Raw genomic sequence first — 54,516 nt, 5'->3', positions numbered from 1 at the left:
AGAGAAGATGGAAATCAAAAAGTATGACCCTGTTGTACGTCAGCACGTGGTCTACAAAGAAGGCAAAATCAAGTAAGCATTGCCCTGCTTGATGCCTCCGAAAAACCCGGCTTATGCCGGGTTTTTTGTGCCCGCAGAAAACGCAGGTTAAGCTGCGCCCCCGGTGTTACGAGAGACAGAACGCTGTTATGCCTGAATTGCCAGAAGTGGAAACCACCCGTCGCGGTATCGAGCCTCACGTGCTGGGTCGCAGGATTGAGTGCCTGACGGTACGTCAGCCGAGCTTGCGCTGGCCGGTGCCGGATACCCTGCCGCAGCTGCTCACCGGTCAGACCCTGCGCACCCTGTCGCGGCGGGGCAAATACCTGTTGCTGGGTTTTGACCACGGTACCTTGCTGGTGCACCTGGGCATGTCCGGCAGCCTGCGCATTATTGAGCGCCGGGAGGATCCCGGCTACCACGATCACGTCGATATCGACTTCGGGGCAAAGCGGGTGCTGCGCTACAACGATCCCCGCCGCTTCGGCGCCATGCTGTGGGCCGAGGGTGATGTGGGTCAGCACGAACTGCTGGCTCACCTGGGGCCGGAACCCCTGTCCGACGCCTTTGATGCGGATTACCTCTACCAGCGCTCGCGCAAGCGCAAGCAGTCGATAAAAACCTTCATCATGGACAGCAAGGTGGTGGTGGGAGTGGGCAACATCTACGCCAACGAAGCGCTGTTTGCCGCCGGTATTCGCCCCACGGTGGCCGCCGGCAGCTTGTCAAAGCCGCGCCTGCAGGCGCTGGTGCACGAGATCAAAACCGTACTGGCGCGGGCCATTACCCAGGGGGGGACAACCCTGCGGGATTTCGTTGGCGGCGATGGCAAGCCCGGCTATTTCCAGCAGAGTCTGCTGGTCTACGGCCGCGGTGGTGAACCCTGCAAGCAGTGCGGGAAGCCCCTGAAGGAGGTGCGATTGGGGCAAAGGTCGACTGTGTACTGTACGGCCTGCCAGCGCTAGGGCTACAATTGTCCGCAAAATCGATGGACTAGAAGGAGAAAACAGTGTCGATTGCGTCGGGAAGAATTAAAGCAGCTGTGCTGGCCGCTCTTATGGTGTTCACCTCTGCCAGCATGGCATCAGGCATCAATACCGTGGATGAAGACCCATCCATGCTGGCCATGACCGGAGATCTGGTGGTGGTGCGTCCGGTGATGTTTGTCACCACCATTGTGGGTTCAGCCGTGTGGCTGGTGTCCCTGCCGTTTTCTCTGGCAGGCGGTAACGCCATGCAGGCCGCTGATACACTGGTGGTAGGGCCCGCCAAGACTACTTTCGTGCGTTGCCTGGGTTGTACCCGCAACGGCTATCGCCACAGCCCCGAGTAATTTCCTTCAAGCCCTGTTGCGCCAGCGCGCAGCAGGGCTCTTCTCTCCGGTTCGTCCGCTCCGCTCCTGCCTGGCAGGGTTGGCGTCAGTCAGTTACCAAACCGGGATTTCAGTTCCTGGACGATAATCGGCGGTACAAACTTGGATACGTCGCCACCCAGTGAGGCGATCTCCCGCACCAGCGATGATGAAATGTAGGAGAGATGCTCGGCAGGCGTCAGGAACAGGCTCTCCATGTTCGGGCTCAGCGCCCGGTTCATATTGGCCAGCTGAAACTCATACTCGAAGTCGGACACCGCCCGCAGGCCACGCAATACACCGTTGGCTTTTTTCTGCTGTACCAGGTCCGCCAGCAGCACGCTGAAACCACACACTTCCACGTTATCGAGGTGGCCCAATACCCGGCTTACCTGATCCACCCGTTGTTCCAATGAAAACAGCGGGTTCTTCTTGGTGTTGGCCGCCACCGCCACAGTGACTTTGTCGAACAGGCGACAGGCGCGCTCAACCAGGTCGATATGGCCGTTGGTGATGGGATCAAAAGTGCCCGGATAAACCACGTGCTTCATGGAAATCTCTCGCTAGGTCAGTGATTCCGGCCCGGTCAGGGCCTTCAGGGAGGCGCGATGTTATACAATTTGCGGCGACAGTACAAAACCTGTTCAATCCCGCTCCGCCTTACTCCAATGTAGTCGCTCTGCAAAATAAGCGAAAACAGACTTCTCCGGCCTGCTTTTCACGCAGCTGCTCCCACCCGGTCGGAGCTGACAGGGGGTAAGCCCTGGGGGTTTCCACGTAGATCAGTGCCTCGTCACCCAGCCAGCCACCGGTCTCCAGCTGCTGCAGGCAGGAGGGCCACAGATCCAGCTGAAAGGGTGGGTCGACAAAGACGATATCACAGGCCTCGGCAGGGGTTTGCTGCAGCCATTGCAGGGTGTCGGCCTGCAGGGCCCGGCCCCGGTCACAGCCCAGCAGCTGCAGGTGCGCTTCAATCTGGCGGGCACTGGGGGCGTGGTTGTCGAGAAAGGTGACGTGGGCGGCGCCGCGGGACAGCGCCTCCAGCCCCAGAGCGCCGCTGCCGGCAAACAGGTCAAGGCAGCGGGCGCCGTGCAGCGACGGCATCAGCCAGTTAAAAAGGGTTTCGCGCACCCGGTCGCCGGTGGGTCGCAACCCTTCGGCGGCGCTGAATTGCAGCTTGCGGCCGCGCCACTCACCGCCAATGATACGCAGTGTGGAGCTCGGTTGACGTGGTGCCGGTTTGGCGCTGGGGCGCCTGGCCCGGGAGGAGTGTTTCAAAGCCTGCCTCGCGCTTCTGGAGTGGTGGATGCACGGTGGGCAGTATGCCGGTAAAATGCCGGACTTTCAGCATCTGGCGGCTATTCAGGGGTTGCAGCGAGTGAGTAATAATTTTTTCAGCCGGTTCCGCAAAAACAAGGATGGGGACTCCCCATCTCAGGGGCCTGAGACTCAGGCCGACGACAGCAGCGAATCAGGTTCAGTTGCTGAAAAAGAGCCCCGGGCGCCCGCGGCGGAGGCCACCTCTGAGCCCGCAGCCACTGAGCCTGCGGCTCCCGAGTCTGAACCCGCAAGCGAGTCGGGCAATGAAGCGGCGCCTGAAGCCGAAGCCAGCGGTGGTTTTTTTGCCCGCTTCCGCAAGTCTGCTGGCGACACTGCTTCAGACCAGCCGGAGGCCGGGCCTGAGAATCCCGAGCCGGTTGCCGACGAAGCCCCGACCACGCCCGCCGAGCAGGAGAAGCCCGCCAGCGGTTTCTTTGCCCGCCTGAAATCCGGCCTCTCCCGCACCAGCAGTAATTTTGCCGACGGCCTTGGCAATCTGTTCCTGGGTCGCAAGGAGATCGATGAAGAGCTGCTGGAGGATGTCGAGACCCAGTTGCTGGTAGCGGACGTTGGCATCGATGCCACCACCACCATTGTTGATCGCCTCACCGAAGCGGTAAGACGTCGGGAACTCTCTGATGCCGGCGCGCTCTATCGCAACCTGAAAGGTATCCTGGTGGAGATGCTGCAGAAGGTGGAAGCGCCCATGCAGTTGCCGGAGAACAAAACCGCCGTGATTCTGGTGGTGGGCGTCAATGGCGTGGGCAAAACCACCACCATCGGCAAGCTCAGCAAGCGCCTGCAGGGCGAGGGCAAAAGTGTCATGCTGGCGGCGGGTGATACCTTCCGCGCCGCGGCGGTGGAACAGCTGCAGGTGTGGGGTGAGCGCAACGACATTCCGGTGGTGGCGCAGCACACCGGTGCCGACAGCGCGTCGGTCATTTACGACGCCATTGCGTCGGCCCAGGCCCGCGGTGCGGATGTGGTGATCGCCGATACCGCCGGGCGCTTGCACAACAAGAGTCACCTGATGGACGAGCTCTCCAAGGTGAAGCGGGTTATGGCCAAACTGGACGACAGTGCGCCACACGAGGTGCTGCTGGTGCTGGATGCCGGCACCGGGCAGAATGCTCTCAACCAGGCGCAGCAGTTTGTGGATGCCGCCGGGGTCACCGGCCTCGCCCTCACCAAACTGGACGGTACCGCCAAAGGTGGTGTTATCTTTGCGCTGAGTGAAAAATTTGGCCTGCCGGTACGCTTTATTGGTGTCGGTGAAGGCGTCAACGACCTGCAGCCCTTTGTGGCGGAGGAGTTTGTTGAGGCGCTGTTTCAGGGGGCCGCAGAGTAGCAAGTCGCTGCTGCGGGACGCGGCAGCAGAATAATTCAATAACTTGGGGAAGCCGCTGGCGGCAGCGCTGTCGGCGGGCAACTATGATCCGATTTGATCAGGTGAGCAAACGTTATCCCGGCGGCCATGAAGCGCTGAGCCGGGTCAGCTTCGACGTGCCGGCGGGGGACATGCTGTTCCTTACCGGGCACTCCGGCGCCGGTAAAAGTACCCTGCTGAAACTCATCATGTTGATGGAGCGCGCCTCGCAGGGGCAGGTGCTGGTCAACAACCAGAATCTCAACCGTCTCTCCAACCGTCAGATTCCCCTGCTGCGTCGCCAGGTCGGCGTGGTGTTCCAGAATCACCAGTTGTTGTTTGACCGCAGCGTCTTCGACAACGTGGCGCTGCCGCTGATGATTGAGGGCTACCACCCGCGCGAAGCCGCTCGTCGTGTGCGTGCGGCGCTGGATAAGGTGGGGCTGCTGAAAAAGGAGAAGCAGAACCCGATTGTGCTCTCCGGCGGTGAACAACAGCGCGTGGGTATCGCCCGGGCGGTGGTCAACAAGCCCAGGTTACTACTGGCGGATGAGCCCACCGGTAACCTGGATCCGGAACTGTCGGCGGAGATCATGCGCCTGTTCCAGCAATTCAACGATGTGGGGGTGACCGTCATGATCGCCAGCCACGATATCAGTCTGATTCGTCGTCTCAACCGCCGTGTGCTGGGTCTGGCAGACGGGCAGCTGGTGCACGACGGAGTCCTGCCGCATGTCACAGATCCGCAAACCACTGAAGGCTGAGGCCGCCGACAGCCGCGACGCCGGTGCTGGCCAGCCCCGTGGCCGCGGAGGTGACAGTGGCGCCAGCGTCTATCGCACCCAGGTGTCCGATCGCTGGCGCAGCTATCTGGCGCATCATCGCCACAGTGCCCGCGACAGTCTGCAACGGTTGTTGGCTACACCGTTGCAGAGCCTGATGACCTGGCTGGTGATCGCCGTGGCGCTGGCGTTGCCGGCGGCCATGAAAACCGCACTGGACAATGTTCAGGTACTGGGCGACAGCTGGCAGGGGGTGCCGCAATTGTCGGTGTTTCTCAATCCCCGCGCGCGGCCGGCCGCCATTGACGCCTTCCGCGACCAGTTGCAGAAACATCCACAGGTGAAAGGGGTGGAATACATTTCCCCCGAGCAGGCCCTGAAAGAGTTCGAGGCGCGCTCGGGCATGGGCAACGCGCTCAGCAGCCTGGACAGCAACCCGCTGCCGCCAACGCTGCTGGTGGTGCCCCGCGATGATCTGGATGCCGCGGCGCTGGCGGCCCTGGGTGACAAGCTGAAAGCCGAACCGGTGGTGGACGATGTGGTGTTTGATCGCGCCTGGGTGGAGCGGTTGCATCAGCTGCTGGCCCTGGGTGAGCGTCTGGTGCTGGCACTGGGTGGCCTGCTGGGCCTGGGTGTCATACTGGTGATTGGCAATACCATCCGGCTCTCCATCGAAAATCGCCGGGATGAGATCGTGGTGATCAAGCTGGTGGGTGGTACCGATGCCTTCGTGCGTCGTCCCTTCCTTTATACCGGTATCTGGTACGGGCTGGGGGGTGGCTTGATCGCGCTGGTGTTACAGCTGCTGCTGCTGTGGCTGCTCTCCGGACCGGTAGCGGCTCTGGCGGACAGCTACCAGAGCCATTTCGGCCTCGCCGGGCTCGGGCTTCTCGGCAGTCTCAACCTGCTGTTGTTGGCGGCATTGGTTGGTTGGCTGGGCGCCTGGCTGGCGGTGGGCAAACACCTGGGAGAGATCCAGCCTCGCTAGTGCACCAAAACCGTTATTTTGACCTAACAGTTTGAATTTTGGGGCGTTTTCCGGGGTCGGGGACTTGAATCCGGGAACTTTTTGGGTTATTTAGAATCCCATGTAGCGGATTGTGTTAGACTCTTTCCGTTCTGGATGTAACTCACTGGAGACAATGCATGGGCACAAGCTTACAGCCTGTAGGGGTACTCGCACCTGGAGCTAACCTGAATGCGTATGTGCAGGCCGTCAATGGCTTCGCCGTCCTGTCGGCCGAAGAAGAGAAGCAGCTGGCCGAAGATCTCTACTACCATGAAGACCTGGAGGCTGCCCGCCGCCTGGTTATGGCTCACCTCCGTTTTGTGGTGCACATCGCCCGCTCCTATTCCGGTTATGGTCTCGCCGAGGCTGACCTGATCCAGGAGGGCAATGTTGGCCTCATGAAAGCGGTAAAGCGCTTCAATCCCGAGAAAGGGGTGCGTCTGGTCTCCTTCGCGGTGCACTGGATCAAGGCTGAAATCCACGAATTTATCCTGCGTAACTGGCGCATCGTCAAGGTGGCCACCACCAAGGCGCAGCGCAAGCTGTTCTTCAACCTGCGCGGTGCCAAGAAGCGCCTTGCCTGGCTGACCAACGAGGAAGCCCACGCGGTAGCCAAAGACCTGGACGTGGACGTCAAGCACGTACGCGAGATGGAAGGTCGACTGTCTGCCTACGACGCCGCTTTTGATGCCGGCACCGATGAGGATGACGAAACCGCTTACCAGGCGCCGGCCTATTACCTGGAAGACAAGCGTTATGATCCTGCCCGTCAGCTGGAAGAGGCGGACTGGGAGGAGAGCGGGGCCAACAGTCTGGCGCTGGCGCTGGAGGATCTGGACGAGCGGGCTCGGGATATCCTGCAGCAGCGCTGGCTCAATGAGGACAAGGCCACCCTGCATGATCTGGCGGCCAAGTACGGCGTTTCGGCCGAGCGTATCCGGCAGCTGGAAAAGAACGCCATGAAAAAGATCCGGGCCATTATGGAAGCCTGATTGCCAATCCGGCCCCGGTCCCCGACACAAAGCCGCTGCTCAGCGGCTTTGTTCGTTTTGGGATATAAGGTTTATAGCCAGTGAAAACGCTGGCCAACTTCAGTTTTGCGCGTCATACCACTACAATGGCGTCCGTTTTTTATCCAGCAGTGGAGCCCGGCGGATTATGGCAAGAATGTTTGTCGCACTGGCGGCCGCCAGCGGGCTGCTGGCAGTGGTGCTTGGGGCTTTCGGAGCCCACGGCCTCAAGGGCAAATTGCCGGAGGCGATGCTGAATGCCTACAGCACCGGTGTGCAGTACCACTTCTACCACACCCTGGCACTGTTGTTGGTGGCGTTGCTGCTGCAGAGACTGACCTCGGTGTGGCTGCTCTGGAGCGGCTGGCTGTTTGTGGCCGGGATGCTGTTGTTCAGTGGCAGCCTCTATGCCCTGGCGCTGGGCGCTCCCCGCTGGCTGGGTCCGGTGACCCCCATTGGCGGGCTCTGCTTTATGGCCGGATGGCTGTGTTTGTTTATTGGCGCCTGGCGCACGGATGGTTGAATAGGTCTCTACTTACCATGACAGATGCTTTGGATCTGAAACCGGAGTTCAAACAGAAGGCGATTCGCAGCTACGTAATTCGCGGTGGCCGCATCACGGTCGCGCAGAAGAAAGCCTTCGATCGCTACTGGCCCCACTTTGGCCTCAGCCTGTTTGACGGGCCGCTGGATATGGCGGCTACCTTTGGCCGCGAGGCGCCGGTGGTGCTGGAGATTGGCTTCGGTATGGGCGAATCACTGCTCACCATGAGCCAGGCGGAAGCCGACAAGAATTTTATCGGTATTGAGGTTCATCCGCCGGGCGTGGGCAGCCTGATCAACAATGCGGGCAAGGCCGAAGTGAGCAACCTGCGTGTGTACATGGCTGACGCCGTGGACGTGCTGGATGACTGCATCGCCGACAACAGCCTCGATCGCTTCCAGCTTTACTTCCCGGATCCGTGGCATAAGAAGAAGCACAACAAACGTCGCATCGTGCAGCCGGCGTTTATCGAGCGTATCAAAGCCAAGCTCAAGCCCGGCGGTGTGATTCACATGGCCACTGACTGGGAAGCCTATGCCGAGCATATGATGGAAGTGCTGTCCGCTGCTCCTGGACTGGAAAACTGCGCCGGTGAGTATCTCTTTGCCGAGCGGCCGGAGTATCGTCCCATCACCAAATTTGAACAGCGTGGTGAACGCCTTGGTCATGGTGTCTGGGATTTGTTGTTTCGCAAAACACCCGCCTGACCAATCCGATGTGACGCCTGTCACATACGGATGTTACAATTCCTGCCAGTGAGAAGACGCGGTACGCAGTGACGTATCGCTATTTTTCGTGGTCAGGCGCACAGAGGTCACCTCTTCGCCCCGATTGGCACCAAGGACGCTGCATGCTCGCTCGGTTTACCCTGCTTTCCATACTCTCCCTGTTTTTGCTGGCTTGCCAAAGTGCCTATTACGGTGCGATGGAATCCGTTGGCTATCACAAACGCGATATTCTTGCCGATCGTATCGAAGATGCCCGCGATGCCCAGGTGGATGTGAAAGAGCAATTCTCGTCAGCACTGGAGCGATTCAGCAAAGAACTCAATTTCGACGGCGGTGAGCTGCAGCGCACCTATGAGCTGGTTAACGACGAATATGAGGCAAGTCAGGATCGTGCTGATGAACTGAGTGAACGCATTGACAGTGTTGAAGAGGTGGCCGACGCGCTGTTTGACGAATGGCAGGAGGAGCTGTCGCTCTACACCAGTTCATCGCTGCGTCGGCAGAGCGCTGCCAAGCTGCAGGAGACCCGTCGCAACTACAGTCGCATGCTCGCTTCGATGCGCAGTGCTGAAAAAAAGATGCAGCCGGTGCTCAATACCCTGCGCGATCAATCGCTCTATCTCAAGCACAACCTCAACGCCCGGGCAGTGGCGTCACTGAAAAGTGAATTTTCATCCTTGAAGCGGGATATCAACGTATTACTGGCGGATATGGAAACATCCATCTCCGCGGCCGATCAATTCATGAGTCAGCTGACTGACGATTGATCGGCTAAACTCAATCTTGTCGCACAGGAATTTGTGCCGGATACATTTTCATTTCCATTAAGGAGTAGTCACATGACGAAAACGCTCACAAGCCTTGCGGCTGCCGCCGGATTTGCACTGGCTGCCGTTACACCGATGGCATTGGCTGACGACCACAAATTCGAAATCAACGGCGGTCTTGGTTACCACCTGTTCGATGAAGACTGGGAGATTGAAGACGACCTCTTTTACGGTATCGGTTTGGGCTATGTGATCGATCCCACCTGGACGGTTGAGGCCTGGTGGCTGGAGTCCGGCACTGAGGCCGAGGACTTCAATATTGATGTGGATCTGCGGGAATACCGCGTGGATGTCCTCTATCACCTGGTTGAGGAAGGCGACTGGCGTCCGTTCATTGTGGCCGGTGTGGGTGACATGGAATTCGATGTCGACGGTTTCGATAAACACAGCGGCACTCGCCTGAACCTGGGTATGGGTGTGAAAAAAGCGTTAACCGAGCGTCTCAATTTACGTGGTGATGTGCGCGTATTGAATAACATCGACGAAGAGATGACCGATCTGGCGGTGATGCTGGCGCTGAACTATGAGATTGGTGGTAACTACAGCAAGTCCGAACCGGCACAGCAGGCCAATGATGCCGACGGTGACGGTGTTGAGGACAGCCTCGACCAGTGTCCGGGTACGCCTGCCGGAGTAGCCGTGAATGCCCAGGGTTGTCCGCTGGACAGTGATGGTGACGGTGTGTACGACTACATGGACAAGTGCCCTGATACCGCTGCTGGTCTCAAGGTCGATACCGATGGCTGCCCGGAAAAACTGGAAGAGAGTGTTTCCATTACCCTGAAGGTGCACTTCGATCACGACAGTGCGGTGGTCAAAGAGCGCTACTTCAGCGATATCAAGCGCGTGGCCGATTACATGGCCCAGTATGAAGGTTCGGTGGTGGAAATCGGTGGTCACTCCGATGACCGCGGCTCCGAGACCTACAACCAGAAGCTGTCACAGCGTCGTGCTGATTCCGTGGCTGCAGTGTTGGTGACGGAGTTTGGTATCGCCCAGGAGCGTGTAACCTCCAAGGGCTATGGAGAAGAAGGACCGGTTGCCAGCAACGATACCGAAGAGGGGCGTGAAGCCAACCGTCGGGTTGAGGCAATTATCAGCAGCCAGTAAGCGACTGCCAGCAACACAAAAAACCGGCGCAACCTGCGCCGGTTTTTTTATGCCTGGTATTTCGATAGCCGTTGCTATACGAAGTGACGTACGTCAGTTCACCACCAGGATATCGCACTCCAGTTGGTCGAGGACCTTTTCCGCGGTATTGCCCAGCAACAGACCCTGCACGCCCTTGCGGGCTACGGTGCCCAGCACCACCACATCGCAGCGCAGCTCTTCCGCCACCTCGACAATTGCGGCTTTGGCGGTCCCACGGCAGATATGTACCCGTTCCGGTAACACGCCATAGAGCCTGCCAATTTTGTGTTCAGGCGTTTCCGGCTCGCTGTCCACCAGCAGCTGCAGTACGGCGGCCAGGTCCGCTTTCTGCTCCAGTGCGGTGACGCAGTGGAGGTCGGACTGGGTAGCCTCTGCCAGGCGCCGGGCCTCGGTCATAATGGCATTGTTGAGCAGGTCGTGACCGGGATCGTCGCTGTCCAGCGTGATCGCTGCCAGCAGCCGTTGTCCTGTCCAGGGATCCGGATCGTTCACCAGCAGTACCGAGCATGGCGCCCCGCGCAGTAACACCACATCCGAAGTGCGGGTGAGGTGACGCTCCACCAGCGTGTGCGGGCTGGAGGATTTGAGGATGAGGTTGGCTCCGGCCTGTTCGCTGGCGCGAACCACCGCGTCCTGCCAGTCGCTGTTCCAGTAGGCCTCGGTAGTCACTTCCAGGCCCTCCCTGCGCAGTGGGGCAGCCAGCTCCTCCAGCAGCTCTTCTGTTTCCCTCATCACCACGGTCTTGGCCTCACGGCGGGAACCGAATTCCGACATGTCCTCGGTGTAGTCGCAGCAGAACAGGTGCAGCCTGGCATCCATGTCCACGGCAATTTGTTCCGCGCGTTTGAGCGCTATCTGCTCAATGGCGGTAGGATCGATAACCACAAACAGCAAGCTGGTCACAATCGTATACCTCCTTGGTGAGTGAGTTGTGAGCCTCTACAATATGGCACACATTGAATATTGTTGTTAACGGACGAGAGGGGTTTTGTGACATGTCAAAGAAAGTGGCTGTAATTCTGGCTGGCAGTGGTGTGTTTGATGGTTCCGAGATCCATGAGGCCGTCATCACGCTGCTGGCGCTGGAGCGGGCTGGTGCGGATGTGCAGTGTTTTGCTCCCGATGTGCCACAGTTGCACGTCATCAATCACCTTACCGGTGAGGTGATGGAAGGGGAGCAGCGCAACGTCCTGACAGAGTCAGCCCGCATCGCCCGCGGTGCCGTCAGGGACCTGAAGGAGGCCAGTGCTGCGGACTTCGATGCCGTGGTCATTCCCGGTGGCTTTGGCGTGGCGAAGAACCTGTCTGATTTTGCCCTCAAAGGCCCGGAGATGAGTGTCAATGCGGATCTGCTGGCGCTGGCCAAAGCCTTCCACGCTGCCGGCAAGCCGGTGGGTCTGATGTGCATTGCACCGGCACTGGCGGCCGCCATTTTTGGCGAAGGTGTGCAGTGCACCATTGGTACTGACGCTGGCACGGCGGCGGCCCTGACCACCATGGGTGCCAGTCACCAAGAGGCGGATGTCAGCTCCATCGTGGTGGACAGTGGCAACAAACTGGTCACCACGCCCGCCTACATGCTGGCGGGCAATATTGCTGAAGCGGCATCCGGTATCGAAAAGCTGGTGGCCGAAATCGTGGCCATGGCGTAAGTGGCGAAGCCCCCGGGTAGTGAGCTGAGCTGGACATGGATGCCCCTCTGAGCGTCAGTGAAAAACGCAACCGCAGGGTCCTGGCCCTGCTGGTATGTCTGTGCCTGGTGGCTGCGCTGTTGCTGACAGGTCACCGGCGGCAGGCAACCGAAGTGCGTTGGGACGAGGCAACACTGCGGCAGGCGTTGCAGCAGGAGATTACCCACATCCGCAAACTGGCCGGTCAACCGCTGCTGGTGGCCGCCGTCCGGCAGCAAAATGCCGAGGGGCTGAGCAAGGCCGATATCCTGCGACGGGATCTGGCGTGGAGCGCAGGCGATGACACCCTGCCCCTGAAGCAGCAGCTGCAGAACAGCGAGGCAACACGTTTTCTGCGCTCGCAGGTGGAGGGCAGCCGCGTCTACAGCGAAATGATCCTGACCGACGTTCAGGGTGCCAATGTCGCGGTCTATCCACTGAGCAGTGACTACTGGCAGGGCGATGAGGCCAAGTGGCGGGAAGTGGTGCTGCAGGGACGGTCGAGTTACCTCTCTCCCGTCGCTGCAGACGCCAGCAGCGACAGCAACGTTGTGCAGCTATCGGTGCCGGTGGTGGATGAGGAGCGCACCATTGGAGTGTTGATCGTCAGTATCCGCCTGAGTCACATTCTCTTTCGCCAGCTCCACTAAGGGCCAGGAAAGCAGACTTACTCCGCCGACAGTGCCGCCTCCATCTCTTCGTACTCCTCGCTCAGCGTCATCCACTCCTCTTCGGTCTCGCTCAAGGTTTGCCGCAGTTCACCCTGTTGCTTCAGCAGCGCCTGCAGCTCGGCTTTTTTGCTGTCGGTATAGAGAGACTGATCGCTGAGTTGTTCTTCCAGCTGGCTGAGTGCCTGCTGCTGTTGCTCCATGCGTTTCTCGGCTGCCTGCACCTTTTTGCGCAGTGGTTGCAGCTGCTGTCGCAGCGCGGCGGCGGCCTGTCGCTGTTGCCGGCGATCCACTTTGGTCTCGGCCTCGGCTGTTGCCGGGGCGCTTGCCGGCGAGTCGGTTGACCGATGGTTATCAGTCATCCAGCGGTGGTAGTCCTCCAGGTCGCCGTTGAACTCTTCCACCTTGCCGTTAGCCACCAGCAGGAACTCATCCACGGTATTGCGCAGCAGGTGGCGGTCGTGGGAGATCACCAGTACCGCACCGGGGTAGCTCTGCAGCGCCAGCGTCAGCGCTTCGCGCATCTCCAGGTCGAGGTGGTTGGTGGGCTCGTCCAGCAGCAGCACGTTGGGTTTTTGCCAGGCGATCAACGCCAGGGCCAGGCGGGCTTTCTCGCCGCCGGAAAAATGGCGGATGATTTCAAAGGCACGATCACCGTGGAAGCCGAAGCCACCGAGAAAGTTGCGGACTTCCTGTTCCCGCACTCCGGGACTGAGGCGCTGGATGTGCAGCGCAGGACTGGCGCCCAGATCCAGTGCTTCCAGCTGGTGCTGGTTGAAGTAGCCCAGCGCCAGGTGTTCACCACGGGTGCGTTCACCCTGCAGGGGTGCCAGTTCGCCCACCAGCGCTTTCATTAACGTGGATTTACCGGCGCCGTTGGGACCCAGCAGGCCAAAGCGGCTGCCGCTGTCGATGCGCAAATTGACTTCGTTGAGAATCGCCTTGTCACCGTAGCCCAGGCGCGCGTGGCTCAACTGCAGCAGCGGCTGTGAGGTTTTGTCGCTGCAGGGAATCTGAAACTGGAAGGGCGAATCCACATGGGCGGGCGCAATGGTCTCCAGCCTCTGCAGCGCTTTCAATCGGCTCTGGGCCTGTTTGGCTTTACTGGCCTTGGCCCGGAAGCGCTCCACAAAGCGCTCGATGTGGGCGATTTGTGCCTGCTGCTTTTCAAACATCTGCTGTTGCTGCGCCAGGCGTTCGCTGCGCTGGCGTTCGAAATCGGAGTAGCTGCCGCTGTAGAGCGTCAGCCTCTGTTGGTCCAGGTGGATGATCTGCTCCACCGTATTGTCGAGGAAGTCACGGTCGTGGGAAATGACCAGCATCGTGCCGCGAAATTGCTTCAGGCGTTGTTCCAGCCACCAGGTGGTGTCCAGGTCCAGGTGGTTGGTGGGTTCGTCCAGCAACAGCAGATCCGCCGGGCACATAAGTGCCCTGGCCAGGTTCAGACGAATGCGCCAACCGCCGGAGAAGTCCGCCACCGGGCGGTCGCCATCACCGCCGCCAAAACCCAGTCCGTAGAGCAGCTCCTGGGCACGGGCTTCGGCAGTGTAGCCGTCGATGGCTTCAAAGTCGGCATAGTGCCTGGCCAGCAGGTCGCCATCGCCGTCGCAACTGGCAATGGCCTGTTGTACCTCGCGGAAGCGTTCATCGCCATCCAGCACATAGTCCAGCGCCCGGCGATCGCTGTGTTCGATCTCCTGGGCCATGTGAGCGATACGCCAACCGGAGGGGATCTGGCATTCACCCTGATCGGGAGCCAGCTGGCCGGTCAGCAGTTTGAACAACGTCGACTTGCCGCTGCCGTTGGCGCCAATAAGCCCGGCCCGGTGGCCGTCGTGCAGACGCAGCTGCGCGCCCTCCAGCAGGATCTTGCTGCCGCGCTGTAAATTGAGATCGTGAAGTGTAATCATGCGGCTATTTTATCACGCCCACCTCACCTTAAGCCTTCACCATGATGCAGTCACAGCAATCTTTTTGGCAGTTTGCCGTCAGCCTGTATGGCTTCGACGGTGTGCAACCGTTGTTGCTGCGCTGGCAGGATGAGTACGGGCTGGAAGTTACCCTGCTGTTGTGGGCCCTGTGGTTGGATGTGCAGGGCCAACCCTGGGACGAGGAACTGTGGCGCCTGGGCTTATCGGGCACGGCTGTGGGGCGGCGGCGAATCAAACGCTGGCGTGGCTGGCGGCGTTGCTGCCCGCGTTCGCTGGTGCGGATCAGGGATTGGCTGTTGGCAGTGGAACTGAACAGGGAGCGCGGGGTGATTGATCAGCTGCAACAGCTGACCTCGTTGGCTCACCTGGAACCCGCGGCCATTGACGCTTCAGAGCTATGGCTGCAATACACCACCCGGTTGTTACAGACCCTGGGTTTGCAGGATCAACAGTCACAGCTGGTGGCATTGCTGCAGAACTGGCGAGAGGGCGATCGTCAGGCCCCGCCTTAATCTCTCGCCCATAAAAAAGGGCCGGCCGCCGGATCGTAATCCGGCTGGCCGACCCCGGGGCAGTGGTTAGCCCACTGCCAGGGTGCGGTACTTACTCTTCGCCGAACAGGCTTGGGCTCAGGGGAGCCGCAGGAGCAGTTGCTGCTACTTCAGGGGTAGCTGCCGGCTTTGGTGCTGGCGCTTTTTTGGGAGCAGCGGCTTTGGCTTTGGCTGGTGCTTTTTTAACGCTGGCCTTTTTAGCGCTGGTTTTCTTCGCGGCGGCTGCTTTCTTTGGCGCAGCTTTCTTGGGGGCCGCTTTGGCGGCTTTAGGCTTGGCTGCGGCTTTCTTGGCAACTGGCTTCTTCACAGCTGCCTTTTTGGTAGTGGTTTTAGCGGCTGGCTTGGCAGCGGCAGCGGTCTTCCTGGCCGGCGCTTTGCGGACCTTGGCTTTAGCAGCGGCTTTCTTGGCAGCGGCCTTGGCTTTTACGGCTGCAGCTTTGGCTTTCGCCTTGGCCTTGGCAGCGGCTTTTTTCTCTGCAGCTTTGGCTTTGGCAGCAGCAGCTTTGGCTTTCGCCTTGGCCTTGGCAGCGGCTTTTTTCTCTGCAGCTTTGGCTTTGGCAGCAGCAGCTTTGGCTTTCGCCTTGGCCTTGGCAGCGGCTTTTTTCTCTGCAGCTTTGGCTTTGGCAGCAGCAGCTTTGGCTTTCGCCTTGGCAGCAGCAGCGGCTTTCCTGGCAGCGGCCTTGGCTTTCACCGCGTCTGCCTTGGCTTTGGCCTTGGCTTTAACGGCGGCTTTCTTGTCGGCAACCTTCTGCTTCTGGGCGGCGATGCGAGCGGCCTTGGCAGCGGCTTTCTTCATTTCTGCTTCGGCTTTAGCGCTGGCCTTGGCGATGGTGGAAGCGGTCTTGTTGGCTTCGGCAATGGACTTGAGAGCGGCCTGGGCTTGCTTCACGGCAGTCAGGCTGGCAGCGACGACTTTCTTCTGGGCGTTGGCATCAGCGGCAGCTTTGCTGGCTTTGGTGACGTTAGCTGCAGTTTTCTTGGCTGCGGCAGCCTTTTTCGCAGTAGTTGCTTTGCCGGTCAGAGTGGTCAGCTTCTTTTTATCAGCAGCAACCGCTTTAACGGCTACGGCTACGGCTTTTTTGGCGTCGGCTACCTGTTTGGTGCGTGCCTTTTCCAGCTCGGATTTCAGTTTGGCAATTTGGGATTCCAGATCAACGATCGGATCGACAACTTTTTTGCGGGCTGCCATATGCATGCTTCCTTTTGGGTGGTCTAGTTAAGAGCGATTGCGCAGAGTTTTTCTTTTTGCCGGGCGGCTATTGAAAAGCGGGCGGATGATACCCGCTTTTGGCGAATAATTGTAATCCTTGGTCAGAATAAAACCAGCTTGCTGGCTCAAATAGCAAAAGTTTTTTCACTTTTTTTTACGTGAAATCAATCCGGCTGAGTGTTGGCAGCAACGCATGGCCGTGTATTGAGGTACAGTCGCTAGCGCGGTTTGTGTGGCGGGGGCACCTGGATATGAAAAACGGCCGCTGATTAGTGCAGGTTTTTTGTGTGCATTCAGGAAACCAGAGGCATCCGGATCCGGGTGAGCAGCGGAACCCTGTTTCAACGTCACGCCTTTGCTTGATTGTCAGGGTTCCATCGCCGGGCTCGCTCCGGCCTCCCAGGTGTTGAACAGCCGCCCCCGGTGACGGTCTTCCCGGCGACAGGATCGCGGTGCGCCTCTCAATTCGCGGGGAACTGTCGTGTTATGCTAGGGTCTGTTACGGAAGGCCCCGCGCGGATCGCGTTACACTCAACCAGCCGGAAATAACAATCAACCGGTGTTGTCTATATCAGGATTAGTTATGTCGTTTACCAGAAACAAGATTTCTCGTGCGGTTGCTGCCGCTGCTACCACCCTGCTGCTTGCCGGTGCGGTGACCACTTCCGTGCAGGCGGAAGAGATGGATACCGTCACCAAGCGTATGAGCTATATCTTCGGCTACCAGGTTGGCCGTAGCATTCAGGAACAACAGATCGAAATCGATCTCGATATCTACAAGCAGGCCCTGGAAGATGCCCTGGCCGGCAAGGATCCCAGCCTGACCCAGGAAGAGGTCCAGGAAGCCATGATGGCGTTCCAGTCCATGCAGCAGGCCAAGGCCGCCAAGTTCGCCGAGGCGCAACAGGCTGAGGCCGAGGCCAACCTGAAGCAGGGGCAGGAGTTTCTCGCGGCGAATGCCAAGAAGAGCGGTGTAAAGACCACCAAGAGCGGGCTGCAGTACAAGGTGCTGGAAAAGGGCAAGGGTTCCAAGCCGACCGCTGACAGTACAGTCACTGTGCACTACCGTGGCACACTGCTGGACGGTACCGAGTTTGACAGTTCCTACGCTCGTGGCACGCCCATTGAGTTCGGTGTAGGCCAGGTCATTCCGGGCTGGACCGAAGCCCTGCAACTGATGACAGAAGGCTCCAAGTGGGAGTTGTACATTCCGTCCGACCTGGCCTATGGCCCGGGTGGTTCCAGGCCTGTCATCGGCCCCAACGAGACCCTGAAGTTTGAAGTGGAACTGATCAAGGTCAGCAAGTAATCCGACACTTCCCGGTTCTGCAGCGGTACCTGTGACCGCTGCAGTGCATTCTCTTACTTCTCTCCCGACTTATTCTTCCCCGACAATGATCTTACCCTGCAGGTAGGTAACCGCCTTGCCCTGCAAGTAGACTCGCTCGCCGTCCATTTCGCATTCCACCTTGCCACCCCGGGCCGACATCTGAAACGCGCGGAGTCGCTTCTTGCCCAGACGTTGTGCCCAGTAAGGTGCCAGCTGGCAATGGGCGGAGCCGGTGACCGGGTCCTCATTGATGCCAAAGGTGGGGGCAAAAAAGCGTGAGACAAAATCAAACTCTGCCGACGGTGCGGTGACAATAACCGCTTTGTCGCTGGCATTGGCGAGGCGACTGAAGTCGGGACGCAGCGCCGCGAGCTGGACTTCGTTGTCCACCACCAGCAGCCAGTAGCCCGCCTGTCGTGCCTCTACCAGCAGTGTGATGCCCAGCGCCGCCAGCATCTCCGCCGATGGTTCGGCAGGCGGACTGACACTGGCGGGAAAATTCATGCGCAGCTCGTCTGTACCCGCTTTCTCTACCACCAGCTCCCCACTGCGGGTATGAAAGCTCAGGCGTTCGGCGGTTTCGCCGCAGTGTTGCCAGAGGGTGTGCGCTGCTGCGAGGGTGGCATGGCCGCAGAGATCCACCTCCGTGGCCGGTGTAAACCAGCGCAGGCGATAGTGTCCCGGCTGGCTGTCGGCGATGAGAAACGCGGTTTCGGCGAGATTGTTCTCTTCGGCAATCTGTTGCAGCAGTGCGTCACTGAGCCAGTGATCGAGTGGAACAACCGCCGCCGGATTGCCGCTGAAAGCACGTTCGGCAAAAGCGTCTACCTGAAAGAGTTCGAAAGATTGCAGCGCAGGCATGGTCACATCCTCTGTGAGATTGGGAGAACTCCGGCGCGGAGTGAGCGGTTCAGCTTAACAGCCACGGTTGGCCGGAACAAAGACACCGGCCCCGGCAGGGACAGAATGCGGGCTGGGAATGCGCACGGCATCCGCTTGGGTGCCGTGGCGAGAGAGGGGCTGCGGAGCTAGCCGGGGAGCTTGTCCTGATGGGCGTAATGCAGCACTTCGATGATGCGGTCTTCGGCTTCAAAGCGGCTGGCCAGCACTTCTCCCAGGCGGGAGAGATCGCGCACCAGCGAATCGAGATCGTCGGTGGCCAGATACTTGTCGTTGAAGTCGAGGGCAAACTCGGTGGTGTTGTCGATGTTCTCAAACAGGGAGGCGGCTTCTTTCAGGCCGCTCTTGTCACCGAACTCCTGGCCTTCTTTTACCAGCTGGTCGTAGACCTCAAAGTGTCCGGCAGAGACGTAGTCCACCAGGATTTCACATATGCGCTGCAACTGGGCCGGGGCCTGGTCACCATCGGGGTTGTCCGACAGCGCGCAATAGTTAACGAGCAGTTGTTGCCGCTCCTGCAACCAGCGGTCGATGATGTCGCTGACGCCTCCCCAGCGCTCTTTGGCGGATGTGCAGTTCTCAAGCATTGTAGGTACATCCTCTTCGGTCGCGGTACTTCGGGGTACCGCTGGTCTGTATTTTTATCTGCCGGCGTTCCCGGTTGAAGATAGGGGATTCGGCTGCCGCGGGCAAGCCTGTTGACGCGTCATGCGTCAGGGGCAGGTTGCCTGGAAGCACTGCCTTGATGCCGGTCAATAGCCGAGCCAGTGGATCAGATAGGGCAGGGTCAGGGCGGTGAAGGTGCCGGTCAGCCCCATGGCCATAGTGGCGAAGGCGCCGCTGTCACTGCCAATCTCAAAGCAGCGGGCGGTGCCCACCCCGTGGGCATTGATACCCATCACCACACCCTGCAGGCGGGTGTCACCCAGGCGGCTCAGCCAGAAGACTGCCGGACTCAGCAACACGCCGAGAATACCGGTAAACACCACCACGCCAGTGGTGAGGGTCGCCATGGCGCCGATCTGGTCGGCGATACCAATGGCGATGGGCGTAGTGACCGACTTGGGAGCCAATGACAGCAGCACCTCGTCGCTGGCGCCCATGCCCCAGGCAATGCCGACGGCGATGGCGGGGGCGGCAAGCGCACCAAACAGCACCGTTACCAGAATGGGCATCGCCTGGCGTCGCAGCACATGGAATTCGTTGTAGAGAGGGATGGCCAGCGCCACGGTGGTGGGTCCCAGCAGGAAATAGATCAGCTGGTTAGCGTCGACGTAGTCCTGATAGCTGATGCCGGAGATTTTCAGCAGCAGCGCAATCACCACCGCACTCACCGCCACCGGGTGAATCAGGGCCGAGCGATTGCAGCGGTTATAGAGCCAGAGAGCGCCCTGATACACCAACAGGGTGAGCAGCAGGCCAAACAGCGGCTTCTGCGCCAGGCTGTCTGTGTAGTTGTGAAGATCCTGCAACAGGGTATCCATGGCAACCTCAGTGGCTCGAACCCAGGCGCCTGATCAGCCACGCACTCAACAGCATGGTGATAAAGGTACCGGCCACCATGGCGGCAATCACCGCCGGCCAGTGGCGCTGGATCTCCGGCGGCAGGAAAAACAGGCCCACACCGGCAGGCAGGAAGAACAGGCTGAGGTACTGCACCAGGGTCTGGGCGGTGCGCTGTACTTCCGGGGAGGGGCCGCGTTTGATGTGCAGCGCCAGCCACAGCAACAGCATACCGGCGACCGGGCCGGGAATGGGGCTGTGGGTGAGGGCTACCAGGATCTCGCCCAGCAGCTGGAACAGCAGCAGTACGATGATCCCCTGCAGCATCAGCGGTGCCGGATGATTTGCCAGAGGTTAAGGGCAATCAGGCCGGCGAAAGCCACGGCTACCCAGGCGGGCATGCTCAGGCCTAACAGGGTCCAGGAGACCTCGGCGCAGTTGCCATCACCGGCCAGCAACAGTTGCAGCGCTTCGCCCAGGGGAAAGTTTTCAAACATGTAGCCAAGGCCCGGGCCGCAGGCGGGAACCTGGTCTTCCGGCAGGCTCTGCAGCCATACATGACGCAGAGACACCCCGCCACCGACCCCGGCGAAGGCAATGGCGAGAAGCGCGTAGATGCGACGGCCCAGCTGCGCCGGGTTGTGGATGGCGGCAATCAAGGCGCAGAGGCTGACCGCAAACACGAACAGGCGCTGGGTAATGCACAGTGGACAGGGGTCCATGCCCTGGCCGTACTGAAAATAGAGCGCCGTGATATTGAGCGCGGTACAGCCAAAAAAGATCAGCAAAAAGGTGCTGCGAATACTGAGTGCCATGCTTCTTCCCCGTCAGTGAGCGGCTACACTAGGCGAAAAGGGAGTTCAGCACAAGTTGGCGGCTGCTGGCCACAAGACCATGGTCGCACGGGGATAAACGGCAGGAAAAGTGCGCTGCCGAGCGGCGGCTGTCAGCGTCAGGAAGGGAGCGGGGCGGGCACTCAGCGGCACCCGCCATACACAAACCAGGTGCGGAGGATTACTCCTCTTCGCACTGCGCCTGATAACCGGCGGCGTCCATGGCCTCGTCCAGCTCGGACAGGTTGGACGGCTTGACCTTGAAGAACCAGCCGTCGTCGTAGGGTGACTCGTTAACGGTTTCCGGAGCGTCTTCCAGAGCGGCGTTAACGGCGATTACTTCACCGCTGACCGGGGAGTAGATGTCGGAGGCGGCCTTTACGGATTCCACCACACCCGCTTCCTCGCCGGCGTTGACGGTGCTGCCCACTTCCGGGGTCTCAACGTAGACCACATCACCGAGGGCTTCCTGAGCGTGGTCGGTAATACCGATGGTCACGGTACCGTCCTCTTCTACACGCGCCCACTCGTGGCTGGACAGGTATTTCAGTTCTTTGCGAACTTCGCTCATGGTGGTTTCCTCAAAAGTCGTGGCCGGTATCCCGGTGGTGTCTGAACGCTGGACAGCCCGTTTCCGGTGCCCCTGAAAAGGGCGTAGTTTAGCCGGTTTTGCGGCCTCGTGAAACGCCACCGCGTACGCCGGCCCCGGGCGCGTGATGCCGGCAGGGAATCCTTACGCGCCGGTTCTGTCTGATGCATAGGATTGTTACACTCGGCGCCATCGCAGCGTCCTGCGACCGGGGCTGGAAGTCAGGAAAGGCCAGCAGTTGGGAAAGGCCGGAAGATGGGATAGGAGAGATAAGCGCGTGAAAGCTCTGTTGAAGTGGTCAGCCCTGTTGCTGGCCGGATTGCTGGGTCTGGTGGTTGTGGCACTGGTGGGGCTGCTGATGTGGCTGGACCCCAACGACTACCGCGACGAACTGCAGCAGCTGGCCGCGGAGCAGGGCATCCCCCTGCAGCTGCGCGGTGACCTTGGCTGGCAGCTGTGGCCACGGTTGGGCATCTCGGTCGGCGATGTCGAGCTGGGCGAGCCTGGCCAGCCCCTGTTGCAGGCCCGCAGCCTGTCCGGGCAGGTGGCGATCCTGCCGTTGTTCAGCGGCCAGGTAATTGTAGAAGCCATCTATATAGAAGGTGCTGATATCCGCCTGCAGGTGGCCGCCGATGGCAGCAGCAACTGGGACTTCCTGCTGCAGGACGAGAGCGTCGGCACAGCACCGGAGCCCGCTACCCAGGCTCCCGGAGCGGACACCGCCGACAGCGCCTCACCCCTGCAACTGGCGGTTGAATCCCTGCAGATTGTGGACAGCGCCCTGCGCTACGACGATCGCGCCCAGGACGTGGACGTCAGCCTTGATCAGGTACAGGTCACCAGCAGCGGCCTCAACCTCACCGGCCAGCCCTTTCGCTGGCAACACAGCATGCGCCTGCAACTGCCGGAGCGGCCCCCGCTGCTGCTGGGCACCGAAGGCCTGCTGGGGGTGAATCTGGAAACCAGTCAGCTGCAATTGCAGGACTTTACGGTGACAGCCACCGCCAACGACTCCCCCCTGAGTGTCCAGCTCAATGGCGAAGTCCTGTGGCAGACCCCGTCCGCCACATTGCAACTGGCCATGCCGCAGACCAACCTGGCGCAGTGGCTGACCCAGTGGCAGATCGAACTGCCCCCCATGGCCGCCGCCGATGCCCTGAACAAGGTATCGCTGCAGGCGGCGATCAGCGGCAGCGGCGAAGAGTGGCAAGTGCGTGACCTGGATATGGCCATGGACCAGACCCGCTGGCAGGGCCAACTCGCCAGCGGCGCCAAAGGGCTGTCGGCCACCCTCAGTGCGGACCGCCTTGACCTGGACCGCTACCTGCCATTGCCGGAGCCGGCGTCCGACCCCGGCTCCACGCCGGTAGTGCCTGCCAAAAGTGATGATCACCGGGTGGTACCGCTGCTCTCTGACGAGCCGCTGCCACTGGATGACCTGAAAACCCTGCACGCTAAAGCGGAGGTGCGCATCGGGGAGCTGGTCTACCAGCAGCTGCCGATGCAGAAGGTGGTGGTCAAACTGCTGGCGGACGGCAAACAGGTGGCGCTGCAGCAGCTCTCCACCAACCTGCAGGATGGTGGCCTCAAGGCCAGCGCCAGCCTGACACTGGACGCCCAGCCACTGCTGCAGGTCAACAGCAGCTTCACCCAGATGCCGTTGCAGACCCTGTTGACCACCTTTGCCGACGAGACGCGGTTGGCGGGCAAGGCCGATGGCGATGTGAAGATCACCAGCCGGGGCAACAGCCTGCGCCAGTGGCAGCAGCAGTTGGTGGGGGACATCAGCCTCCGCGCCAATACCCTCACCCTGGCCACCGTCGATGTGGAGCGCAGTGCCTGTGAACTGGCGGCGCTGGTGAACCAGGAGCCGGTGCCAGCCATCGTGTGGCAGAACCAGACCACCCTGCAGGATATGACCACCGACATCGCCATTCGCGGCGATAAGGTCACCGTCAGTAACCTGCAGGCCGGGGTGGAAAACCTGCGGGTGAAGACCACCGGCAAGCTGGGTCTCGACAACGGCAAGTTTGAATTCCCCTTGTCTGTCGCCTTCAGCGGCAGCGCCGATCCGGAACGGGATTGCCAGGTGCGTGACCGCTGGCGCAACCGCGACCTGCCGCTGCGCTGCAAGGGCAAGCTGCATGACCTGAGTGCCAAGGCCTGCCTGCCCGACAGCAAGCGCCTGGACGACCTGCTGCGCGATGAGGCCAAGGCCAAGGCTACCGAAAAGGTCCAGGAAAAACTGCAGGAGAAACTGGGCGACGAAGGCAAAGTCGTGGAAGATCTGCTCAAGGATCTTTTTAAGAAACGCTAACGCTCGATTCAAGAAATGCTAACGCCCGAGCCAGGTCGCAAAGGCAGTACAGAGATACAGCAACATTTATGAAGGCAACCGCAAACAACTTCGCGGCGCGTGTACTGGCGTGGTACGACCAGCACGGCCGCAAGGACCTGCCCTGGCAGCAACAGATCAACCCCTACCGCGTGTGGGTCTCCGAGATCATGCTGCAGCAGACCCAGGTCACCACCGTGATCCCCTATTTCCAGCGTTTTATGGATACCTATCCCGACGTCGCCGCACTGGCGGCGGCGCCCATCGACGATGTGCTGCACCTGTGGACCGGTCTCGGCTACTATGCCCGCGCCCGCAACCTGCACCGCTGCGCGCAGCAGGTGGTGGAGCTGCATGGGGGTGAATTCCCGGACTCGGTTGACGCCCTGGGCGAACTGCCCGGCATCGGTCGCTCCACCGCTGGTGCCATCGCCAGCCTCTCCATGAGCAAGCGCGCGGCCATCCTCGATGGCAACGTCAAACGGGTGCTGGCCCGCCACTTTGCCATTGACGGCTGGCCCGGCAAGTCCGATGTACTCAACAACCTCTGGGAGCAGGCCGAGGCCCTGACCCCGGCTAAACGCTGCAACCACTACACCCAGGCCATGATGGACCTGGGGGCGACCCTCTGCAGCCGCTCGCGCCCCGACTGCGAACGCTGCCCACTTGGCGACAGCTGCGTGGCCCGCGCCCAGGGCAACCCACAGGACTACCCCGGTAAAAAGCCCGCCAAAGAGAAACCGGTGAAAGCCGTGCAGATGCTCATGCTGCGCAACCCCCAGGGCCACTGGCTGCTGGAACAGCGCCCGGCCAGCGGTATCTGGGGTGGCCTGTGGAGCTTCCCGGAACTGGCCTCCGACGCCGACCCCGCCGGCTGGCTGGCTGGCGCCGCCGGCGGCAGCATCCATGTGCTGGAGGTCTGGGACAGCTTTCGCCACACCTTTAGCCACTACCACCTGGACATCACCCCGGTGGTGGCCGACTGTGCGGCGGTGAACGGCATCGGAGAGCGCCCCTATTGCTGGTATGATGTGCGCCAACCTCCGGCCGTCGGGCTGGCGGCACCGGTCAAAGGCCTGCTGCAAAAGCTGCAGCAGCTGGATCCGGTGCGCTGACCCCGGGGCCCCAGTCACACCCGCAGGAAATACGTCATGACACGCACCGTCTTTTGCCGCAAATACCAACAGGAGATGGAAGGGCTGGATGCGCCACCCTATCCCGGTCCCAAAGGGGTGGATATCTACGAACACGTCTCCAAACAGGCCTGGCAGGAGTGGCTGGACCACCAGACCATGCTTATCAACGAGAAGCGCCTCAATATGATGGACATGACCGCCCGCACCTACCTCACCGGCCAGATGGAGAAGTTCTTCAGCGGCGAAGCGGTGGACGGCGCCGACGGCTACGTGCCGCCGGAGGAGTAATCAGGCCCACCGGCCGCCCGACTGGTTAAATCCTGAACAGTTGGCCCGCCGGGGCCAAAATTTTAGGGGTCGGGCTTGACGCCGTAGGGACGAAACGGTTTAATACGCGCCTCTTGTGATCTCCTCGGTGAGAAACACAACGCCCGGATAGCTCAGTCGGTAGAGCAGGGGATTGAAAATCCCCGTGTCGGTGGTTCGATTCCGCCTCCGGGCACCATCTTTAAAAAGGCTCTGCAGCGATGCAGAGCCTTTTTTGTATCCGGCTTCGCCAGATCTCCGCTACTGTTTTCACCTTTTGGTGGGGCCGCTCTGATGTTCCTGTATTCGTCGTAGTGACCGTTTCCGTTCTCTGGTGGGTAGCTAATTAGCGGGAACCCAACCCGTATTAGCCCTTAAACAGAGTGAGCTTTCTTAGTAATCTATTTAACAGATGCTTGTCATTATCATGCTTCTTTTCTGGAGCGTGGCCTTCACCTTCTGTGTCAAAAAATTCTCTGGTAAATCGGCTGATCCAATCCTTATTCAATTCCGAGCTTTGCTGTTTCAAAGATGGATTGATAGCTAAGTTCTGGTGGAATGTTTCCGGCAGAACCCGGCGCAAGGCCGATGCAGGATCCTGTACGAAATCTTCGTAAATAAGCTCTATCACATCCAGATTTTCTGATGACAGGAAGGAGTCTGTCAGCAGGTTCTGATATTCAAGTCGCTGCAATTTATTTTTGATGTTCTGGAATGAATATACAGGTGCGCTCTCAGACTTAAATTCACTGCTCCATCGTCCAGATTGGCTGGCGATTTCGTAGGACACCGCTTGTGCAATTACATTGCGTCTCCGGACTCTCACATAGACACTTTCGGCTCTCGGAAGATGATTTTTCAACTTACTAAAAAGCGGTAGATGGTGCCCGTGTAAGTTTATGCCGAGCCACCCACTCTCCAAAGTTCTGTGTCGCGCCAATTGTTCTATAAAATGCGATTTATCCAGTACACCATCTTTAATGCAATCCCACCTTCTCGCGAGAAGTGGCAAATAGTCGTAAGGCTGGAAATACTCATGAGACAAACAAAAACCGGATTTATAAAGCAGATCACAAATCATTGTGCTGCCTGATCTTGGTGTGCTCAAGAGGACAAAGATCCCTTTGAGTTCGTTTACATTCCCTGTGTCATAGCGAACATCGATAAAATCTGACTCGGGTATCTTGGCGATCGCAGTGTTGATCCGCTTATCAGTGATTAGGATGTCGTTGCTGTCGATCATGGAATACCCCGACACGGTTACTTATCTTGGGTCTGTAAAAACGATTGAGAATGCTGTCTCAATTGTTAAGAATATTTTTTTTGCTCTGAGTGCAATCGCTACGAAGTGTGCGCCCGAATCAGATAGGGCTAGGACAGAAATTTATCCCTGATTCGGCTAATTAATCCGGATCTCTCTTTTTGCGATACATTGATAGTTGTCAGCTTTTCGGATCTTACAAACTCGGGAATTACTCCCCACTTTTCAATAAACCGGTCTCGGTCGATATCTTTGTTCTGATAGTGACGTGAGGATTTTGATAAATAGGGAACTGGCTGGTGATAAAATACCGCCCCGGTATGCGCACCTACTTTGATTTTGTTCAGCATACATTGGTAGAAAAAGTCATATAGCTCGAAAAAGAAATCATAGCGCTCGTCAAAATTGACCTTGGAAAAAATAGCGGTCTTCACCAGCAGGGAAGCCTGCACGTCATCCAGTCGTATTACTGAATCAGATAGAGGAGCTTCAACAGAACATTTCAGGATCATGTTCTTCTCTTCATGCCTTGCTTCGGTAAACAGGAAACCAATGGGTCGGGTAGCTTTGTCTTCGACCCACAAGCCGGACATGATGTCAAAGTCGCCGTCTATAAGAGCCCTGTACATTTTCTCAATTGAACCTTGTTGGACTACCAGGTCATCATCCAGAAAGAATACGTATTCGGTAGCTATTTCCTGGGAGAGGATTTTCCGGGCTTTACCAGGTGGAATGTTGTAGTCGTATTTGAGGGTCTGGATCTCTGGAAATTCATTGAAAATAGCCTCGTATCCTTTTAATACCTCAACGTCTGCGTCAGATGCAGTGCTGTCAAGAACTATTATTTGGCATAAATCTCCAGTATTGCTCAAGATAGACTGGATGCATTTCTTAAGCGAATGCGGTCGACCATTGGTTGGTATCGCAAAAGTGATCTTTGTTAAATCATTCCGAATTTCCATACAACATTTCCGCATTCAAATTTTTAAGCAGCGCTAATGATATCCTGATACGTGTCTGGCAACGATACTGGGAAAGTGTCCAAAACTGACGTTTGTGAGAGGGATCTCCAGATTCGGTATCGCAACAACAGCAGGCAGGCTTTTTGTTCAAAAATCAATCAATTCAAGGCTGAGCCCTTTAAGCACTAAAGATCTCAGTGAAATTTCAGTAATGTTTATAAATTGGCATATCTCTAAATTAGCTAAGTTCTGGCCTGCCAATCTGCTGAAAGAATGGATTCTTTCAGACAATTTTTCTGATGCCTGGAGGCTGTTAACTAGTTGAGTAAGAAAAATCTTACGGAATCGACAAACTCAGACGTTTGGTCATGATGAATCCAGTGTCCTGACTCTTCGAATTTCATGGTTGTAACGCTTTTAAAGTTCTTCGCATTGCCATCTTCCGCCGGATTGGTGGTCCAGCTTTTAGGGCCCCAGCAAAGTAACGTCTCTGCAGCAATCTCTCGCCAGTATTCACTCAGGTGAATAGCAAAATCCTCTGGATGGAAAAGTCCCGCACGTGGATCGTATTTCCAGCCGTATTGATTTCCATGCTGGCGCAGGCCATGTTCTGTGAGGTGCCTGGCTTGTTCTTCAGAAAGGTTCTTGTGCACTGCCATCATGCGCTGTACGGCGTCATCCACCGAATCAAAACGGCGAGGTTCTTTGTTGTAGGCGACTTGGCGCTTTTCCAGCCAGTCCCGGCTGCGGTTGAGGTTGCCCTGCTTGTCCCAGGCTTCCAGCGCCGGGCGGGTAGGGCCCATGCCGTCCACCAGCACCAGCTTTTTGACCCGTTCGGGGTAAAGACCGGAAAACCGGGCAGAAGGATTGCCACCCAGAGAGTGGGCGATAATGTTGAACTTCTCTGCTCCCAACGCTTCTGTCAGACGCACAAAATCTTCCAGGTAGTAGGCGGTGTGGTAGCTGCCATCCGGCGACCAGTCGCTATCGCCATGCCCACGCAGATCCACCGCTACCACATGCCACTGATCACACAGGCTCCGGGCTACCCAGTCCCAGCTGCGGGCATGGTCGTGCATGCCGTGAACCAGGATCAGCAGAGGGGCGTCCTCGTTGCCCCAGTCCAGGTAGTGCAGTTTCAGGCTGGAAGAGTAGAAATAGCGGGAGGCAGGCTCTTGGGTGTTATTCATTTTGATCGGCGCCCTGGATTTATCTGGTCAGCCGGAAAGGATAACAGCAGAGGGCGAGTGATGCAGGGCCTTTTTTGTTTCTGCTCCCGGCAAGCCTCAATTCGCTTCCGATTAATCGACGAAGGTAATCTCGGCAACCTTAACCACATTGCCACTGACGCGGATGTTTTCAATATCTTGGCCAACCAGATCCAAATGGATCAGGATCTCACTGGGCCGGTTCAGAAAGCGCCCCTGATGCAGCGTGAGTACTGTGTCTTCAATCAAACCATGTTTGAACAGATAAGCGGCTGCGGGGCCAGCGGCACTTCCCGTCGCAATATCCTCCATATTGCCCTGGTTGTCCCAGGTTCTGCCCTCCAGTGTGAGAACATCCAGCACGTACAAAAACTTGGCGCCAAACGGCGCTATCAGCGGTTCCAGGTCTTTAACGTTGAACGTAATCGCTTCCAAGTGCGAAGTAACCGGAAGAATCACATAGGGTAGGCCTGTAGTTATTACCTCTGAACGGAGCGCCTCTTGTTCTGGTGGGGTCAGGTTAAGGGCAGTGTATAAAGGCAAGGATTCCCTGCTGGATAACGCATACAGGAATTCAGGCTTTCCCTGATTCATAGCAGCGGTAAAGCCGTCCGTGCTTCTGGTGCTGGTCAGAGTAACTGCTTTGGTGTTGGTGTGCACAATCCACTCGTGAGCAGGTTCAGATCCATAGGTCTCGTGAAGGTAGTAAGCCAAGCCGAGCAATGGATGGCCTGCAAAATCCAGCTCTTCTTCTACGGTAAAAATTCTCGCGTGAAACTGGTTATTTACACGCTGCAGAAAAATAGACTCAAACTGCCGCATCTCCTGAGTCCAGGCGAACATCTCTGCGACAGATAGATTGCCACACTCTGAAAAGATGGTCAGGCCATTGCCACTGAGTTTTTCATTGGAAAAAACATTAACGAGGGAGCATTTCATGGCTTTCTGATTTTCCCTTTGTTTAGTCCTGTTTGGCAGGCAGTTAGCTACAGTCTATTAAAATGGTTTTAGTTCACAAGCTTGGAGCGTTAGCGGAAAGATTTTCCCTGCCTGCTTGCTTTTGTTAGGAATTTTGGGTCGCCACATTTACAAAATAATCCCAGTCATCATCTGGATGAAGAAACTCTATACCAAGTAGGGAGGTTAATTCAGAAGAATGGCTAATCGCGTCATCCTTATCCCTGCTCAGGGAAATCTTACATCTATTTTTATAGGCAGCTTCAATGTCCAAATTAATGTTGAACCTGTCCATGTGGAACAGGCTTCCCATCCTCGTCCAAATTTACAAATACAATATTTTCAATCTCAATAATCGTCTGCTTGGTTTGCAGGTTGCGAACCAGCGCATGCAGGGTAATAGAGCTTGTCCCTACTTTGCCGATAGCCAGCCCCATCTCGATCACTTCGCCCAATTTTGCCGAGCTGACAAAGTTCACTTCTGAAATGTATTTGGTCACCAGGTGCTTGTCGTGGCCCAGTTGGCACATGGCAAAGATGGCGGCTTCGGCGTCGATCCAGCTCAGCAGTCGGCCACCGAAAAGGCTGCCGTTGGGGTTGAGGTCTTCGGGCATTACCCATTTGCGGCTGAAAAACTTCATGGTTTGGTTCCGTCATTGACAATGCAGGAGGTCAGTGTGCCGCAGCTGGCTGGTGTATGCCAGTCAGAGAGATGAGGGCTCAGAGCTGGCAGTGCCAGAAACTGATGCTGTAGGGAGGCAGGTTGCCGTCAAATGGCTGGGTGGGAAAGTCAGCGAGTTGTATTCTGCCGCTGTTGAATTTCACCTTCATGCCGTTGATGCGCACGCGGCGGCTGACGACGGTTTTGGCCGTCATGACGTAGCCCTGGCGTATGCTGGTTTGCAGTTCGCGGTTGAGGTCGAGTTGTACTGCCTGGTCGTGAAGGTTAATAAGCATCAGTGTCTTGCCTTCACCATTGCGCGCGCTGTGCAGATAGCAGCGCAGGCTGGTATTGCCACTCTCCACAGCAAAGACCTGCTGCCCCATCATTTGCCCCCACAACCAGCTGACCCAGTAGTCCGGTCGGGGTTTCAGGGTCAGTCGCGCCACCATACCGTAGTCACCGCCGACCAGCGATTGACGCACCATGACTTTCTGTCCGCAGCGGGCACCCATGCCCAGCTGGTCAGCCCACCAGAAGCTGGAGGCCCAGCGGTCGGACAGTTCCGGCTGGCCACCGCACTGGGCGGATCCGGTTTCGCCGGTCCAGAGTTCGGCTTGTGGCTGGAAACGGTCACGCAGTTCCGACAATTTGTGGCTGAACTTGCGATAGTCCTCGAAGGATTTTGGGTTGAGCAGGTGCCGCAAATGGGCGGCGCGGGTGCGTAGCGGGCTGCGTTCACTCTGGAATGGGTAGTAGTGCCAGTCGACGATATCCAGCCGGGTTTTCAGCGAAGAGAGAAAGCCGGGGGTGATGTTGCTGATGGGACGAATGGTCTCACCCAGTCGCGGCCAGAAGGCGCTGCCCGGACCGCAAAGCCGGGCGTTGGGAAAATGCGAGAGTACCAGTACGCAGAAGCGATCGTAGTCTTGTGCCAGTCGTTTGGCGCGGGGCTGTGAAAGCAGGCCGTGGAAAGCCCAGTAGGCGTTGAGTTCGTTGCCCAGTTCAAACACATCAATGTTGTAACCCTGCTCACTGCTGTATTGCAGAAGAGTGTTGAGTTCGTCGCCGCGCCAGCTGCCGTGATGGCGTCGATTAAACAGGCCGTACTTGCAGGTGAACATAAAGCGCAGGTCGTTGCGCTGAATAAAGGCGTGCAGGTTGTCCCACTGGTCACGGGTCAGGATGAGGGGATCGTCTTCGTCGGCGGGCGCGTTAAAGTAGTGGATCTTGTCCGCTTCGGAGCCGCCTATGCGCAGGTAAGCCGGGCCGAGAAGTTGTACCAGTTTGTCGAGTTTTTTCAGGTCCAGTTGAATAGGGGGCACGCGCAGTGTACCGAGGCCACGCTTTACATCCAGTGCGCCCTCCCACCAGAAGCCTCCAGCCAGCAGGGAGATATCAATGGAGAAGGAGAGGTAGCGTTCGTCCACCTCTGCGACCGGTTGCCAGTGTTGCAGGGTGACGGTAATTGGTTGGGCGGGAAGGGCGCGGGTGGGGGAGCGTAGCCAGGTGACGATACTGCGCCAGGGATTGTGTGTAAGTAGGGAAATCATTCTGGGCAGGAATTCCATCTGGCTTGCAGCGGTCAAGTCACATGGCAGTGAAGCACAGTAATGGTTGCAGCTTTGTGACAGGGAAGCGGTGCTTGGGGCAGTGTCAGTACCGGGCTATGCTGATGGAGGCGGTGTACAGAAGGAAACGATCATTCAGGGAGGATGAGATGGACACACTGATCTTTAACAAAGTCGGTAACTACATCAACGCACTGGTTGCCTTTATTGTTCTGCAAGGTTTGGCCTACGCCTTCTATTTCGGTTCCAACACGGTGTTCAATTGTGCTGTGCACGTCAGTAAATATCTGGCGGAAACGCTGTCGGCGCTGTTTTTACTGGTGGCGCTGCTGGGCGTGTATGGGGTCAGGGCGCTGGGCAGAATAGAAGCGACGCTGGCGCCGGAGTACGCGGGCATACTGCGGCGTCTGACCCGCGGCAAGATAGTGGTGGTGTTGCTCTTCGGGCTTTTCCCGGCCTTGCTGACGTTCTGCTACGGCGTGTTGGGGGCCGTGCCCGCCTTCTGCAGTTCGTTGGTGTCCTGAGACTTTACCGGCTCAGAGGCTTTTCAGAATCAGGCCCGCACCTACCAGAATGGTAATGACCTCGAACGCCCGCTTGATCAGGCGGTTGCCGTATTTAATGCCGATGGTCGCGCCCAGGTAGCCGCCCAGCACGGAGCCCAGCAGCAGTGCCGGTAACCAGCTCCACTGCACCGGTGCCTGCAGTGCCAGGGTAAAGGCACCGGTGGCGTTCCAGAAGAGTCCCACCAGAATCATGGTGTGGGCGGTGGCGCGTTTGAAGTCAAAACCGAACCAGAGGATCAGCCACAGGGTGACAAACATGCCGGTGCCGGAGGTGAGGGAGCCGTTAAAAAAGCCGAGGCAAAACAGTCCCAATGCGCCGACGATAAAGCCGTGCAGGTCACGATGTTGTGGCCGGTGTTCCTGCCCCAATTGCTTTTTAAACAGGGAATAAAAACCGAGTGCGGCGGTCAGCACGCCCAGCGCAATTTGCGCGGCCTGTTCCGGAATGCTGAGGATGGTGTTGGCGCCCAGCACCACGCCGGGCAAGCCGGCGGCCAGCATCAGCAGGGCAAAGCGCATTTCCGCGTAGCCGGAGCGGGAGTGCTTGAGGGTGGCGCCCACACCCAGGGCCACGGTGGCAATCTTGTGGGTGGCCAGCGCGATGCTGAATGGCAGGCCCAGGAAGATCAGTGCCGGCAGCTGCAACAGTCCCGCGCCGCCGCCCGCCATGGAGGAGAGGGCGTTGGCGACCAGCGAGACAATAAACAGCAGTGGCTGTTCCAGATAGGGCGACATGGGATGGCGTTCCGGCAAAAAGCCGGCAGTTTACCGCAAAGGCGAACCTCAGGCTGGGTTGTTGTAGTCCGAGGCTTCCCAGTCGGTGGGCAGGGCCTGTGACTGGCGGGTGGTTTTGTTGAAGCCCACGCTTACCAATGAGCTTTTGGCAGAGAGCTTGCCGTTGGCGTAGATCTCGGCATCGATGGTGAGGCTCTTGGTGCCGACGCGGGAGCACCAGGTGACCACTTCAATGGTGTCGCCGTAGAAGCACTCTTTCAGGTAGTCGAGGTTGAGGTTGGCCACCACAAACGGCTCGTAATAGCCGGTCTGGCGATTGATCTCGTTGAAGAAATCCAACCGCCCCAGTTCCAGGTAGACCACGTAGTTGCTGTTGGAGATATGGCCGAGGGCATCGGTATCGGAGTAGCGGGTTTGAACTTTGGTTCTGACAACAGGCAGTTTCATGGTCGGGGCAGGTATCCGTCAGGGCGGCCCGGGATGGCTTTGAGGCGATCAGGCGGGCCGGGGCATCTCATGTATAAGCCCGCCATTGTCGCAATTTTTGCCCGCGGGATAAACGCAGGATCTGGTGTGGCTATCGGGGTGGCTGCTTGTAACCGCTGAGCATGGCTTTTACCAGCGATTCGCGGTGCAGCCTGCTGGAGAAGATCACGCCGGCTACATGCAGCAGAATCAGCAACAGCATCAGGTTGACCGACGCTTCGTGGATCTCTTCCCACAGCTCTTCGTCCTCGTCATCTGCATGCTTCTTCCGTCTGTCATGGTCGTCACTGTCGGCCTGGGCAGTCGGTACCAGCAGTGCGGCGGGAGCGGTGGCCAGAGGCCCTTTGCCTTCTTCGACGGCGTAGAGTTTCATACCGCTGAAGGTGGTCAGCAGCAGGGTGGCGAGCAGGGCCACTACCATGAGGCCACCGAGGGGATTGTGGCCGCTGTAGTGGGCAGGGTTACCCTGCAGCAGGCTTTTGCTGTAGCTGATAATGGTCGCCGGGGAGAAGATGAAATCCCGGAAGCGGGCATGGCGGCTGCCAATGAACCCCCACAGGATACGTGACAGCACCAGCGCCGTAATCAGGTAGCCTGAGTAAATATGCACGATGCTTTCGGATTCGCCGGTGGCATAGCTGAAGGCAAACAGCGCTACCAGCGACCAGTGGAACAGCCGGACAAATTTGTCCCAGACATAAACAGGTGGGTTCATACGTTTCTCCAAGATGCGTGCGGCGCGACCGGGCTGCTGACGGCACAGGACCGGGCCAGCCAAGGGCCCTGAATCAGCATCCATTAACCGGGATCAAGTGCCGCGATGGGTGAGGCGTTAGGATGTGGGCTGGCAGCGTTGCGGGCATCGGGCATCTGCCGGAGCGCCCCTGATTACGCATAAGACATTTGCCCTATGGGCTAACCTTCTGACTTTAAAGGTATTTTCGAATGCATCGGTTAACGCAGGAGCACCTGATTATGGTGTTTGTAGCGCTGGTGGCCCTCGCCAGCGGCGGGGATATGCTGGCGGACCTCGCTCACGGGGCAGACAGGGCGCACCTGTTGCAGGAGGGGTTGCTGTTGGCCCTGGCGCTGATGATTCTGTTGTGGCTGTGGCGCGACCACCGCAGCCAGCGTCGGGCATTGGTTGCGTTGCAGCAGGAGCTGGAGCAGATCCGCAGTCGCCCGGAGCCCGAGTCGGCACAGGTGTTGAGCGTGCGCCAGCATTTCAGTGCGGCCATCAACGATCAGTTCGGCCGCTGGCAGCTGACCCCGAGTGAGGCGGAGGTGGGGCTGATGTTGCTGAAAGGCTACAGCCTGAAAGAGGTGGCCATGTTACGTGGCACGGCGGAGCGAACCATACGCCAGCAGGCGTCGGCGATCTATCAGAAGTCGGGGGTGTCTGGCCGTCATAGTTTCGCGGCCTGGTTTCTGGAGGATCTGCTTACGCCTCAGTGAGGCGCAAGCGTCCGGGGTAACGCTCTGGGCTTCCTTACACAGAGGTATTGCTTAACAGTGGTATTGGGGTGGCAGGCTGGCCAGCATGCCGCGACGGGAGTGAATCATCTCCCGGTAGGTCTGTTGCAGGGAGTAGTCACGGTTGTTATCACCAACGCGCAGCTGTTCCAGTTGGCGCTCCAGGCGGGTGATCTCACTGATCAGCTGCTCGCGCAGGTAGTGCGTGGACTGGTGGTCGATATTAACCAAGGGTTGTGCTGTGGGGTGTGTGGCCATGTAGCTTCCGCCTCCTGATAACCGGGCCGAATCCTGGCCCAGCTGTCAGCATAGCGACTTGCGGCTAAATTGCACCCCTACGATGGTCGGTTGTGGCGCGACAATCCGCACGCGGCGGATTATTGGCGCAATAAGCTTTCCCAATCGTAGCTGTTGTCGCCAATCACATAGAAGAAAGGGTTCAGCAGGCTGTCCTTCTGGTTATAACGCAACAGGTTGAGGTCGATATCCACCACGGTGCCGCCGGCGGCTTCCACCACGGCCTGGGCGGCGGCGGTATCCCACTCGCTGGTCAGCGCCAGGCGGGGGTAGAGGTCAGCGGCGCCTTCGGCCACCAGGCACAGTTTCAGCGAGCTGCCCATGTTCTTCAGCTCCACTTCACCCAGGGCGTTGCCGATACGGCCCAGCAGCGCGTCCACCGCTTCGGCACCGTGGCTGCGGCTGGCCACTACGCCTACGGAACCACCGCTGGCCTGGACATCGGCAATACGACGGGTCTGGATGGCCTGGCGGCCGTCGGTGGTGATCTTCTCGGCACCGACGCCTTTCAGGCCGGTGTAGGTGATATCCAGCACCGGCACGTGTACCACGCCCAGCACCGGTTCGCCGTTCTCTACCAGCGCCACGTTAACGGTGAACTCGCCGTTGCGCTTGATGAACTCCTTGGTGCCATCCAGCGGGTCGATGATCCAGTAGCGGTCCCAGCCGCTGCGGGTGGCGAAGTCCGGTACCTTGCCCTCTTCGGAGAGCACCGGCACGCCGTCCAGCAGGCCGGTGAGGACGGGCTCGAGGATGGCGTGAGCGGCCAGATCGGCGGCGGTGACGGGGGAGTCGTCGGCCTTGGTGTCGATCTCCATGCCCTCGGCATCGGCGTAGACCTTGAGAATGGCTTCGCCGGCCTGCTTGCTCAGCGCCACGACTTTATCCAGCAGTGCTTGATCCAGCTGCATGTTGGCTTCTCCTCGAACGTAAAAAGCCGCAAGTATAGCGGATTTGCCTGCAGATACCCTGCTGCTGAGGTGTTGAAATGCGGCCAACGGCATCGCCAGAGAGCAGTGACAGGGGCTGCTGCCCGGGCAGAAATCGTCGCTTTCGGGCATACTGTGGGGGTTTTCACTGCTGAATCAGGTTGTACGGATGGTCGACATCAACTGGGCAGAGATCGATACGGTGTTGCTGGATATGGACGGCACCCTGCTGGATCTGCACTTCGATAACTACTTCTGGCTTACCCACCTGCCCAAACGCTACGCCGAGACCCATGGCGTGGACGAGGCCGAGGCCATGGAGAAGCTGCACGCTCACATCAAGGCTCATGAAGGTACCCTCAAGTGGTACTGCCTGGAGTTCTGGTCCGAGTCCCTGCAGCTGGATGTGCGGGCGCTGAAGGAAGAGGTAAAGGACAAGATCGCTGTGCGGCCCTTCGTGATGGAGTTCCTGCAAGCGCTGCGGGCCCACAATAAAAGGCTGGTATTGATCACCAACTCCCATCCGCAGGGGTTGGACCTGAAGCTGCAGGTGACCGAAATCGATCGCTGGCTGCACATGGTGATCTCCTCCCACGAATTCCAGCAGCCCAAGGAGGCTCAGGAGTTCTGGCAGATGCTGCACCAGCGCGAACCGTTTGATCCCGAGCGTACCCTCTTTATTGACGATACCGTCCGCATTCTCGATTCCGCCAAACAGTTTGGTATCCGCCACCTGCTGTGCCTGCACCAGCCGGACAGCCAGCGCGAGCACCGCGGCATCACCGAGTACCCGGCCATTCACCACTTCGACGAGATTATGCCGTCGCTGGAGCAGAGTTGATGGGCGCGCAGGTTACGGGCGGGATGGAAAAGGTCCGCATCGATAAGTGGCTGTGGGCGGCGCGTTTCTTCAAGACCCGCAGCCTGGCCAAGCAGGCGCTGGAGGGTGGCAAGGTGCACTGTGACGGTCACCGGGTCAAAGCCAGCAAGGATTTGCTGGTGGGGATGGAGCTGACCATACGCCAGGGTTGGGATGAGAAAACCGTGCAGGTGGTGGCCCTGTCCGACCAGCGTCGCGGTGCGCCGGAGGCAGCGGCTCTCTATAAGGAGACCGAGGCCAGTGTGACGAAACGGGAGGAGGAGGCGGAGCGCCGCAAAGCCCTGCGCGGCCTGGATCTGGGACCGGTACAGCGGCCCAATAAAAAGCAGCGCCGCCAGATTCACCGCTTCCGGGAGCAGGGGCACGACTGAGGCGGCTTGCCCCAAAAACTCAGGAGAGGAAGTCCTGTGCAGCGAAGGGTAAAGGCATTTGGGCATCTATGGCCGTTGGCAGGAGTACTGATAGCAGCACTTGGTGGCGTCAGTCCGGCGCTGCAGGCGGAGATTTATCAGTGGCGTGACGCCCAGGGCAAACTGCACTTCAGTGACAAGAAGCCCGAGCGGGAGAGTGCCGAGGAGATCTCCGGCCAGCTGGCCCCCCTCAATCTGGACGAGAGCGCGGCGGAGCAGTCGCGGCTGGGACAGGTGTTCCGCGGCGAAACCCCGGAAGAGCGGCAGTGGCGCCAGCGCCAGGAGAGCGAAGCGCGGGCGGCGGAGCAGGAGCAGGCGCAGCGCTGTGATGAAATGCGCCGTTATCTGCAGGCCATCAGCGGCCCGGTCTATTTTGAGCGGGAGGACGGCAGCACCTACGATGTCAGCGTACAGGAGCAGCAGCGCCGCATGCGGGCCGCTGCGGCGCAGATTGCGGACGAGTGCGACCCTGATTGAGCTGCCGGTAGCGGCTGTCCGGCGGTGCTGCCAGCGGATCCCGGCGGCAGGCTACCGGGCGCCGGCCCGGGCGTGATAAAATCCCGTTTCGATTTACCCCCCAGGGTTTGACTGACTATGCCATCCCGCGACCTGTTACACCGCTTCCTGTTCGATAAAACCGATATCCGCGGTGAAATTGTCACCATGTCCGACAGCTACCAGCAGATTCTGGCCAACAACAGCCAGCTGCATCCGGTGGTGCAGGCGCTGCTGGGCGAGTTTGTGGCGGCCGCCAGCCTGCTGGCCAGCTCCCTCAAGTTTGACGGCATCATCACCCTGCAGGCCCGGGGCGATGGCCCGCTGCCGCTGATCATGGCGGAGTGCACCCACCAGCAGACCCTGCGCGCCATTGCCCAACCAGAGTCCGACGCCGATTTTGATGCCCTTGAGGGTGAGGATCTGCAGAAACTGGTGGGTAAGGGAATGTTGGCTATTATTATCGAGCCGGAGAAAGGCGAGCGTTATCAGGGGATTGTGCCCCTGGACAGCAGCAGCCTGGCCGGCTGCCTGCAGCACTATTTCGACCTCTCGGAGCAGCTGCCCACCCGTTTCTGGCTCTCCAGCGATGCCCGCACGGCCACCGGCCTGATGCTGCAGGCGCTGCCACAGCAGGTGGCCAGTGCCGAGGAGAACGCCGAACAGTGGAACACCTCGGTGTTGCTGGCGGATACGGTAAAGGAGGAGGAGCTGCTGCAGCTGGATCACCAGGAGCTGATCCACCGCCTGTTCCACGAGGAGAGGGTGCGCCTGTTCGACCCGGTGCCACTGGAGTTCAGCTGCAGCTGTTCCCGCTCCAGGTCCGCCAACGCCTTGATTTCCTTGGGCCGGGAGGATGTGGAAGCGCTGATTGCCGAGCAGGATCTGATTACCATCGACTGCAAGTTCTGCAACCAGAGTTATGTCTTTGGCGCCCCTGATCTGGACGAGATTTTCGGCGACCGGACATCGCCCCTGCACTGATTAAAAAAACGGCATGTCGGAGGTGCCATGCCGAATAATTTCTGACATAATGGCGCCCCCAAAAATTCCCTATTGCCTGCCGGCGGTGCATCGGCAGGTAAAACAACAAAAATATCGAGTTTTTCGCCAGGCTGATGAAACCCTGTAACCAAGGTTGTGTACTGGTGGGAATTAAAGTTAATGGCCACAAAGCTGACAGGACTACATACCAAATGACACAGATTGATGACACGGCCCCAACAGTCTACACCGACCTCACCTCAGCCCAGCTGGTTGAGCAGGCGATCCAGCGTGGTGAGGGCTATCTGGCTCACACTGGTGCACTGGTGTGTGAAACTGGTAAGCGTACCGGCCGCTCTCCGGCAGACCGCTTCATCGTGGAAGAGCCTTCCACTGCCGAAAGCATCGATTGGGGTTCTGTAAACCGTCCTTTCCCTGCCGACAAATTCGATACCCTGTGGAGCCGTGTTGAAGAGCACGTTTCCCAGGTAGATACCTTTGTATCCCACCTGCACGTGGCCGCCGATGCCGACCACTACCTGCCGGTTAAAGTGACCACCGAAACCGCGTGGCACAACCTGTTCGGTCGCAACATGTTCATCCGCACCGACAACTACAACCCCAAGTCCAAGGAAGAGTGGAACATCCTGCACGCCGCCAACTTCGTGTGCGAGCCAGAGCGTGATGGCACCAATTCCGAAGCGGTTGTGATCGTGAACTTTGCCCAGCGCAAGGTGCTGCTGGCCGGTATCAAGTACGCCGGTGAGATGAAGAAGTCCATGTTCTCCGTGCAGAACTTCCTGCTGCCCGAGAAAGACATCATGCCGATGCACTGCTCTGCCAACGTTGGCAAAGACGGTGACACCTGCCTGTTCTTCGGCCTGTCCGGTACCGGTAAAACCACCCTGTCTGCTGACCCTGAGCGTTTCCTGATTGGTGATGACGAGCACGGCTGGACCAAGGGCGCTGTATTCAATATGGAAGGTGGCTGCTACGCCAAGACCATCGACCTGTCCCAGAAGAACGAGCCGGTTATCTGGGATGCCATCAAGTTCGGTGCCATCGTTGAGAACGTTCCTCACAACGACAAGCGCGTACCTGATTACGCCGACACCAGCCTGACCGAAAACGGTCGCTGCTCCTACCCGCTGGAGCACGTTGAGCTGCGTGTTGAAGAGAACCGTGCCGGTGAGCCGAAGACCGTTATCTTCCTGACCTGTGACGTTTCCGGTGTACTGCCTCCGGTTGCCATCCTCTCCAAGGAAGCCGCGGCTTACCACTTCCTGTCCGGTTACACCGCTCGCGTTGGTTCCACCGAGATGGGCGCCGCCGCTGGTATCCAGCCTGCGTTCTCCACCTGCTTCGGTGCGCCTTTCATGCCGCGCCCTGCCCGTGAGTACGCCGAGCTGCTGATGAAGCGCGTAGAAGATTCCGGTGCCAAAGTGTACCTGGTGAACACCGGCTGGACCGGTGGTGCCGGTGGCCCTGGCGGTGCCGGTTCACGCTTCCCGATCCCTGTGACCCGCGCTGTTGTAGCAGCCTGTCAGAGTGGTGCGCTGGAGAACGTGGCTACCGAGTCCCTCGACACCATGAACCTGCAAGTACCTGTCGAAGTACCTGGTGTTGACGCCAAGTACCTCAACCCGCGCAAGGCGTGGGCTGACCAGGCCGCTTACGACGACGCAGCCGCCAAACTGGCTGGCCTGTTTGCGCAGAACATCAAGAAGTTTGATGTCAGCGCCGACGTAGAAGCTGCCGGCCCCAGAGGCTGAAGACCGTGGAGGGCTGGCTGAGGCCAGCCCGGACACAAAAAACCGCGCTTCGGCGCGGTTTTTTTACGCCTGCGATTTTGTGGGCAGGAGGGCAAGAGGGGAGGAAAGCAGGGACGGCTAGCGCGAGAGGAGATCCGCCAGTGCCGCCGGGCTTTCCAGTGGCACCATATGACCGGTGTCGGGCAGCAGGGTCAGCTGCCCGGCTGGCAGCTCTGACACCAGCGCCTGCAGCCAGGGCAGGTTCACCAGCGGGTCCTGGTCGCCGACAACGAAATGCACGGGCAGCTGCAGCTGACGCAGCAGTGGTGCCAGGTCGAGGCGGTTGGTAGTGGCGCTCAGTTGCTGTATCAGAACCGCTTCACCCAGGCTGGCATCCATATCGCGAATAATCTGTTGCAGCGCGCTGTTGCCATGGTTGTTGCTGGCCAGCATCTGCCGCACCTTAATCTGGCTGATGCCACGATAGCCGTACTGGCCAAGGCTCTGCAGCAGGGATTGGCGCTGCTGGACTTCTGCCTCCGGCAATGGGCAGGGTGAGTTGGCGATCACTGTCAGCGCGCTCACCTTGTTGGGGTGGCGGCAGGCCAGTTTGGCGGCCATATACCCCCCCATGGAGAAACCCACTACCCGGTTCGGGCCGTCGGGCAGCTGGCGGGCCAGCTCGGTGACTATGGCTTCCAGGTTGGGGGCATCGGGAATGGGCAGGTGCACCGGCTTCACCTGTGGCAGCAACGGCCACAGGTATTGCCACAACCGCTGGTCGCACATGGTGCCGGGAATAAAGTAGGTGGGGGTGCTTTCGGTCATGCGGGGCCCGTCACTGGTAAAGTTTGCCCTTGCCCTCAGGCTGGGTTTTAAAGCGGCGGTGGGTCCACATGTACTGTGTGGGGGCGCGGCGGATGCACTGCTCCAGCGCGCCGTTGATCAGGGCTGCATCGGTGGTGTCGTCGCCACTGGGGAAGCCTTCCGGTGACGGCAGGAATTCCACCCGGTAGCAGCGCGCCTGGTCGTCGCGATAGCAGGAGAGTATCAGCACCGGTGACTGGTTGAAGCTGGCCAGTTTCGAGGTGGCGGTAATGGTGGCTGCATTGACCCCGAAGAAGGGCGCATAGACGGAATGGCGGCGGCCATAGTCCTGGTCGGGCGGGTACCAGACCAGCTCGCCTTTTTTCAGCAGGCGCAGCGTGCCGCGCATATCCGAGCGGTCGACAATGCCTTTCATAAAGCGTTGGCGGCCGTTGAGGATGTAGGCGTCCAGCACCGGATTGTTATTGGGACGGTAGATGGCGTAGGGGTTGCAGGCTACGGCCGCGGCGGCACCGCCGAGATCCAGATGGCTGTAATGGGCGCCCAGCAGCAGCACGCCGCGCCCCTGGGCAATGGCCTCGTCCAGCAGGGCCTTGCCTTCGATCTCGACCTTGTAGGCCCAGTGCTCCACCGGTTTGCGGTAGGCGTTGGTGGCCTCCACCAGCCCCAGCATGTTGTTGAACAGTACCTCCCGCACCTGGCGCTTGTGCTCGGCGTCACTCCACTCCGGGAAACAGAGGCGCAGGTTGACCTCGACGATATGGCGGCGGCGGGGGATCAGGAAATAGCTGGCGGCGCCCATGGCGCGGGCAATGACCACCTGCAGGGTCCAGGGCAGCATGCTCCAGAGGTTGAGGAGCCAGACGGATATCCAGGCCACCCAGTTTCGGGGCGCATAGAGATTATGATTTTCGGGTTTGGCCATAGGCTGGGAAGGATCGTGCGTAAAAGCCGGGATTATAGCAGCGATTTTCTGCTGCGGGTTCAGAGTCCCTGCTGGCCGAGCCAGCTTTCCACCAGCAGGCGGGCGGCAATGGAGTCGATGGGGGCGTTGCGGTAGTTGCCCTTGTGGCCCCGGGAGGCGGCTTCCTGTTTGGCCTCAAAGGTGCTGAGGCGTTCATCCACCAGTTCTACCTGTACGCCGAAGCGGCCATGGACCCTATTGGCAAATTTGCGGGCCCGCAGGGAGAGGTCGCTGTCGCTGTCGTCCATATTGAGGGGCAGGCCCACCAGCACCAGGTCCGGTTTGTACTCGCCCAGCAGGCGGCCCAGCTCATCCCAGTCGGGTATGCCGTCGCGGGCCCGCAGTGGTGCCAGCTCGGAGCTGCTGCCGGTCAGCGTCTGGCCGCTGGCGACGCCGATATTGCGGGTGCCGTAGTCGAAGGCCAGCACTGACTTATGCATACAGGGAGGTTCCGGGCTGGCCCGCCGTTCAGGCGTGGCCTGCCGTTCCGGAGATGAGGTTGAGGTCGATGCCCAGCTGGCGGGAGATGGCGCCCCAGCGCTGCTCAATGGGAGTGTCGAACATGAGCGCGCTGTCGGCAGGCAGGGTCAGCCAGGCGTTGTTGGCGATCTCGTCTTCCAATTGGCCTGGCGCCCAGCCGGCATAGCCCAGTGCAATCAGGAACTGCTGCGGGCCGGTGCCGTTGGCAATGGCATCAATGATATCGCGGGAAGCGGTGAGGCTGACATCGCCTGACACCTGCAGGCTGGATTCCCAGTCGTAATTGCTGGCGGGGTGCAGGATAAAGCCACGCTCCGGTTGCACAGGTCCGCCGCACAGCACCGGGGTATCGGCACGTTGCTCGTCACTGCACTTCAGCTGCCGGTAGATCTCGTCCATCTCGACACCCAGTGGCTGGTTGATCACCAGTCCCATAGCACCGGATTCATCGTGCTCGCACACATAGGTGATGGTGTGCGAGAAGATGGAGTCGTTGAGGCTCGGCATGGCAATGAGGAAATGGTTTCTCAGGCTGCTCATGGTGTCTCTGCTGTGGTCGTCAATCATTCTGCCCATGACCCTAGTATTGGGGTGCTGGCGGGCGAATACAAGCCGGCTGGCGCGTTAATTATTTTGCGCGCTGGTGGAGAGTCCGGTCAGCTCGAAGTGCCAGGTGCGGATAATCTCCAGCTGATCGGTGGTTTTGCGGATTTCCGGGGGGAAAGGGGCGAACGGTGAGGAGAGGTGCACGATTTGCAGGGCGGCGTTGTCCAGCACCTGGTAGCCCGAGGAGTGCAGTATCTCCACCGAGTGGATGGTGCCGTTGGGGCGCAGCACGGTAAGCAGGCGCAGGTTGCCGACAATACCCTTGCGGATCGCCTCTTCAGGGAAGTTGCGGTTTCCTACCTGTTCCACCTTGCGGGTCCATTTCGCCAGGTATTCGGCATCGGCGGAGGCTTTGGCTGCCACCGAGGTGATGGTGCGTACCCGCGGCCGGCGGGCCATGGCCTGTCGCTGCTCATCAAGCTTGGCGCGCAGGCTGGCAATCTCGCTGCTCAGTGGTGTGTCCAGGGGATCCTGTCCGGGCTGTTGTTCAGCCTTTTCCGGCGTCAGGGCTTTCTGGCTGAGGCGGTAGGGGCTGTCGCCCACGGTGGTGACCAGTTGCAGCTGCTGCTCGGGTACGGGCTGCGCCGCTTTCACCTGGGGGGTGGGGCTGACTTCGCGGATACGGCTGTCCTCGATGGGGGCCAGCTGGTCGGTGGTCATCTGCCGCGAAAGGTCGGTGGTGCCGCTGGCCTGTTGGTTGAACTGGGCCAGATAATCGGCTTCCTCCGGTACCTTGGCGCTACTGTGGCTGGCCAGGGTGATCTCCAGGGTGGGGGGCAATTTAGTAGCCGGATCCACCTTGAAGGTGATGCCGAGGATCAGCAGGGCGTGCAGCGCCAGCGCAAGGAACAGGGTAAAGGTGAGCCGGTCGCCGGTATCGGTGCCGGCGTCCAGGAGAGTGGCGGATGACATGGTGTGGTGCTTAACTCCGGCTCAGCGGTCTGCCAGGCGGGCAGCGATCGCGTCCATCAGGCGGTCACCAATGCGGGTGTCGTAGGCCTTGTCGATCTCCCGGGCACAGGTGGGGCTGGTGACGTTGATCTCGGTGAGGTAGTCACCGATCACGTCCAGTCCCACGAACAGCAGGCCCCGCTCCTTCAGGGCCGGAGCTACCTGGCTGACGATCCACTGATCGTGCTCGCTCAGGGGCTGGGCCACGCCGGAGCCGCCGGCGGCGAGGTTGCCGCGGGTCTCACCTTCGGCGGGGATGCGGGCCAGGGCATAGGGCACCGCTTCACCGTCTATCACCAGGATACGCTTGTCGCCGGCCTTGATTTCCGGGATATAGCGTTGCGCCATGATCAGGTGCTGGCCGTGGTCGGTGAGGGTTTCCAGAATGACGCCCACATTGGGGTCGTCGGCCTTGCAGCGGAAGATGCCGGAGCCACCCATGCCGTGCAGGGGCTTGAAGATGACGTCTCCGTGCTGCTGGTGGAACTGGCGCAGTTGCTGGCTGTTGCAGCTGACCAGCAGCGGCGGGCAGCACTGGGGGAAGCGGGTGGCAAAGATCTTCTCGTTACAGTCCCGCAGGCTCTGCGGCTTGTTGACGATCAGGGTGCCGCGGGCTTCGGCGGCCTCCAGCACATAGGTGGTATAGATGAAGTCTGTGTCGAATGGCGGGTCCTTGCGCATCAGTACCACGTCCAGCTCCGCCAGTGGCCGCAGGCTGGTATCACCCAGCTCAAACCAGTGTGAGGCATCGGCGAACACAGTCAGGGGGCGCATGGTGGCCATGGCTTCGCCATGGTCGAGGCTGAGATCCCCGGGCAGCATATAGTGCAGTTGCCAGCCCCGTTCCTGTGCCGCCAGCAGCAGCGCCAGGGTGGTGTCCTTGTAGTAGGTGATGTTCTCGATGGGGTCCATAACAACCCCCACTTTAACGGTCATGATGCACGGCCCCGTCGCGATCTGATAATGCGCTGTAAGGTAAGGCGTAGCGCCGGTGAAAGCAACAACAGGCGGGAGGGAGCTTGCGAACTACCGCACGCTTATAACCAGTTTGCTGTACCGAATCGACAAACTGGATGCAAATATCCCACTTAGCTGTTTGCTTTCAGGCACTTATAGATTAAAGCGATTGAGTGTGTTAAAACGTGGCATGTCGCGGCAGCCCCCGGGTTGCAGCCATATTTCCCTGCGTTGCCCAAGGATGGAAGCTGGGGCCGGCAGTTTCGTCGGACACCACTTGGCAAAAGCGTTTTATAAAGTGGTAAGGATTGCCATGAGGGGCGGGCAATAGACGTGCTGTTCAGAACTGTCGATAAAGGCAGCGTTCGGTCGACTATAGCAATAAGAATGTATTGGGGTCAGAGTGTATGGATGTGAACCTTGAAAGCCTTAAGGTGATGGTTATTGACGACAGTAAAACCATCCGCCGGACGGCTGAAACCCTCCTGAATAAAGCAGGTTGTACAGTTATCACGGCAACAGACGGCTTCGACGCCCTCGCCAAGATTGCTGATACCCGACCTGACATCATCTTTGTCGACATCATGATGCCTCGCCTGGATGGCTATCAGACCTGTGCTCTGATCAAAAACAACAGCGAGTTCAAGTCGACGCCGGTCATTATGCTCTCCAGTAAGGATGGTCTTTTTGACAAGGCCAAGGGCCGCATTGTCGGCTCTGACGAATACCTCACCAAACCGTTCAGCAAGAATGAACTGTTGGGCGCTATCGAAACCCACGTGAAGGCACGTCGCGCATCCTGACGATCGGGTGTGCCGCCTGTACGGGTTAGATGGCTGGAATACAGAGAGCCTACTGAGTTAACAAAAAAACCAGAAAAGCAATGTAATGACGATCGGCAAAAGCCGGTCGATAGGTAAGCAAGGCGATCCAGGAGTGCCCATGGCAAAAGTATTAATTGTTGATGATTCACCCACTGAAACTCACAAACTCACCACCATTCTGGAAAAGAATGGCCATAACGTCATCACTGCAGAGGCGGGTGAGATGGGAGTAGCAACGGCTAAATTGGAACAGCCGGATCTGGTGCTTATGGATATCGTAATGCCTGGCCTGAATGGCTTTCAGGCCACCCGCCAGCTGAGCAAGGCAAAGGAAACGTCGCACATTCCGGTCATTATCGTCTCCACCAAGGATCAGGAGACGGATCGTGTCTGGGGTTTGCGTCAGGGCGCCAAAGCCTATCTCACCAAGCCGGTGGATGAGAAACAACTGATGCAGGTCATCAGCGAAGTCATGGTGTAAGCGGCAGAAGCTGCAGGAATAAGCATGTCAGAGGATAACTCTACAGCCGAAGCCGTTGACCAGGGGAGCCGCGTCGCTTACGAGGCGCTGGCTTCACTGGCATTGCAGTGTCGCAGCCACGCTCGTGGTTTGCCGGCACAGGTTGATATCACCCCGCAGTGGAGCGGGGTGGCCTTCGAGCTGCTGGGGCGCCGGTTTGTGGCGCCGATGGGGGAAGTGTCGGAGATTCTGGAAGTGCCACATTACACCCGCATCCCGGGTGTAAAGCCCTGGGTGCGCGGCGTAGCCAATGTCCGCGGCCGTCTGTTGCCGGTCTGTGACCTGGCCTCCTTTCTGCACGATCGTATTCACTCCTCCCGCAAACAGCAGCGCGTACTGGTGCTGGAACTGGACGACCTGTACAGCGGTTTGATGGTCGATCGGGTCTACGGGATGCAGCACTTCCCGGTCACCGATTATGACGCGGATTACGAAGTTGATGGCGCGGTCGCGGCTTACTGTGATGGTTGCTACCGGGTTAACGGTGTTGAGTGGGCGGTGTTCAATCCCTCCCGTCTCAGGCTGGATCTGAATTTTATGCAGGCCGCACAGGCGTAAGCCGGGTGTCGGCCTGTGTTGGTATGAACACAGGGTGTCCGTCGTGCAGCACAACTGCCGACGGGTAAAAAATAGTTTTAATAAAACCAGGAATTGATAACCGGTCACCCGGTTAACAACAATCCAGCCCGCGGTAGCGAGGGCGAAGTGTTTCACGGTTTGTACGGGTTCCGGCCCGGGCAAAAGTGGCATCGCGTTTTCAGTACTGGTAAGGGCAAATACGCAACGTCGGTCAGGAGCGCGTAGCATGAAAAACCAATCCAGTAACGTCTTTGCCGCTGTCAGGGCAAACCGAACCGTGACGGTTCTGGTTATCGCCCTGGTAATGGCTCTAGTTGGCGCGGTAGTCAGTATTATTCTGGTGCAGCGCGATGCCAGTCGCGACCAGGATTATCTGCAATTGACAGCGGACTTGCGGGCCTACTCATACCGGGTGAGCTCCCTGTCACGGGATGCCACTTCCGGCAACGAGGAGGCGTTCGGTGAACTGCAGTCGGTACTGAAAAGTATGGAGCAGGTCTGGGGCAAATTGAGTGCTGCCGACCCGAATACCCGCGCTGCACTGGCTGATGAGCTGGGCAGCTACAGCGGTATCTGGAAAAAGGTGCAGTCGGATGCGCAGACCATCATCGACAACAAAGACACCATTATCTTCCTCAACGACGTAGCGATCACCCTGAACGAATCGCTGCCCGAACTGCAGGCCGAGCACAACTACATTGTAGAGATCCTGCTGGAAAATGACGCACCGGCGGATCAGGTGGCGGTAGCCCAGATGCAGTCCTGGCGTGCGGAACGTATCGGACGAAACGTTGACAAGATGCTGCGGGGCGGTACCGACGCCGACACTGCCGCGGACCAGTTCAACCTCGACGCCAACCTCTTCGGTAAAGTACTGCAGGGGATGAAAGAGGGCGACGTTGCCATGAGTATCTCCCGCGTAACCGATAAGGACGCGGTGGAATCTCTCAACGATATTACCGACCTGTTCCAGTTTGTGAGCTCCTCGGTACAGGATATCTTCGAGGCGTCTCCTGCGCTGTTTAAAGCCCGTCAGTCTGCCAACGCCCTGCTGGATAACTCGCCACTGCTGCTGGAAGCCCTGAACGAACTGTCAGATGGTATCGCCGGCTTGTCCAGCTCCCGCCGTAACAACAACTCCACGTCGCTGGGCCTGGGTGTCCTCGGCGTTGTGTTCCTGCTGTTACTGGGTGTGAACATCTATAGCGGCACCAACCGCCGTCTGAAAGAGACAGCGGAAACCAACAGTCGTAACCAGGAAGCGATTATGCGACTGCTGGACGAACTGGCGGACCTTGCGGACGGTGACCTGACCACCACCGCGACGGTAACCGAGGACTTCACCGGTGCGATCGCTGACTCCATTAACTTCACCATTGACCAACTGCGGGTACTGGTATCGCGCATTAACGAAACCGCGGTGGACGTATCGGCGGCGGCGGAAGAGACCCAGCAAACTGCACTGCACCTGGCCGAAGCATCCGAGCACCAGGCGCAGGAGATTGCCGGTGCATCGGCGGCGGTTAACGAAATGGCGGTCACCATTGACCAGGTATCTGCCAACGCCTCTGAATCAGCGGCGGTAGCGGAACGCTCGGTATCCATTGCGAACAACGGCGCCAAGGTGGTACAGAACACCATCCACGGCATGGATACCATTCGTGAGCAGATTCAGGACACCTCCAAGCGTATTAAACGACTGGGTGAATCGTCCCAGGAGATTGGTGACATCGTATCTCTGATTAACGACATTGCGGACCAGACCAACATTCTGGCACTTAACGCGGCCATCCAGGCATCGATGGCGGGTGACGCCGGTCGAGGCTTTGCGGTGGTAGCGGACGAAGTACAGCGTCTTGCGGAACGTTCTGCAGCGGCAACCAAGCAGATTGAGGCGCTGGTTAAAACGATTCAGAACGATACCAACGAAGCGGTAATTTCGATGGAACAAACCACCGCCGAGGTGGTACGAGGCGCCCGCCTGGCACAGGATGCGGGTGTTGCACTGGAAGAGATTGAAGGCGTATCCGCCAACCTGGCAGAACTGATTCACAACATTTCCAGCGCTGCCCGTCAGCAGGCCACATCTGCTGGCCACATCTCCAACACGATGAACGTGATTCAGGAAATTACTTCCCAGACATCCGCCGGTACCGGTGCGACGGCAGACTCGATTGGACGTCTGGCCGAGATGGCACTGGAACTGCGTGAGTCGGTAGCTGGCTTCACCCTGCCGGAAGAGGCGGTTAACGACGAGCCTGAGCTGGACGATGACGCTTACGCCTTCGCTGACGACCTGACCGCCGGTGATGCCGCGGCGGATGAGTTGGCGCTGGATTTCAGCATGGATGACGCTGATGCAGATGCTTATGCCATGGAAGAGGGTGAAGAACCGGTGAAACGGTCCGCTGTATAAGCGACCGTAGAATCGCAGATATATGTCATGGTCTTTGCAGAAATCCCCCGAGCTGTCCGATCTGCAGTTTGAGCAGTGGAACAGGTTGCTGGAGGAGCGTACCGGGATACAGGTCGCTCCCCACCAGCGGGGCTTTTTGCAGATGCAGCTGACGGCGCGAATGCGCGAATTGGGGATCAATCATTACGGTCACTACTTCAATGAAGTGTCCGCCGGCCTCAAGGGGATGGTGGAGTGGCTGGTTCTGGTGGACCGCTTGCTGGTCAAGGAGACCCGGTTTTTTCGTCACCGGGATTCCCTCGAAGCCGTGCGACGCCTGGTGCAGACACGGATTAACAACCAGCAGCTGCAGGAGAACTTTGAGGCCTGGAGCCTGGGCTGCGCCACCGGCGAAGAGCCCTACTCACTGGCCATGGTTATCAACGACTGTTTCGCGTTGGCGGGACTGGAACCCTTGTTTGGCATTACCGCGACGGATGTCAGCCAGCCATCACTGCAGCGCGCCCGCGAGGGGGTCTACAGTAGTCGACGACTGGAGCCGCTGACCGATAACGAGCGCCGGCGCTACTTCCGGGCGGTGTCGCAGGGGGCGGATAACTGGCAGGTCACCAGCGGTATCCGTGAACGGGTCTGCTTCTCCTACGGCAACGTCCTGCAGGTGGCTGAGATGCCACTGGTGCCGATGGATGTTATCTACTGCCAGAATCTGCTGATCTACTTTCGGCGCTGGCGGCGCCGGGAGATTCTCAACGAACTGGCACGGCGGCTGAAGCCCGGTGGCATGTTGGTAATCGGTCTTGGGGAAGTCATTGATTGGGTGCACCCTGATCTGCAGCGAGTCGCTGATGACAGGGTTCAGGCGTATGTACGCCGGCGTTGAAGGGCTTATGGTCCGCCGCCGCCTAAATTATAAGTAAGGGGATATCTGCTCATGGCAGAAAGCCGCAATTTTGCAGCGTTGGACTGGGTAATCGGCGAGATTGAGGAGACCCTCAATCTGGCTCGCCAGTCGCTGGAAGCCTTCGTGGAGAATCCGCAGGACTCTACCCGTATCCGTTTTTGCCTGACCCACATCCATCAGGTACACGGCAGCTTGCAGATGATCGAATTCTTCGGTGCTGCCCTGCTGGCCGAAGAGATGGAAGCTGTGTCGCAGGCAATGATGAATGGCTCGGTACAGAAGGAGCGTGACGCGCAGGAAGTGCTGATGCGCGCAATCCTGCAGCTGCCCATTTATCTGGAGCAGACCAAAAACCGACGCCGGGACGACCCCGCCAGCCTGCTGCCTCTGCTCAACGACCTGCGTGTGGCACGGGGTGCAGAGCTGCTGTCCGAAAGCCAGTTTTTCAGCCCCGACATCAGTGCTGCCAAACGGGTACGAGGCACGCCTAACCCGTTGCAATCCAACGACGTGCAGTTTCGCGCCCTGGCGCACAAGCTTCACCAGATGTACCAGTACTCCGCGGCCGGCCTGATCAAGGGCGTCAACGTTGATGAAAACCTGCGTTATCTGGAAAAAGTATTCAGTCGCCTTTTCACATTGACCTCCGGTACTGCCCGCCAGCCATTGTGGGACATCTCCCTGGCGCTGGTGGAAGGGGTGGACGCCGATCAACTGGATCTGAGCGTCTCCTTCAAGTCCGTATTGCGGCAGCTGGAAAAGGAAATCCGTGTTCTGGTGCAGTACGGTACCAAGCCGCTCTCCAGCTTTCCCCGCGATGAACTGATCAAAAACGTCCTCTATTACGTGGCGCGCAGCAGTCACAGCTCTCCGCGTATTGAACGACTGAAGCAGGATTTCAATCTCTACGACCAGCTGCTGGACAGTGGCAGCAACGACAGCGCTTACCTGATGGGACCGGATCCGGAAACCATCCGCACTGTGGTGCAGGCCCTGAACGAAGAGCTCTCTGCCATTAAAGAGGCGCTGGAAGTGGAGCTGGCTCACGAGCGCGACAATGCCGTAGCCGATGCCCTGCCTATCATGAAACGTGTGGCTGACACCCTCTCGGTTCTGGGTGTCGCCGATTTGCGCAGTGCCGTTGTGGATCAGGCCGACGCCCTGGAGCAGGCGGTCGCCCATGACCGCCTCACCCCCCAGATACTGGCTCGCGCCGCAGACCAGATTGTGGATGTCGAGCAGCGTCTCAGCATCATGGCCGCTGCCGCCAGCGAGCCGGCGTTGGCACAGCAGACCCCGGCCCAGGTCCAGATCAGCCAGGCGCAGGAGTCAGTGTTGCGCGAAGCGCGCAATGGTCTCGAGCAGACCAAGGACTCCATCATTGAGTACATCGCATCCCAGTGGGATGGCCAGCATCTGGTGAATGTACCCCGCTTGCTGGAGGAAGTGCGCGGTGGACTGACCATCATTCCGCTGATGCGCCCGGCAGAAATCCTGCGCTCCTGCAGCGCTTACATTCAGCACGAACTGCTGAGTGGAGATCGCACGCCGGAGTGGGGTGCACTGGATACCCTCGCCGATGCCATCGCCAGTGTGGAGTACTACCTTGAGCGCCTGAGTGGTAACCGCGACGACGCCGACGAAATGTTGCTGACACTGGCGGAAGAGAGTGTGGAGTCTCTTGGCTACGGTGTTGGCAAACCCTTCGGCAAAAAAGTCAGCAGTGAAACAGTACAGCCTCTCTCCCTGGTCAGCAGCAATGACGCCGATGATGTGGTGGAAGATGCCAGCGAGATGCTCATCTACGACAACGTCGACATGGCGGACGAGGCGGCAACGCCCGACCACTCCGTGGAGGCAGTCGCCAGTGATGATGATGTCTCTTTGTCGGAGACTACCGCCGATGACGTTGTTGAGCCGATCTCTGTTGCCACGGCCGCCCCGGAGTCAGCGGAGCTCACCGATGCTGCCGCCGCCGAAATGCACCCTGCTGACGAGCTGGACGATGAGATTCTCGAAATTTTCGTCGAGGAAGCACGGGAAGTACTGGAAAACATCGACGAGTTTTTCCCGCGTTGGGCCAGTGACTTCAATGACAGTGAAGCCCTGACTGAATTCCGTCGTGCGTTCCACACCCTCAAGGGCAGTGGTCGTATGGTGGGCGCCCTGGATATTGGCGAGCTGGCCTGGAGCATTGAAAACATGCTCAACCGTGTGCTCGACGGCTCCGTTCAGCCTCACCAGACGCAGGTGGCCCTGATTGACCGGGTACGCCGCGTGCTGCCGTCCTGTATCGACGCCTTTGAAGCCAAACAGCCGACACCGGATCTGCCGAAGCTGCACCAGCTGGCCGCCTGGGGCGAGGCCATCGGCACGGGCGCGCAGCCGCAGGAGCTGTTGCAGGATGAAGAGACTGTCGCAGCCGATGCGGACTCCACCGCGGGACTGCTGGACGACGAAGCTGACGATTCCAACGCGGTGCTGTGGGAGATCTTTGGTACCGAAGCACTGACTCACCTGGCGGTAGTCGAGGCGTTTGTGGCCGAGATGGAGCAGGCAGCGCCTCTCTACTCGCCGCCAAGCGAAGCCATGCAGCGCGCCCTTCACACCCTCAAGGGCAGCGCTCACATGGCGGACGTGCACGAGGTGGCCGAGCTGGCGACCCCGCTGGAGCGTTTTGCCAAGGAGCTGCGCACCTACCAGGTCAGTATCGATGACGACATCCTGCAGCTGATCAAGGATGGCGCGGTCTACACACACGAGGCCCTGGAGCAGATCCGCGCCGGCGAGCAAAACATTACCATTGCCCGCCTGAGCCAGTACCTGGCGCGGGTGGCGGAACTGCGCGATCGCACGGTCGGGCCACTGATTCGCCAGCAGGAAGAGAGCAAGGCCGCAGCCGTGGATCCACAGCTGCTCTCCATCTTCATGGCCGAAGAGATGAAACTGCTGCTGGATGCGGATGAAATTCTGCGACAGTGGCAGCAGCAGCCGGCCAACCCGGAGCGCCTGCCGGAGCTGGTGACCGAAGTACATACCCTGGCCCGCGGTGCACAACAGGCTAACCTGCCGCCCATGGCCGTCCTCGGCTGCCAGCTGGCGCGGGTCTATGACACCCTGGATGGCAACCTGCAGGGTCTGAATGACAATGACTTTGCCACCCTGCAACACGCCCACGAAGTGCTGCTGGACTTGGTGGATGCGGTAGCCGCCGGACAGAACCTGAACGACGCCCCCGCTGAACTGTTGCAGGCACTGTCTACCCTGGCTGAGGCGCACGCCCCGGATATCCCGCTGCTCAGTGAAGGCTTTGACTCTGTTGTTGAAGAGCCCTCAGCGTTTGAGGAGCCCTCCGCGTTTATTGAAGAGCCTTCAGCTTACATAGAGGAGCCTTCAGCGTTTATCGAAGAGCCTTCAGCTTACATAGAGGAGCCTTCAGCGTTTATCGAAGAGCCTTCAGCTTACATAGAGGAGCCCTCAGCGTCTATTGAAGAGCCCTCAGCGTTTAACGAAACGGCTCCGCTATCCGGTAATGACGAGTTCACCACTCTCCCGCAGGATACCCACGCCTATGACGCACCGGCGTTTGGGGATGAGGGCACCGGTGATGGCGGCACAGAAGATACCAGTGGCTGGCTCGTGTCGGACGATGTGTCCGACACCATCGGGATTGGCGAGACCATCAGCTTTGACGAGCTGCCGGTTATCACGACCGACGACGGTGACCCGGATCCGGTGACCGCCGAGGACGCCGGGCTGCCGGGTGTCGAGCTT

At 58.9% G+C, this 54,516-nt stretch carries 59 protein-coding genes and 1 tRNA gene (2 of these 60 running past the window's edge); 32 read left to right on the top strand and 28 right to left on the bottom strand.

Annotated elements, in window-relative coordinates:
• The 3 genes from rpmG to GSF27_RS10110 form a co-directional block, all read left to right on the top strand.
• Positions 1–76, top strand: the 3' portion of a protein-coding gene (gene rpmG / locus GSF27_RS10120) for a 50S ribosomal protein L33 (RefSeq protein WP_160968532.1). 92 nt of this gene lie to the left of the window's left edge; 76 of the gene's 168 nt are visible here — the last part of the coding sequence; its start codon lies off the left edge, out of view; the stop codon is at positions 74–76.
• A gap of 112 nt (positions 77–188) precedes the next feature.
• A complete protein-coding gene (mutM, locus tag GSF27_RS10115; protein WP_160968530.1) occupies positions 189–1,004 on the top strand; it encodes a bifunctional DNA-formamidopyrimidine glycosylase/DNA-(apurinic or apyrimidinic site) lyase in 816 nt (271 codons plus the stop codon).
• 44 nt (positions 1,005–1,048) lie between these two features.
• Positions 1,049–1,372, top strand: a complete 324-nt coding sequence (locus GSF27_RS10110; protein ID WP_370462589.1) for a hypothetical protein — start codon at positions 1,049–1,051, stop codon at positions 1,370–1,372.
• A gap of 89 nt (positions 1,373–1,461) precedes the next feature.
• On the opposite strand, the gene coaD is transcribed toward GSF27_RS10110, so the two are convergent.
• Together coaD and rsmD are read right to left on the bottom strand one after the other, a co-directional pair.
• Complete coding sequence (coaD, locus tag GSF27_RS10105; protein ID WP_160968528.1) at positions 1,462–1,941, bottom strand: pantetheine-phosphate adenylyltransferase; 480 nt, start codon at positions 1,939–1,941, stop codon at positions 1,462–1,464.
• A gap of 109 nt (positions 1,942–2,050) precedes the next feature.
• Positions 2,051–2,668, bottom strand: coding sequence for a 16S rRNA (guanine(966)-N(2))-methyltransferase RsmD (rsmD, locus tag GSF27_RS10100; RefSeq protein ID WP_202410375.1), 618 nt, complete (start codon positions 2,666–2,668; stop codon positions 2,051–2,053).
• Positions 2,669–2,696: 28 nt separating this feature from the next.
• Between rsmD and ftsY the strand changes: the two genes are divergently transcribed.
• The 8 genes from ftsY (at position 2,697) to GSF27_RS10060 (ending at position 10,086) form a co-directional block, all read left to right on the top strand.
• Positions 2,697–4,058, top strand: coding sequence for a signal recognition particle-docking protein FtsY (ftsY, locus tag GSF27_RS10095; RefSeq protein WP_237457474.1), 1,362 nt, complete (start codon positions 2,697–2,699; stop codon positions 4,056–4,058).
• An 83-nt stretch (positions 4,059–4,141) separates the two neighbouring features.
• Entirely contained in the window at positions 4,142–4,840 is a 699-nt protein-coding gene (gene ftsE / locus GSF27_RS10090) for a cell division ATP-binding protein FtsE (RefSeq protein ID WP_160968526.1), read from the top strand.
• Positions 4,809–5,846: a permease-like cell division protein FtsX gene (ftsX, locus tag GSF27_RS10085; RefSeq protein WP_160968524.1), complete on the top strand. Its 1,038-nt coding sequence runs from the start codon at positions 4,809–4,811 to the stop codon at positions 5,844–5,846. Before ftsE ends, ftsX begins: the two co-directional genes overlap by 32 nt.
• A gap of 158 nt (positions 5,847–6,004) precedes the next feature.
• Complete coding sequence (gene rpoH / locus GSF27_RS10080; protein ID WP_160968522.1) at positions 6,005–6,859, top strand: RNA polymerase sigma factor RpoH; 855 nt, start codon at positions 6,005–6,007, stop codon at positions 6,857–6,859.
• A gap of 166 nt (positions 6,860–7,025) precedes the next feature.
• Positions 7,026–7,400, top strand: coding sequence for a DUF423 domain-containing protein (locus tag GSF27_RS10075; RefSeq protein ID WP_160968520.1), 375 nt, complete (start codon positions 7,026–7,028; stop codon positions 7,398–7,400).
• A 35-nt stretch (positions 7,401–7,435) separates the two neighbouring features.
• Positions 7,436–8,128, top strand: coding sequence for a tRNA (guanosine(46)-N7)-methyltransferase TrmB (gene trmB / locus GSF27_RS10070; protein WP_160968769.1), 693 nt, complete (start codon positions 7,436–7,438; stop codon positions 8,126–8,128).
• 143 nt (positions 8,129–8,271) lie between these two features.
• The gene (locus tag GSF27_RS10065) at positions 8,272–8,916 is read left to right on the top strand and encodes a DUF2959 domain-containing protein (protein ID WP_160968518.1); all 645 of its coding nucleotides are present in this window, start codon (positions 8,272–8,274) and stop codon (positions 8,914–8,916) included.
• 72 nt (positions 8,917–8,988) lie between these two features.
• Entirely contained in the window at positions 8,989–10,086 is a 1,098-nt protein-coding gene (locus GSF27_RS10060; RefSeq protein WP_160968516.1) for an OmpA family protein, read from the top strand.
• A gap of 93 nt (positions 10,087–10,179) precedes the next feature.
• Here the strand turns inward: GSF27_RS10060 and GSF27_RS10055 are convergent, their stop codons facing one another.
• Positions 10,180–11,031 (bottom strand): universal stress protein, encoded by an 852-nt coding sequence (locus GSF27_RS10055; protein ID WP_160968514.1) that lies wholly within the window; start codon positions 11,029–11,031, stop codon positions 10,180–10,182.
• Positions 11,032–11,123: 92 nt separating this feature from the next.
• Here GSF27_RS10055 and elbB point away from each other — a divergent pair, with 92 nt between their 5' ends.
• Both elbB and GSF27_RS10045 read left to right on the top strand, forming a co-directional pair.
• Positions 11,124–11,780, top strand: a complete 657-nt coding sequence (elbB, locus tag GSF27_RS10050; RefSeq protein WP_160968512.1) for an isoprenoid biosynthesis glyoxalase ElbB — start codon at positions 11,124–11,126, stop codon at positions 11,778–11,780.
• A gap of 35 nt (positions 11,781–11,815) precedes the next feature.
• A complete protein-coding gene (locus tag GSF27_RS10045) occupies positions 11,816–12,448 on the top strand; it encodes a PDC sensor domain-containing protein (RefSeq protein WP_160968510.1) in 633 nt (210 codons plus the stop codon).
• A 17-nt stretch (positions 12,449–12,465) separates the two neighbouring features.
• On the opposite strand, the gene GSF27_RS10040 is transcribed toward GSF27_RS10045, so the two are convergent.
• On the bottom strand, positions 12,466–14,376 hold the full coding sequence (locus GSF27_RS10040) for an ABC-F family ATP-binding cassette domain-containing protein (RefSeq protein ID WP_160968508.1): 1,911 nt from the start codon (positions 14,374–14,376) through the stop codon (positions 12,466–12,468).
• Between the two features lie 41 nt (positions 14,377–14,417).
• On the opposite strand from GSF27_RS10040, the gene GSF27_RS10035 reads away from it, so the two are divergent.
• On the top strand, positions 14,418–14,909 hold the full coding sequence (locus tag GSF27_RS10035) for a DUF2390 domain-containing protein (RefSeq protein ID WP_160968506.1): 492 nt from the start codon (positions 14,418–14,420) through the stop codon (positions 14,907–14,909).
• 91 nt (positions 14,910–15,000) lie between these two features.
• On the opposite strand, the gene GSF27_RS10030 is transcribed toward GSF27_RS10035, so the two are convergent.
• The gene (locus tag GSF27_RS10030; RefSeq protein WP_160968504.1) at positions 15,001–16,137 is read right to left on the bottom strand and encodes a hypothetical protein; all 1,137 of its coding nucleotides are present in this window, start codon (positions 16,135–16,137) and stop codon (positions 15,001–15,003) included.
• A 604-nt stretch (positions 16,138–16,741) separates the two neighbouring features.
• Here GSF27_RS10030 and GSF27_RS10025 point away from each other — a divergent pair.
• Positions 16,742–17,467: an FKBP-type peptidyl-prolyl cis-trans isomerase gene (locus GSF27_RS10025; RefSeq protein ID WP_160968502.1), complete on the top strand. Its 726-nt coding sequence runs from the start codon at positions 16,742–16,744 to the stop codon at positions 17,465–17,467.
• A 69-nt stretch (positions 17,468–17,536) separates the two neighbouring features.
• Here the strand turns inward: GSF27_RS10025 and GSF27_RS10020 are convergent, their stop codons facing one another.
• The 6 genes from GSF27_RS10020 to gcvH all read right to left on the bottom strand — a co-directional run bounded on the left by GSF27_RS10020 (position 17,537) and on the right by gcvH (position 21,295).
• On the bottom strand, positions 17,537–18,349 hold the full coding sequence (locus GSF27_RS10020) for a PhzF family phenazine biosynthesis protein (RefSeq protein ID WP_160968500.1): 813 nt from the start codon (positions 18,347–18,349) through the stop codon (positions 17,537–17,539).
• A 167-nt stretch (positions 18,350–18,516) separates the two neighbouring features.
• Positions 18,517–18,975 carry a sigma D regulator gene (rsd, locus tag GSF27_RS10015; protein ID WP_160968498.1) on the bottom strand — a complete coding sequence of 153 codons (459 nt, stop codon included), beginning with the start codon at positions 18,973–18,975 and terminating at the stop codon, positions 18,517–18,519.
• A 165-nt stretch (positions 18,976–19,140) separates the two neighbouring features.
• A complete protein-coding gene (locus GSF27_RS10010; RefSeq protein WP_160968496.1) occupies positions 19,141–19,872 on the bottom strand; it encodes an LrgB family protein in 732 nt (243 codons plus the stop codon).
• Between the two features lie 7 nt (positions 19,873–19,879).
• Complete coding sequence (locus GSF27_RS10005; RefSeq protein ID WP_160968494.1) at positions 19,880–20,218, bottom strand: CidA/LrgA family protein; 339 nt, start codon at positions 20,216–20,218, stop codon at positions 19,880–19,882.
• On the bottom strand, positions 20,218–20,706 hold the full coding sequence (locus GSF27_RS10000; RefSeq protein ID WP_160968492.1) for a disulfide bond formation protein B: 489 nt from the start codon (positions 20,704–20,706) through the stop codon (positions 20,218–20,220). Before GSF27_RS10000 ends, GSF27_RS10005 begins: the two co-directional genes overlap by 1 nt.
• A 199-nt stretch (positions 20,707–20,905) precedes the next feature.
• The gene (gene gcvH / locus GSF27_RS09995) at positions 20,906–21,295 is read right to left on the bottom strand and encodes a glycine cleavage system protein GcvH (protein ID WP_160968490.1); all 390 of its coding nucleotides are present in this window, start codon (positions 21,293–21,295) and stop codon (positions 20,906–20,908) included.
• A gap of 295 nt (positions 21,296–21,590) precedes the next feature.
• Between gcvH and GSF27_RS09990 the strand changes: the two genes are divergently transcribed.
• The 4 genes from GSF27_RS09990 (at position 21,591) to GSF27_RS09975 (ending at position 25,289) form a co-directional block, all read left to right on the top strand.
• Positions 21,591–23,630, top strand: a complete 2,040-nt coding sequence (locus GSF27_RS09990) for an AsmA family protein (RefSeq protein ID WP_160968488.1) — start codon at positions 21,591–21,593, stop codon at positions 23,628–23,630.
• A 68-nt stretch (positions 23,631–23,698) separates the two neighbouring features.
• Positions 23,699–24,763 carry an A/G-specific adenine glycosylase gene (gene mutY, locus GSF27_RS09985; RefSeq protein WP_160968486.1) on the top strand — a complete coding sequence of 355 codons (1,065 nt, stop codon included), beginning with the start codon at positions 23,699–23,701 and terminating at the stop codon, positions 24,761–24,763.
• Between the two features lie 36 nt (positions 24,764–24,799).
• Positions 24,800–25,072 (top strand): oxidative damage protection protein, encoded by a 273-nt coding sequence (locus GSF27_RS09980; protein ID WP_160968484.1) that lies wholly within the window; start codon positions 24,800–24,802, stop codon positions 25,070–25,072.
• A gap of 141 nt (positions 25,073–25,213) precedes the next feature.
• Positions 25,214–25,289: transfer RNA gene (locus tag GSF27_RS09975), tRNA-Phe, on the top strand.
• 168 nt (positions 25,290–25,457) lie between these two features.
• Here GSF27_RS09975 and GSF27_RS09970 read toward each other — a convergent pair.
• From GSF27_RS09970 to GSF27_RS09945, 6 genes are all read right to left on the bottom strand, one after another.
• Positions 25,458–26,333, bottom strand: coding sequence for a Stf0 family sulfotransferase (locus GSF27_RS09970; protein WP_160968482.1), 876 nt, complete (start codon positions 26,331–26,333; stop codon positions 25,458–25,460).
• 128 nt (positions 26,334–26,461) lie between these two features.
• A complete protein-coding gene (locus tag GSF27_RS09965; RefSeq protein WP_160968480.1) occupies positions 26,462–27,313 on the bottom strand; it encodes a glycosyltransferase family 2 protein in 852 nt (283 codons plus the stop codon).
• Positions 27,314–27,630: 317 nt separating this feature from the next.
• The gene (locus tag GSF27_RS09960; RefSeq protein WP_160968478.1) at positions 27,631–28,503 is read right to left on the bottom strand and encodes an alpha/beta fold hydrolase; all 873 of its coding nucleotides are present in this window, start codon (positions 28,501–28,503) and stop codon (positions 27,631–27,633) included.
• Between the two features lie 111 nt (positions 28,504–28,614).
• Positions 28,615–29,460, bottom strand: a complete 846-nt coding sequence (locus tag GSF27_RS09955) for a PhzF family phenazine biosynthesis protein (RefSeq protein ID WP_160968476.1) — start codon at positions 29,458–29,460, stop codon at positions 28,615–28,617.
• A gap of 293 nt (positions 29,461–29,753) precedes the next feature.
• Positions 29,754–30,119 (bottom strand): acyl-CoA thioesterase, encoded by a 366-nt coding sequence (locus GSF27_RS09950; RefSeq protein ID WP_160968474.1) that lies wholly within the window; start codon positions 30,117–30,119, stop codon positions 29,754–29,756.
• Positions 30,120–30,198: 79 nt separating this feature from the next.
• Complete coding sequence (locus GSF27_RS09945) at positions 30,199–31,692, bottom strand: glycoside hydrolase (protein ID WP_160968472.1); 1,494 nt, start codon at positions 31,690–31,692, stop codon at positions 30,199–30,201.
• Between the two features lie 167 nt (positions 31,693–31,859).
• On the opposite strand from GSF27_RS09945, the gene GSF27_RS09940 reads away from it, so the two are divergent.
• Positions 31,860–32,234: a hypothetical protein gene (locus GSF27_RS09940; RefSeq protein WP_160968470.1), complete on the top strand. Its 375-nt coding sequence runs from the start codon at positions 31,860–31,862 to the stop codon at positions 32,232–32,234.
• A gap of 12 nt (positions 32,235–32,246) precedes the next feature.
• On the opposite strand, the gene GSF27_RS09935 is transcribed toward GSF27_RS09940, so the two are convergent.
• The 3 genes from GSF27_RS09935 to GSF27_RS09925 form a co-directional block, all read right to left on the bottom strand.
• Positions 32,247–33,011 carry a sulfite exporter TauE/SafE family protein gene (locus GSF27_RS09935; RefSeq protein WP_160968468.1) on the bottom strand — a complete coding sequence of 255 codons (765 nt, stop codon included), beginning with the start codon at positions 33,009–33,011 and terminating at the stop codon, positions 32,247–32,249.
• Between the two features lie 48 nt (positions 33,012–33,059).
• On the bottom strand, positions 33,060–33,458 hold the full coding sequence (locus GSF27_RS09930) for a thioesterase family protein (protein WP_160968466.1): 399 nt from the start codon (positions 33,456–33,458) through the stop codon (positions 33,060–33,062).
• Positions 33,459–33,588: 130 nt separating this feature from the next.
• A complete protein-coding gene (locus GSF27_RS09925) occupies positions 33,589–34,212 on the bottom strand; it encodes a cytochrome b/b6 domain-containing protein (protein ID WP_160968464.1) in 624 nt (207 codons plus the stop codon).
• Between the two features lie 230 nt (positions 34,213–34,442).
• Between GSF27_RS09925 and GSF27_RS09920 the strand changes: the two genes are divergently transcribed.
• Positions 34,443–34,952, top strand: a complete 510-nt coding sequence (locus tag GSF27_RS09920; protein ID WP_202410374.1) for a LuxR C-terminal-related transcriptional regulator — start codon at positions 34,443–34,445, stop codon at positions 34,950–34,952.
• A gap of 51 nt (positions 34,953–35,003) precedes the next feature.
• Here GSF27_RS09920 and GSF27_RS09915 read toward each other — a convergent pair whose 3' ends face one another.
• Positions 35,004–35,228, bottom strand: a complete 225-nt coding sequence (locus tag GSF27_RS09915; RefSeq protein ID WP_160968462.1) for a hypothetical protein — start codon at positions 35,226–35,228, stop codon at positions 35,004–35,006.
• Positions 35,229–35,347: 119 nt separating this feature from the next.
• Complete coding sequence (gene cysQ, locus GSF27_RS09910) at positions 35,348–36,178, bottom strand: 3'(2'),5'-bisphosphate nucleotidase CysQ (protein ID WP_160968460.1); 831 nt, start codon at positions 36,176–36,178, stop codon at positions 35,348–35,350.
• Positions 36,179–36,365: 187 nt separating this feature from the next.
• Here cysQ and yrfG point away from each other — a divergent pair, with 187 nt between their 5' ends.
• The 5 genes from yrfG (at position 36,366) to GSF27_RS09885 (ending at position 40,737) form a co-directional block, all read left to right on the top strand.
• A complete protein-coding gene (gene yrfG / locus GSF27_RS09905; RefSeq protein ID WP_160968458.1) occupies positions 36,366–37,037 on the top strand; it encodes a GMP/IMP nucleotidase in 672 nt (223 codons plus the stop codon).
• A gap of 23 nt (positions 37,038–37,060) precedes the next feature.
• Positions 37,061–37,447: an RNA-binding S4 domain-containing protein gene (locus GSF27_RS09900; RefSeq protein ID WP_160968456.1), complete on the top strand. Its 387-nt coding sequence runs from the start codon at positions 37,061–37,063 to the stop codon at positions 37,445–37,447.
• A gap of 36 nt (positions 37,448–37,483) precedes the next feature.
• Positions 37,484–37,963 (top strand): DUF4124 domain-containing protein, encoded by a 480-nt coding sequence (locus tag GSF27_RS09895; protein ID WP_160968454.1) that lies wholly within the window; start codon positions 37,484–37,486, stop codon positions 37,961–37,963.
• A gap of 117 nt (positions 37,964–38,080) precedes the next feature.
• Positions 38,081–38,965, top strand: coding sequence for an Hsp33 family molecular chaperone HslO (hslO, locus tag GSF27_RS09890; protein ID WP_160968452.1), 885 nt, complete (start codon positions 38,081–38,083; stop codon positions 38,963–38,965).
• A 212-nt stretch (positions 38,966–39,177) separates the two neighbouring features.
• Entirely contained in the window at positions 39,178–40,737 is a 1,560-nt protein-coding gene (locus tag GSF27_RS09885; RefSeq protein ID WP_160968450.1) for a phosphoenolpyruvate carboxykinase, read from the top strand.
• Positions 40,738–40,854: 117 nt separating this feature from the next.
• On the opposite strand, the gene GSF27_RS09880 is transcribed toward GSF27_RS09885, so the two are convergent.
• The 6 genes from GSF27_RS09880 to gshB all read right to left on the bottom strand — a co-directional run bounded on the left by GSF27_RS09880 (position 40,855) and on the right by gshB (position 45,481).
• Positions 40,855–41,544, bottom strand: a complete 690-nt coding sequence (locus GSF27_RS09880) for an alpha/beta fold hydrolase (RefSeq protein WP_160968448.1) — start codon at positions 41,542–41,544, stop codon at positions 40,855–40,857.
• Between the two features lie 10 nt (positions 41,545–41,554).
• Positions 41,555–42,469: a lipid A biosynthesis acyltransferase gene (locus GSF27_RS09875; protein WP_160968446.1), complete on the bottom strand. Its 915-nt coding sequence runs from the start codon at positions 42,467–42,469 to the stop codon at positions 41,555–41,557.
• A gap of 59 nt (positions 42,470–42,528) precedes the next feature.
• Positions 42,529–42,948: a Holliday junction resolvase RuvX gene (gene ruvX, locus GSF27_RS09870; RefSeq protein ID WP_160968444.1), complete on the bottom strand. Its 420-nt coding sequence runs from the start codon at positions 42,946–42,948 to the stop codon at positions 42,529–42,531.
• Positions 42,949–42,976: 28 nt separating this feature from the next.
• Positions 42,977–43,528: a YqgE/AlgH family protein gene (locus GSF27_RS09865; RefSeq protein WP_237457473.1), complete on the bottom strand. Its 552-nt coding sequence runs from the start codon at positions 43,526–43,528 to the stop codon at positions 42,977–42,979.
• An 84-nt stretch (positions 43,529–43,612) separates the two neighbouring features.
• Complete coding sequence (locus GSF27_RS09860; protein ID WP_160968440.1) at positions 43,613–44,506, bottom strand: energy transducer TonB; 894 nt, start codon at positions 44,504–44,506, stop codon at positions 43,613–43,615.
• A gap of 21 nt (positions 44,507–44,527) precedes the next feature.
• Entirely contained in the window at positions 44,528–45,481 is a 954-nt protein-coding gene (gene gshB / locus GSF27_RS09855; protein WP_160968438.1) for a glutathione synthase, read from the bottom strand.
• 428 nt (positions 45,482–45,909) lie between these two features.
• On the opposite strand from gshB, the gene pilG reads away from it, so the two are divergent.
• The 6 genes from pilG to GSF27_RS09825 form a co-directional block, all read left to right on the top strand.
• Positions 45,910–46,305, top strand: coding sequence for a twitching motility response regulator PilG (gene pilG / locus GSF27_RS09850; RefSeq protein ID WP_160968436.1), 396 nt, complete (start codon positions 45,910–45,912; stop codon positions 46,303–46,305).
• A gap of 139 nt (positions 46,306–46,444) precedes the next feature.
• A complete protein-coding gene (gene pilH / locus GSF27_RS09845; RefSeq protein WP_160968434.1) occupies positions 46,445–46,807 on the top strand; it encodes a twitching motility response regulator PilH in 363 nt (120 codons plus the stop codon).
• 24 nt (positions 46,808–46,831) lie between these two features.
• Positions 46,832–47,404 (top strand): chemotaxis protein CheW, encoded by a 573-nt coding sequence (locus tag GSF27_RS09840; protein ID WP_160968432.1) that lies wholly within the window; start codon positions 46,832–46,834, stop codon positions 47,402–47,404.
• Between the two features lie 247 nt (positions 47,405–47,651).
• Positions 47,652–49,841: a methyl-accepting chemotaxis protein gene (locus GSF27_RS09835; RefSeq protein WP_160968430.1), complete on the top strand. Its 2,190-nt coding sequence runs from the start codon at positions 47,652–47,654 to the stop codon at positions 49,839–49,841.
• A 22-nt stretch (positions 49,842–49,863) separates the two neighbouring features.
• Positions 49,864–50,721 (top strand): protein-glutamate O-methyltransferase CheR, encoded by an 858-nt coding sequence (locus tag GSF27_RS09830; protein WP_160968428.1) that lies wholly within the window; start codon positions 49,864–49,866, stop codon positions 50,719–50,721.
• A gap of 51 nt (positions 50,722–50,772) precedes the next feature.
• Positions 50,773–54,516: the 5' portion of an Hpt domain-containing protein gene (locus GSF27_RS09825; RefSeq protein ID WP_160968426.1), read on the top strand. Its footprint extends 3,114 nt past the window's final position; 3,744 of the gene's 6,858 nt are visible here — the first part of the coding sequence; it begins with the start codon at positions 50,773–50,775; its stop codon lies beyond the right edge, outside the window.

Source organism: Pseudomaricurvus sp. HS19 (assembly GCF_009857815.1).
Taxonomy (GTDB): domain Bacteria; phylum Pseudomonadota; class Gammaproteobacteria; order Pseudomonadales; family Cellvibrionaceae; genus Pseudomaricurvus.
Note: the sequence above shows the minus strand (reverse complement) of the source record. Positions and strands in the feature narration are given on the sequence as shown.

Excerpts from the sequence above, each read along its gene's own strand:
- GSF27_RS09950 (WP_160968474.1), bottom strand. The coding sequence starts at position 30,119 with ATGAAGTTTTTCAGCCGCAAATGGGTAATGCCCGAAGACCTCAACCCC.
- GSF27_RS09955 (WP_160968476.1), bottom strand. The coding sequence starts at position 29,460 with ATGAAATGCTCCCTCGTTAATGTTTTTTCCAATGAAAAACTCAGTGGC.
- GSF27_RS10040 (WP_160968508.1), bottom strand. The coding sequence starts at position 14,376 with ATGATTACACTTCACGATCTCAATTTACAGCGCGGCAGCAAGATCCTG.
- GSF27_RS09925 (WP_160968464.1), bottom strand. The coding sequence starts at position 34,212 with ATGAACCCACCTGTTTATGTCTGGGACAAATTTGTCCGGCTGTTCCAC.
- rpoH (WP_160968522.1), top strand. The coding sequence starts at position 6,005 with ATGGGCACAAGCTTACAGCCTGTAGGGGTACTCGCACCTGGAGCTAAC.
- GSF27_RS10035 (WP_160968506.1), top strand. The coding sequence starts at position 14,418 with ATGATGCAGTCACAGCAATCTTTTTGGCAGTTTGCCGTCAGCCTGTAT.
- mutY (WP_160968486.1), top strand. The coding sequence starts at position 23,699 with ATGAAGGCAACCGCAAACAACTTCGCGGCGCGTGTACTGGCGTGGTAC.
- GSF27_RS09875 (WP_160968446.1), bottom strand. The coding sequence starts at position 42,469 with ATGGCCAAACCCGAAAATCATAATCTCTATGCGCCCCGAAACTGGGTG.
- GSF27_RS10000 (WP_160968492.1), bottom strand. The coding sequence starts at position 20,706 with ATGGCACTCAGTATTCGCAGCACCTTTTTGCTGATCTTTTTTGGCTGT.
- ftsY (WP_237457474.1), top strand. The coding sequence starts at position 2,697 with ATGCACGGTGGGCAGTATGCCGGTAAAATGCCGGACTTTCAGCATCTG.
- ruvX (WP_160968444.1), bottom strand. The coding sequence starts at position 42,948 with ATGCATAAGTCAGTGCTGGCCTTCGACTACGGCACCCGCAATATCGGC.
- GSF27_RS10010 (WP_160968496.1), bottom strand. The coding sequence starts at position 19,872 with ATGGATACCCTGTTGCAGGATCTTCACAACTACACAGACAGCCTGGCG.
- GSF27_RS09915 (WP_160968462.1), bottom strand. The coding sequence starts at position 35,228 with ATGGCCACACACCCCACAGCACAACCCTTGGTTAATATCGACCACCAG.
- rsd (WP_160968498.1), bottom strand. The coding sequence starts at position 18,975 with ATGCTTGAGAACTGCACATCCGCCAAAGAGCGCTGGGGAGGCGTCAGC.
- pilH (WP_160968434.1), top strand. The coding sequence starts at position 46,445 with ATGGCAAAAGTATTAATTGTTGATGATTCACCCACTGAAACTCACAAA.
- ftsX (WP_160968524.1), top strand. The coding sequence starts at position 4,809 with ATGTCACAGATCCGCAAACCACTGAAGGCTGAGGCCGCCGACAGCCGC.
- GSF27_RS09880 (WP_160968448.1), bottom strand. The coding sequence starts at position 41,544 with ATGACCGAAAGCACCCCCACCTACTTTATTCCCGGCACCATGTGCGAC.
- GSF27_RS09965 (WP_160968480.1), bottom strand. The coding sequence starts at position 27,313 with ATGGAAATTCGGAATGATTTAACAAAGATCACTTTTGCGATACCAACC.
- mutM (WP_160968530.1), top strand. The coding sequence starts at position 189 with ATGCCTGAATTGCCAGAAGTGGAAACCACCCGTCGCGGTATCGAGCCT.
- GSF27_RS10005 (WP_160968494.1), bottom strand. The coding sequence starts at position 20,218 with ATGCTGCAGGGGATCATCGTACTGCTGCTGTTCCAGCTGCTGGGCGAG.
- gcvH (WP_160968490.1), bottom strand. The coding sequence starts at position 21,295 with ATGAGCGAAGTTCGCAAAGAACTGAAATACCTGTCCAGCCACGAGTGG.
- GSF27_RS09840 (WP_160968432.1), top strand. The coding sequence starts at position 46,832 with ATGTCAGAGGATAACTCTACAGCCGAAGCCGTTGACCAGGGGAGCCGC.
- gshB (WP_160968438.1), bottom strand. The coding sequence starts at position 45,481 with ATGACCGTTAAAGTGGGGGTTGTTATGGACCCCATCGAGAACATCACC.
- GSF27_RS10030 (WP_160968504.1), bottom strand. The coding sequence starts at position 16,137 with ATGGCAGCCCGCAAAAAAGTTGTCGATCCGATCGTTGATCTGGAATCC.
- GSF27_RS10045 (WP_160968510.1), top strand. The coding sequence starts at position 11,816 with ATGGATGCCCCTCTGAGCGTCAGTGAAAAACGCAACCGCAGGGTCCTG.
- elbB (WP_160968512.1), top strand. The coding sequence starts at position 11,124 with ATGTCAAAGAAAGTGGCTGTAATTCTGGCTGGCAGTGGTGTGTTTGAT.
- GSF27_RS09930 (WP_160968466.1), bottom strand. The coding sequence starts at position 33,458 with ATGAAACTGCCTGTTGTCAGAACCAAAGTTCAAACCCGCTACTCCGAT.
- pilG (WP_160968436.1), top strand. The coding sequence starts at position 45,910 with ATGGATGTGAACCTTGAAAGCCTTAAGGTGATGGTTATTGACGACAGT.
- GSF27_RS10060 (WP_160968516.1), top strand. The coding sequence starts at position 8,989 with ATGACGAAAACGCTCACAAGCCTTGCGGCTGCCGCCGGATTTGCACTG.
- GSF27_RS09940 (WP_160968470.1), top strand. The coding sequence starts at position 31,860 with ATGGACACACTGATCTTTAACAAAGTCGGTAACTACATCAACGCACTG.
- GSF27_RS09970 (WP_160968482.1), bottom strand. The coding sequence starts at position 26,333 with ATGATCGACAGCAACGACATCCTAATCACTGATAAGCGGATCAACACT.
- yrfG (WP_160968458.1), top strand. The coding sequence starts at position 36,366 with ATGGTCGACATCAACTGGGCAGAGATCGATACGGTGTTGCTGGATATG.
- GSF27_RS09865 (WP_237457473.1), bottom strand. The coding sequence starts at position 43,528 with ATGAGCAGCCTGAGAAACCATTTCCTCATTGCCATGCCGAGCCTCAAC.
- GSF27_RS09980 (WP_160968484.1), top strand. The coding sequence starts at position 24,800 with ATGACACGCACCGTCTTTTGCCGCAAATACCAACAGGAGATGGAAGGG.
- ftsE (WP_160968526.1), top strand. The coding sequence starts at position 4,142 with ATGATCCGATTTGATCAGGTGAGCAAACGTTATCCCGGCGGCCATGAA.
- GSF27_RS09945 (WP_160968472.1), bottom strand. The coding sequence starts at position 31,692 with ATGATTTCCCTACTTACACACAATCCCTGGCGCAGTATCGTCACCTGG.
- GSF27_RS10025 (WP_160968502.1), top strand. The coding sequence starts at position 16,742 with ATGTCGTTTACCAGAAACAAGATTTCTCGTGCGGTTGCTGCCGCTGCT.
- coaD (WP_160968528.1), bottom strand. The coding sequence starts at position 1,941 with ATGAAGCACGTGGTTTATCCGGGCACTTTTGATCCCATCACCAACGGC.
- GSF27_RS10020 (WP_160968500.1), bottom strand. The coding sequence starts at position 18,349 with ATGCCTGCGCTGCAATCTTTCGAACTCTTTCAGGTAGACGCTTTTGCC.
- GSF27_RS10075 (WP_160968520.1), top strand. The coding sequence starts at position 7,026 with ATGGCAAGAATGTTTGTCGCACTGGCGGCCGCCAGCGGGCTGCTGGCA.
- GSF27_RS09960 (WP_160968478.1), bottom strand. The coding sequence starts at position 28,503 with ATGAATAACACCCAAGAGCCTGCCTCCCGCTATTTCTACTCTTCCAGC.
- GSF27_RS09885 (WP_160968450.1), top strand. The coding sequence starts at position 39,178 with ATGACACAGATTGATGACACGGCCCCAACAGTCTACACCGACCTCACC.
- hslO (WP_160968452.1), top strand. The coding sequence starts at position 38,081 with ATGCCATCCCGCGACCTGTTACACCGCTTCCTGTTCGATAAAACCGAT.
- cysQ (WP_160968460.1), bottom strand. The coding sequence starts at position 36,178 with ATGCAGCTGGATCAAGCACTGCTGGATAAAGTCGTGGCGCTGAGCAAG.
- GSF27_RS09830 (WP_160968428.1), top strand. The coding sequence starts at position 49,864 with ATGTCATGGTCTTTGCAGAAATCCCCCGAGCTGTCCGATCTGCAGTTT.
- GSF27_RS09935 (WP_160968468.1), bottom strand. The coding sequence starts at position 33,011 with ATGTCGCCCTATCTGGAACAGCCACTGCTGTTTATTGTCTCGCTGGTC.
- GSF27_RS09900 (WP_160968456.1), top strand. The coding sequence starts at position 37,061 with ATGGAAAAGGTCCGCATCGATAAGTGGCTGTGGGCGGCGCGTTTCTTC.
- GSF27_RS10065 (WP_160968518.1), top strand. The coding sequence starts at position 8,272 with ATGCTCGCTCGGTTTACCCTGCTTTCCATACTCTCCCTGTTTTTGCTG.
- GSF27_RS09860 (WP_160968440.1), bottom strand. The coding sequence starts at position 44,506 with ATGTCATCCGCCACTCTCCTGGACGCCGGCACCGATACCGGCGACCGG.
- GSF27_RS09835 (WP_160968430.1), top strand. The coding sequence starts at position 47,652 with ATGAAAAACCAATCCAGTAACGTCTTTGCCGCTGTCAGGGCAAACCGA.
- GSF27_RS09920 (WP_202410374.1), top strand. The coding sequence starts at position 34,443 with ATGCATCGGTTAACGCAGGAGCACCTGATTATGGTGTTTGTAGCGCTG.